Source organism: Streptomyces sp. 8K308, assembly GCF_004348315.1.
Lineage (GTDB): Bacteria > Actinomycetota > Actinomycetes > Streptomycetales > Streptomycetaceae > Streptomyces.
This window is the reverse complement of the sequence record NZ_SMKC01000013.1, coordinates 1-46,718: the sequence shown is the minus strand read 5'-3', so window position 1 is coordinate 46,718 and position 46,718 is coordinate 1. Positions and strand designations below refer to the sequence as shown.

Below are 46,718 nucleotides of genomic sequence, written 5' to 3'. Positions count from 1 at the left end.
AGTACTCGACGACCAGCTGCTCGTCGCAGATGACCGGGATCTCCTGGCGGTTGGGCTCCCGGTCCAGGCGGAACGCCAGCGCCTCCAGGTTGACCTGGAGGTAGCGCGGGGTCTCGCCCTCGCCGGCGTAGCCGCCCTCCCTGGCGACCAGGAACGGGTGCTTGGCGCGGCTGCGCTCGCGCACCTCCACGACGTCGTCCGGACGCACCCGGAAGGACGGCTTGTCGACCTTCCGGCCGTTGACGGCGATGTGGCCGTGCACGACCATCTGGCGCGCCTGGTAGATGGTGCGGGCAAGGCCGGAGCGCAGCACCAGCGCGTCGAGCCGGCGCTCGAGCTCGATGATCAGGGCCTCGCCGGTCTTGCCGGTCACCTTGCGGGCGCGCTCGTAGGCGCGGGCCATCTGGCGCTCGCTGATGTCGTACTGGGCGCGCAGCCGCTGCTTCTCCAGCAGCCGGACCTTGTAGTCGCTGTTCTGCTTGCGGCCGCGCCCGTGCTCGCCCGGCGGATAGGGGCGCTTCTCGAAGTACTTGACGGCCTTCGGAGTGAGCGCGATGCCGAGGGCGCGCGACTTCTTGACCTTGGGACGCGACTGGTTCACGTTGAACGGACCTCCGTGTAAGTTAGGTGAGGCTTACCTTATCTGAGGAGTGCGCATGATTCGACCTGGGAGCCCTCGATCCGGCACCGGACACCGAAGCCAGGAGGAGGACCAGCCGCGTCCCGGGCACGACGCACGGCAGCCCACCGCCGCCGAGCGCGTGCGCACCCTCGTAGAGACCAACGCCTCGGCGGCACTGACCATTCCGGGCGCTGAGCTCGGACACAGTGTGCCGGAGTCCCGGGCCGTCTCGCCGACGGGCGACGTGCTGCTGCTCGTCCCGACCGACTCACCAGCCGCCAGGGCCACGGTATTTGCCCTGGACGACGACGTGACGTCCGTGATGGAGATCACGGACGTGGCCCCGGTCGCCGTGCCCCACCGGATCCGCGGCCGGGGCTGGGTCGCCGGCTGGCTCACCGCCGTCCCGGCCGCCGAACGGCACGCCGCCGCCCGGCTGCTGGCCGAACGGCACCCGGCGGGACCGGCGCCAGGGCCGGCGTGGACGCTGCTGCGCCTGGAGGTGGGCGAGGCATATGTTGACGACCTGTGGGGCGCGGACCACGTCGAACCCGAGGAGTTCGCCGCGGCCACGCCCGACCCGCTGTCGCCGCACGAGGCGGAGCTCCTGCAGCACCTGGCGGCGGCGCACGAGGGCCAACTGCGGTCCCTGTGCAACCTCCTGGGCGACCGCGGCGCCGCCTGCGAGGCGTGGCACGGCGTCGCGCCGCTGAGCCTGGACCGGCACGGCCTGCGGGTGCGCTTCAGCACGGGCAACGCGTGCTTCGACGCGCGCTTCGAGTTCCCCGAGCCGGTGCGGGACGTGGTCGACCTGCGGCGGGCCATGCGACAGCTCTTCGAGACCGCCGCGACCAACTGACCACCGGCGAGCCCGCGGCGGAAAGTCAGCCGCTGCGGCCCTCGAGGCGCTCGCGGACGCGGGCCAGTATCTCGGTGTAGCGCGCCTCCGCCCCATGCCGCGTCGGCCGGTAGTACCGCTTGTCGCGCACCGTGTCCGGCGCGTACTGCTGCGCGGCGATGCCGCCGGGGACGTCGTGCGGGTACACGTAGCCCTCGCCGTGCCCCAGCTTGCCGGCGCCACCGTAGTGGCTGTCCCGCAGATGCGCCGGCACCGGGCCGGCGAGGCCGGCCCTGACGTCCGCCTGGGCCTCGCCGATGGCGACCACGGCCGCGTTGGACTTCGGGGCGAGCGCCAGTGCGATGGTCGCGTGCCCGAGGGTGATCGCCGCCTCCGGGAAGCCGATCATGGCGACCGCCTGGGCCGCGGCCACCGCCGTCGGCAGGGCGGTAGGGTCGGCCATGCCGATGTCCTCGCTGGCCGAGATCATCAGCCGCCTGGCGATGAACCGGGGGTCCTCGCCGGCCTCGATCATCCTGGCCAGGTAGTGCAGCGCCGCGTCCACGTCCGAGCCGCGGATGGACTTGATCAGCGCACTGGCCACGTCGTAGTGCTGGTCTCCGTCCCGGTCGTACGTGACGGCCGCCCGGTCGACGGCGGTCTCCAGCGTGGCCAGGGCGATCTCCTGTTCGCCCTTGGCCAGCGCCGCGCCCGCGCCGGCCTCCAGGGCCGTCAGCGCCCGGCGCGCGTCCCCGCCGGCGATCCGGAGCAGCATCTCCTCGGTGTCTGCCGGCAGCCGGACCGCGCCCCCGAGGCCACGCTCGTCGGCCACCGCGCGGCGCAGCAGCCCACGCAGGTCGTCCTCCGTGAGCGGCTCGAGGGTGAGGAGCAGGGAGCGGGAGAGCAGCGGGGAGATCACCGAGAAGTACGGGTTCTCCGTGGTGGCGGCGATCAGGGTGACCCAGCGGTTCTCCACGGCGGGGAGCAGGGAGTCCTGCTGTGCCTTGCTGAAGCGGTGGATCTCGTCGAGGAAGAGGACGGTGTCCTTGCCGAGGACACCCGAGGAGCGCCGCGCGCCGTCGATCACGGCACGGACCTCCTTGACCCCCGCTGTGATGGCCGACAGCTCGGTGAACCGCTTGTCCGTGGCCTGGCTGACCACGTGGGCCAGCGTCGTCTTCCCCGTACCCGGCGGGCCCCAGAGGATCACCGACGAGGGCCCGGCGGGCCCGCCGCCGCCCTCGCCGACCAGCCGGCGCAGCGGCGATCCGGGGCGCAGCAGGTGCTGCTGGCCCACGACTTCGTCGAGCGTGCGCGGGCGCATCCGGACCGCCAACGGGCGGCCGGCGGGCTCCCGCTCGGCGCGCTCCTCGGCGGCCGCGGTGAACAGGTCGGCATCCACGCCCTCGACCCTAAGCCACCGTACCGACAACGGCCGTGGCTCAGCTGGTCCAAAAGTCCCACCAGCGGGTCACGATCAGCATGCCGATGATGCCGATGTGCACCGCGGGCAGCAGCCAGTGGAACTCCTCCAGGGTCGCGCGGACCCCGCCCGGCACCCGCAGGACGCCCTCCCGGACGTTGTGCAGGGTCGTGTACCAGAACATGACGATGGTGGCGACCCAGGCCAGGCAGCACCACAGGCACAGCGCGTTGATCTCGTAGAGCGACTGGTACTGGAGCCAGGTGCAGAAGCCGACGCCGAAGAGGGTGCCGCCCTGCAGGCCGAGCCAGAACCAGCGCCCGTAGCGGGCACCGGCGAGCAGCCCCATCCCGATGGTGATCACCGAGCCGTAGGCGACGAGCCCCAGCATCGGGTTGGGGAAGCCGAAGGCGGACGCCTGCTCGCTCTCCATGATGCTGCCGCAGGAGATCACGGGGTTGAGGCTGCAGGCCGGCGTGAAGTTCGGGTCTTCGAGGAGGTGGAACTTGTCCAGAGTGATCACCCAGGAGGCCAGCAGGCCCGCGAAGCCGGTGATGACGAGCAGCAGCGCGAAGCCGCGCCTCGCGCCCACGCCCTGCCGCTCGTCGCTCGGCGCGGCCGGTCGGCCCGTCCGCGCCTCATCTACTGCCGAAGCCATAACGCCCAATCCGCTCGGTCACGGGTACTGGTCCATTCTGCACCAGTGACCCACCGTGCACCCTCCGCCGTCAACCGGCAGAATGCCGGGGGCGGGGCTCAGCCCAGCCGGCGCGCCAGCTCGGCGGCGATCTCGGCGCGCGCCACCGGCGTCTGGTCGCCACTCTCCAGGTCCTTGAGCTGGACCACGCCGTCGGCCAGGTCGCGCTCGCCGGCGACCACGGCGAACCGGGCCCCGCTGCGGTTGGCGGCCTTCATGGCGGCCTTGACGCCCCGCCCTCCATAGGCGAAGTCGGCCGCGACGCCGGCCCGCCGCAACTCGGTGACCAGCGCGAACAGCCCGCTCCTGGCCTGCTCGCCGAGCGGCACCGCGAAGACCTGGGTGGCGGCGGGCAGTGGCGGGGCCACGCCCTCGGCGCGCAGCGCGAGCACGATCCGGTCCACGCCGAGCGCCCAGCCGACCGAGGGGAGCGGCGGCCCGCCGATCATCTCGGAGAGGCCGTCGTAGCGACCGCCGCCGCCGACCGCCGACTGGGCGCCGAGGCCGTCGTACACGAACTCGAAGGTGGTCCGCGTGTAGTAGTCGAGGCCGCGGACCAGCTTCTCGTCGTCGGTGAAGGCGACGCCCGCCGCGGTCAGCAGCTCGCGCACCCGCTCGTGGTACTCCTTGCAGGCCTCGCACAGGTGATCACGCATCATCGGCGCGCCGACGAGTTGACGCTGGACGTCGGGGCGCTTGTCGTCGAGCACCCGCAGCGGGTTGATCTCGATCCTGGCCCTGGTGTCCTCGTCCAGGTCGAGACCGCGCAGGAACTCCTGCAGGGCGGCCCGGTAGGCCGGCCGGCACTCGCGGTCGCCGAGCGAGTTCAGCAGCAGCCGCACGCCGCCGAGCCCGAGCGAGCGATAGGCGTCGGTGGCCAGGATGATCAGCTCGGCGTCGAGCGCCGGGTCCTCGGCGCCCAGCGCCTCGGCGCCGACCTGCGAGAAGTGCCGGTAGCGCCCGGCCTGCGGCCGCTCGTAGCGGTAGTAGGAGCCCGAGTACCAGAGCTTGACCGGCAGCCCGCCGGCCCGGTGCAGATTGGCCTGGAGCGCGGCGCGCAGCACGGACGCGGTGCCCTCGGGGCGCAGCGCGAGCTGGGCGCCGCCCTTGGTGGTGAGGGTGTACATCTCCTTGGTCACGATGTCGGTGGACTCGCCGACGCCGCGGGAGAAGAGCTCGACGTGCTCGAAGCCCGGCGTCTCGACGTAGCCGTAGCCGGCGCGGCGCAGGGGCGCGGCGAGCGCCTCGCGCACCGCGAGGTAGGTCGCGGAGTCGGGCGGGAGCAGGTCGTAGGTGCCCTTGGGGGCGGAGAAGGTGCTCACGGAGTGGTTCTTCACATTCCTTGTCGCGGGGGCGCCGCCTCTGCGGTCCCCGGGCCGGCGGCCAACTCCCGCAGGAACGGGTTGGTGGCGCGCTCGCGGCCGATGGTGGTCTGCGGGCCGTGCCCGGAAAGCACCACGGTCGAGTCGTCCAGCGGCAGGCAGACGCGCGCCAGCGACCGCAGGATCTCGGCGTGGTCACCGCCGGGCAGGTCGGTGCGTCCGATGGAGCCGGCGAACAGCAGGTCGCCCGAGAAGAGGACCGACGGCACGTCGGCACGCTCGGGCATCCGGAAGGTCACCGACCCCCTGGTATGGCCCGGGGCGTGCGCGACGGTGAAGGACAGGCCCGCGAGCTCGAGCTCGGCGCCGTCGGTCAGCTCCCGCAGGTCGTCGGGCTCGCCGACGCTGAGGTCGCCGAGGAGCGGCTGGCCGATCCGCATGCCGAGGGCCTTCTCCGGATCGGTGAGCATGTACCGGTCCTCGGGGTGCAGCCAGGCCGGCACGTCGTGCGCGCCGCAGACCGGCACGACCGAGGCGACGTGGTCGAGGTGACCGTGGGTGAGGACGACGGCGACAGGCTTGAGTCGGTGCTTGGCGATGGTCTCCTCGACGCCGGCCGCGGCCTGGTGGCCGGGGTCGATGATGACGCATTCCTCACCGGCCGCGGGGGCGACCAGGTAGCAGTTCGTCCCCCAGGCCCCGGCGGGGAAGCCAGCGATGAGCACGGTCGTCCTTAGGTCGTCGTTACGCGTCTTCGGCTACACGTTTCACGGTTGACCCGTCGCCGGGCGCGGGCCGCCTCGCGTCAAGAGCCTACCGGCGACGGTGCGGCGCGGGCGAACCCGTATACGGTGACGCCCACGAGTCCAGTTGACGGCAGGCCGGTTGGCGGGAGGAGAGCGCGGTGGTCAGCAAGGATCAGCGGCGGAAGCAGCTGGCGCGGGCCAAGTGGGAACGGCAGGCGGAGCGCAGGGAGCACAGGGTACGGCGCTCGCGCCGGCGCCGGGTGTTGACGAGCGCGCTGCTTGTGGTCGTGGTGGCCGGCGGCGTCTCGGCGCTCGTGATGCTCAACCGCGACGACGAGGGCACGGAGCAGGCGGCGGACGACGCGCCGACCACCGAGCCGACGGCGGAGCCGAGCGACCCGCCGGAGGACCCGTGCGCGGCGCCGGCCGATGGCGAGCCGTCCCAGCAGCAGTGGGACGCCGAGCCCGAGGTGACGGTCGACACCGAGGCGAGCTACGTGATGACGCTGGCCACCACCTGTGGCGACATCGAGATCACCATGGACGCCGCGGTCGCCCCGCGCACGGTGAACTCCTTCGCCTTCCTGGCCGGTGAGGGCTTCCTCGACCACTCCCCCTGCCACCGCCTGGTGACCGAGGGCATTCACGTGCTGCAGTGCGGCGACCCGACCGGCACCGGCCAGGGCGGCCCCGGCTACACCATCCCGGACGAGAACCTGGACTCCCCCGAGGTGGCGGACGGCGTCTACCCGGCCGGCACGGTGGCCATGGCCAACACCTACGACCCCACGACCGACAGCGGGCGGGACACCGGCGGCAGCCAGTTCTTCCTGGTCTACGAGGACAGCGAGCTGCCGCCCGACTACACGCCCTTCGGCACCGTTACCGGCGGCATGGACGTGCTGGAGACCATCGCGGCGACCGGCGCCGCCCCGCCCGACCCGACGACGGGCAACACCGCCCCCTATGCCACCGTGGTCGTCAACGAGGCCACCGTGACGCCGGCGGAGGAGGGCTGAGCCGGGGCCTCCTGAGGTCAGGGGACGATTTTCCGCCCGGCAAGGTGCGGACAGCCGGGCGGCCTGTCGCCTATGTTGGCGTTGTGTAGGGTCCCTTCGCCGGTCAGGCGGGCCCGACAGCCGGTTGCACCGGACGAGAACTGTGGACGATGCCGGGGGCGTCACCTTCCCCCGCGGGCATCAAACGAGGAGGCGCTGTGAGCAGCGAGCCGTGGGGCCGCGTTGACGAGACGGGGACCGTTTACGTGCGGACCGCCGATGGCGAGAGGGTCGTCGGCTCCTGGCAGGCCGGTTCCCCGGACGAGGCGCTGGCCTATTTCGAGCGCAAATTCGACGGGCTCGTGGTGGAGATCGACCTGCTGGAGCGCCGGGTCAAGACGACGGACCTGTCCGCGAAGGACGCGGCGACGGCCATCGGCCACCTTCGGGAGCAGGTCGACGCCGGTCACGCCGTGGGCGACCTGGCATCGCTCGCGCGGCGTCTCGACGGTCTCGAGGCCGTGGTCGAGGAGCGCCGGGAGGAGCGCAAGGCGGCCAGGGCCAGGCAGTCGGAGGAGGCCAGGGCCGCCAAGGAGGCGCTCGTGGCCGAGGCCGAGGAGCTGGCGGCCAGCGAGCAGTGGCGGGCTGCCGGCGAGCGACTGCGCGGCCTCGTCGACACATGGAAGGGCCTGCCCCGGCTCGACCGCAAGACGGACGACGAGCTGTGGCACCGCTTCTCGCAGGCGCGATCCGCCTTCTCCAAGCGCCGCAAGGCGCACTTCGCGGCCCTCGACTCGCAGCGCGAGGAGACCAGGCGGCGCAAGGAGAAGCTGATCTCCGAGGCGGAGGCGCTCTCCGACTCGACCGACTGGGGGCCGACCGCGGCCCGCTACCGCGAGCTGATGCGGGAGTGGAAGGCCGCCGGCCGGGCGCAGCGGGAGGCCGAGGAGGACCTGTGGGCCCGCTTCCGCGCCGCGCAGGACGTGTTCTTCCAGGCACGGGGCGCGACGTTCGCCGAGCGTGACGCCGAGCAGCGGGACAACCTGGCGCGCAAGGAGGAGCTGGCGGCCGAGGCCGAGAAGCTGCTGCCGATCACCGACCTGCGGGCGGCCAGGGCCGCGCTGCGGTCCATCGGCGAGCGGTGGGAGGCCATCGGGCACGTGCCGCGCGAGGCGAGGGCCGGGATCGAGGGCCGGATGAGCGCGGTGGAGCGGGCCGTCTCGGAGGCCGAGGAGGCCGAGTGGCGGCGCACCAACCCGGAAGCGCGGGCGCGGGCCGCCGGCCTCACGGGACAGCTCCAGGACGCCGTCGACCGGCTGCGGGACCAGGTGGAGCGGGCCAGGGCCGCGGGCAACACCGCCAAGACCGAGAAGCTGGAGCAGGAGCTCGCCGGGCGCCAGGCGCTGCTCGACCAGGCGCTGAAGGGTCTCGCCGAGTTCGGCGGCTGACGCAAGGCGCGCGGAGCCAGAAGCGCGGCGGCCGTCCGGGAAGGATCCCGGGCGGCCGCCATCATCGTGGGCTCTGGCGCGCCGGCCTCAGGGGCGGCGGGGCGAGGTGACGCGGTAGACGTCGTAGACGCCCTCCACGCCGCGCACCGCCTTCAGCACGTGCCCGAGGTGCTTGGGGTCGCCCATCTCGAAGGTGAACCGGGAGGTGGCCACCCGGTCCCGCGAGGTCTGCACGGCGGCCGACAGGATGTTGACGTGCTGGTCGGAGAGGACCCGCGTCACATCGGACAGCAGCCGGGACCTGTCGAGCGCCTCGACCTGGATGGCCACGAGGAACACCGAGGACTGGGTGGGAGCCCACTCGACGTCCAGCATCCGCTCCGGCTCCCTGGCCAGCGCGTCGACGTTGACGCAGTCGGCGCGGTGCACCGAGACGCCGTTGCCCCGGGTGACGAAGCCGATGATCGGGTCGCCGGGCACCGGGGTGCAGCAGCGGGCGAGCTTGACCCAGACGTCGTCCACGCCCTTGACCACCACGCCGGGGTCGGCGTTGGTACGCCGCTTGCTGCGGACCGGGACGGGCGGCGCCGCCTCGGCGATGTCCTCGTTGGCGGCCTCCTCGCCGCCGACCGCCTGGACCAGCTTCTGCACCACGCTGTGCGCCGAGACATGGCCCTCGCCGATGGCGGCGTAGAGCGAGGAGATGTCGGGGTAGCGCATCTCGTGGGCCAGGGTGACCAGGGCGTCGCCGCTGAGCACGTGCTGGATGGGCAGGTTCTGCTTGCGCACGGCCCGGGCGATGGAGTCTTTGCCCTGCTCGATGGCCTCGTCCCTGCGTTCCTTCGAGAACCAGCCCCGGATCTTGTTCCGCGCCCTGGGCGACTTGACGAAGCCGAGCCAGTCGCGGGACGGGCCGGCGCCGTCGGCCTTGGAGGTGAAGATCTCCACCGTGTCGCCGTTGTCCAGCGTGGACTCGAGCGGCACCAGGCGGCCGTTGACCTTGGCGCCTATGGTGCGGTGGCCGACCTCGGTGTGCACCGCGTAGGCGAAGTCCACCGGCGTCGCGCCGGCCGGCAGCGCGATCACGTCGCCCTTGGGCGTGAAGACGAAGACCTCGTTGCGCGAGAGATCGAAGCGCAGGGACTCGAGGAACTCCCCGGGGTCCTCGGTCTCCTTCTGCCAGTCGAGCAGCTGCCGCAGCCACGCCATGTCGTCGACCGTGCTGCGCCCGCCGCGCCGCTCGCCCTTCTTGGGGGCGTCCGAGCGCACCTTGGAGGTGCCGGCGACGGCCTGCTGCTTGTACTTCCAGTGGGCCGCGATGCCGAACTCGGCGCGCCGGTGCATGTCGAAGGTGCGGATCTGCAGCTCGACCGGCTTGCCCCCGGGTCCTATGACCGTCGTGTGCAGCGACTGGTACATGTTGAACTTGGGCATCGCGATGTAGTCCTTGAACCGGCCGGGCACCGGGTTCCACCGGGCGTGCACCGTGCCGAGCGCCGCGTAGCAGTCGCGGACGGTGTCGACGAGGACCCGGATGCCCACCAGGTCGTAGATCTCGGCGAAGTCCCGGCCGCGGACGATCATCTTCTGGTAGACGCTGTAGTAGTGCTTGGGCCGGCCGGTGACGGTGGCCTTGATGCGGGCGCCGCGCAGGTCGCCCTGGACCTCGTCGATCACGGTCGCCAGGTACTCGTCGCGCTTGGGGGCGCGCTCGGCGACGAGCCGCACGATCTCGTCGTACATCTTGGGGTAGAGGATGGCGAAGGCCAGGTCCTCAAGCTCCCACTTGATGGTGTTCATCCCCAGCCGATGGGCCAGCGGAGCGTAGATCTCCAGCGTCTCGCGGGCCTTCTGCTCCTGCTTCTCGCGCTTGAGGAAGCGCATGGTGCGCATGTTGTGCAGCCGGTCGGCGAGCTTGATCACCAGGACCCGCGGGTCCTTGGCCATGGCCACGACCATCTTGCGGACCGTCTCGGCCTGGGCGGCCTCGCCGAACTTGACCTTGTCCAGCTTGGTGACGCCATCGACGAGCAGCGCCACCTGGTCGCCGAAGTCGCGCCGCAGGGTGTCGAGGCCGTACTCGGTGTCCTCGACGGTGTCGTGGAGCAGGCCGGCCATCAGCGTCGCCGCGTCCATGCCGAGCTCGGCCAGGATGGTGGTGACGGCCAGCGGGTGCGTGATGTACGGGTCGCCGCTCTTGCGCTTCTGACCGCGGTGCCAGCGCTCCGCGACCTGGTAGGCGCGCTCGATCTGGCGCAGCGCGGCGGTGTCGGCCTTGGGATCGTTGGCCCGGACGACGCGCAGCAGCGGCTCGAGGACCGGGTTGTACGGGGTGGAGCGCTGGACGCCGAGCCGGGCGAGCCGGGCCCGCACACGGTTGGACGAGCCCGAGCGGCCCGAGACGCCCGAGACCGCGGCCGTGGGCTGGGGGGCCGGCGGCTGGGCACGGGTGTCGGCGCCGTCGCGCCAGCCGAGGGTCGACGGCTTCGAGTTCTTCCGCTGAGCCGAGGTGAGCGGCTGGGCGTCGTCTGGCAAGGGCACTCCTTAGCGGGCCCCTCCCCGCCATGGGCGGCCGGGAAAGGGAACGGTCCTCCCGGGTCGTCACGGGACCAAGGCGGAGTCCGGCCGGGGAACGATCGGACTGCCATGGTAACGAGGTCCGGCCGCGGGCTCGCGCCGGACGTGCGACGGCGCCCGGGCTCCGCTTGGGTGGTGGAACCCGGGCGCGTGACGGTGGGATGTCAGACCGTGAGCAGGGCCTGGTAGGGGGCCTCGCCCAGCGCGGCGGTCACCCGCTCGCGGCCCGGCAGGAACGTCAGCTCCATCAGCACGGCCAGACCCGCCAACTGGGCGCCGGTGCGGCGGATCAGCTGGATGGCCGCCTCGGCCGTGCCGCCGGTGGCCAGCACGTCGTCGATGATCAGCACCCGGTCGTCCGGGCTCAGATCCTCGGCGTGGATCTCCATCTCCGCGCTTCCGTACTCCAGGTCGTAGGACTGGGAGAGCGTGGCACCCGGCAGCTTGCCCGCCTTGCGGACGGGGACGAAGCCCATGCCCGCCCGGACGGCGACCGGCGCGGCGAGGATGAAGCCGCGGGCCTCGAGGCCGACCACCTTGGTCGCGCCCTGGGCCAGGGAGAACGCCGCGAGCTCGTCGGTGAGGGCGGTGAACGCCTCGGGGTCGGCGAGCAGCGGGGTGATGTCCTTGAAGGCGATCCCCGGCTTCGGGTAGTCCGGCACGTCCCTGATGCGGCTGAGCAGCAGGTCGGCCAGGGCGGGGCGGGAGGAGGCCGGGCTGGCCTCGGCCTGCGCGCTCACCGCCGCTTCCCCGAGGGCCGGCCGCGGCCGCGGGAACGGGCCGCCGGCTGGCGGCGCGGGCCGCGCGGCGCGGGCGCGCCGACCGCCGCCGGCTCGTCGTCGCCGGCCGGCTCGACCGACTCGTCCGCCGGCGCCGAGGCGCCGGCGGCCTCCTGCTCCTCCTGGAGGTCCTCGTCGCCGCCCTCGGCACGCTTGACGCGCTTGGCGAGCACGCGCTTGTCCTGGGCCTTGACCTCCGCCTCGCGCATCTTGAAGTCCGCGACGAGCGGGGTGGCGATCACGATCGAGGAGTAGGCACCGGCGGTGAGGCCGACGAAGAGGGAGAGCGCGATGTCATTGAGCATCCCGCCGCCCAGCAGGCCGCCGCCGATGAAGAGCAGGGCACCGACCGGCAGCAGGGCCACCACCGAGGTGTTGATCGAACGCACCAGGGTGCCGTTGAGGCTGCGGTTGGCCAGCTCCGCGTAGGTGAAGCGGGTCTGCCGGTTGAAGTGCCTGGTCTGCTCCTTGAGGCCGTCGAAGACGACAACGGTGTCGTAGAGCGAGTAGCCCAGGATGGTCAGCAGGCCGATGACCGTGCCCGGGGTGACCTCGAAGCCCACCAGGGCGTAGACCCCGACGGTGATGGTGAGGTCGTGGATCAGGGCGATGAGCGCGGCCAGGGCCATCCGCCACTCGAAGGCGATGGCGAGGTAGATGACCACCAGCACCAGGAAGATGCCCAGGCCCTGCCACGCCTTGTTGGCGATCTGGTTGCCCCAGCTGGGGCCGATCACCTCGGCGTTGAGGCTGTCGGTCGGGATGCCGAGCTCCTCGGCGATGGCCTCCCTGGTGGCGTTGGACTGCTCGGTGTCCAGTCCGCTGACCTGGATCCGCATCGAGCCGTCGTCGCCCAGGGTCTGCACCAGCGCCTGGCTGCCGGACGCCTCCTCGGCCACGTGGCGGGCCTCCTCGACGGAGACGTTGGTGGCCGGGGTGGTGAACACCGCGCCGCCCTCGAACTCCACGCCCATGTGGAGGCCCCGGACCATCAGGCCGGCAAAGGCCAGGATGGTGATCAGGACGGAGACGCCGTACCAGACCTTGCGCCGGCCGACGAAGTCGACGCCGACCTCGCCGCGGTACAGCCGGGCTCCAAGATCGCCGAGCCGTGACATGCTCACGCCTCCTTCACGTCGGGCTGGACGGGAGCGGGCCCGCGGCGCGCGCCACGGAAGGGCGGGCGGGCACCGAGCCGCTTGGGGTCGAGGCCGGACCAGCTGTGGCCGCTGGAGAAGAACTTCCGCCGGGCCAGCAGCGTCATCAGTGGCTTGGTGAAGAGGAACACGACCACCACGTCGAGCGCCGTGGTGAGGCCGAGGGTGAACGCGAAGCCCTGCACCTTGCCGACGGTGACCACGAAGAGCACGGCCGCGGCGAGGAAGGAGACGAAGTCGGACACCAGGATGGTGCGCCGGGCACGCGGCCAGGCGCGCTCCACCGCGGGGCGCAGGCTGCGGCCCTCCCTGACCTCGTCCCTGATCCGCTCGAAGTACACGATGAACGAGTCGGCCGTGATACCGATGGCCACGATCGCGCCGCAGACGGCCGGCAGGTTCAGCGCGAAGCCGATGGCCGGGCCGAGAAGCGACATGAGCGTGTAGGTCAGGATGCTGGAGACGATCAGGCTGGCGATCGCGATCAACGACAGGCCGCGGTAGTAGACCAGCATGTAGATCACCACGAGCCCGAGGCCGATGGCGCCCGCGATCAGGCCGGCCCGGAGCTGCTCGCCACCCAGGGTCGGGGAGACCGTGGAGACGCTGGCCTCCTCGAAGCTGAGCGGCAGCGCGCCGTACTTCAGGATGTTCGCCAGGTCCTCGGCGGACTCCTGGGTGAAACTGCCGGAGATCTCGGCGCGGCCGCCACCGAGGCGCTCGGAGACGCTGGGCGCGGAGACGATCTCGCCGTCCAGCACGATGGCGAACTGGTTCTGCGGCTGGATCTGCGTGGCCAGGTCGGCGGTGACGTCGGCGAACTTGTCGCCGCCGGCGTCGCTGAACTGCATCTGGACGATCCAGCCCTGACCGCGCTGGGTGTCGTAGACGGCGTTCGCGTCGGTCACGTCCGTGCCGGGGACGGCCACCGGGCCGAGGGCGTACTTGGCGTCCTGGTCCGGGTAGCAGGCGACGACGGGCTCGTCCGCACTGGCCTCGCTGGCCGCCCGGCTGGCCGCCAACCGCGCCTCGTCGGTGGTGCAGTCGAGCGCGTCGAGCTGTGCCTGGACCTCGTCGGCGGCCGGCTGCTCGGGGTCGGTCTCGGCGGTGTCCCCGGAGTCGGCCGGCTCCTCGGTCTCGTCGGAGCCGCCAGTGTCGGCGGACTCGTCACCGGTGTCGTCCTCCGCGGTGCTGAAGGACGCGGTGCGCGCGGTGGTGGCCGAGCCGCCCTGGCCGAGAGGGGCGAGGCTCTGGTCGGTGGTGTCCGAGTCGGCGGAGTCACCGGAGTCCTGGGTGTCGCCCGAATCCTGGCTCTCACCCGAGTCCTGGGACTCGCCCGAGTCGGCGGAGTCACCGGAGTCCTGGCTCTCGCCCGAGCCGGTGTCGGCGGAGTCACCGGTGTCGCCCGTCTCCCCGGTGTCCTCGGGCAGCGGCTGCGCCGAGGTGGCGCTCAGCACGGGCCGGAAGCCGAGCTCGGCCGTGGTGCCCACCTGGTCCCTGGCCTGCTGCTCGTCGGATCCCCTGGGGATGTTGACGATGATGTTCCGGTCGCCCTGGGTCTGGACCTCGGCCTCCGAGACGCCCAGACCGTTGACCCGCCGCTCGATGATGTTGACGGCGGTGTTCAGGTTGGTCGAGTTGATCGCGTCCGGATTGTCACCGTCGGGCACGGCGGAGAGCGTGATGCTCGTGCCTCCGGCGAGGTCGATGCCCAGACGTGGGGTGGTGTGCCCGGAGGCGAACATCCCCCCGGTGAGGGCCGCGATGATCAGCACGACCAGGAACAGAGCTCGCCCGGGCTTGCCCTGGGCTCCCCGGGACCCGAGATCCCTCTTCCGTGAGGACCTGAGGTCCTTCTTCGGTGTCGCCACCTTCTCGTCTTCTCTCTGTCCAACGACCCGCGCGCCCGGTGATCGTCGCGCGGTCCAGCGGGATGACTGACGGACGGCCCGGTGCCGTCGCCCTCAGCTGTCGGACCTGGAGCCGCTCTCGCCCTCGTCCTTGCGGGACTCCTCCGTCTTGTCCCTCTTGGCCTCGGCCTTCGCGTCGTCCTTGCCCAGCTCCACGCGGTCGTCGCCGGCGTCCTCGTCCTCGATCAGCGACGAGGCGTCGTCTGGGACGACGGGGGTCTCCTCGTCCTCCTCCTCGCCGTTGACGATCCGCTCGTACTCGTCGGCGTCGAGCACGGCGCCGATGGCGTTCTTCGCGAACAGGGCGTGCACACCGGGAGTGATCTCGAGCACCACGGTGTCCTCACGGACTTCCTTGACCTGGGCGTACATGCCGCCGATGGTCCGCACACCGGTGCCCGGTTCCATCGCGTCCCGCATCTCCATGGCCTGACGCTGCCGGTTCTTGGCCGAGCGCGTCATCAGGAACATGACGCCGATGAGCAGAATGAAAGGGAACAGAAACGCGATATCCACGATGGAGGAATTTCCTTTGTATGACCGCTGTCGCGGTCAGCTATTCGGGGGTCGGCACGCCGCCCTCGATTCGGACGGCATCGGCGGAGTCTAGGCGAGGCTGCACCGGGGGAACAACGCCTCGGATGCTATCGGAGTTCCCACCGGCGGAAATCCACGCCCTCACGGCCCGAACAATCCCTCTTGTCCGCCCGGGGCCGGCTGTTGGGGCGGCTCCATGCCCAGATGACGCCAGGCGGCCGGGGTCGCCACCCGGCCCCGCGGAGTGCGGGCGAGCAGTCCCTCCCGGACGAGGAAGGGTTCGGCCACCTCCTCCACTGTCTCACGCTCCTCCCCCACCGCGACGGCCAGCGTGGCGAGCCCCACAGGGCCGCCGCCGAAGAGCTTCAGCAGCGCGAGCAGCACCGCGCGGTCGAGCCGGTCGAGGCCCCGCTCGTCCACCTCGTAGACGGCGAGGGCGCGGGCCGCCGCCTCCTGGGTGACCACGCCGTCCGCCCGGACCTGTGCGTAGTCCCTGACCCGGCGCAGCAGCCGGTTGGCGATGCGGGGCGTGCCCCGGGAACGGCCGGCGATCTCGGCCGCCCCCTCGTCGGTCATCCGGACCCCGAGCAGCCCGGCCGAGCGGTGCAGCACCCGCTCCAGATCAGCAGGGTCGTAGAACTCCATGTGCCCGGTGAAGCCGAACCGGTCCCGCAGCGGCGGCGGCAGCAGCCCGGCCCTGGTGGTGGCGCCGACCAGGGTGAAGGGCGGCAGCTCGAGCGGGATGGCGGTGGCGCCCGGTCCCTTGCCGACGATCACGTCGACGCGGAAGTCCTCCATCGCCATGTACAGCATCTCCTCGGCCGGCCTCGACATCCGGTGGATCTCGTCGAGGAAGAGCACCTCGCCCTCGGTGAGCGAGGAGAGGATGGCGGCCAGGTCCCCGGCGTGCTGGATGGCCGGTCCCGAGGTGATCCGGATGGGGGCGCCCATCTCGGCGGCGATGATCATGGAGAGGGTGGTCTTGCCGAGCCCGGGGGCCCCGGAGAGCAGCACGTGGTCGGCGGTGCCACCGCGCGCCCGCGCGGCCCGCAGCACCAGGTCGAGCTGTTCCCTGACCCGGGTCTGGCCGACGAACTCGCCGAGGTCCTTCGGGCGCAGCGCGGCCTCGACCGCCTGGTCCTCCCGGTCGGCGGCGGCGCCGACCAGGCGCTCACCGCCCTCGCTCGTGTCCTCGTCCCAGCTCGGCTGCTGCGGCATGCCGCTCTTCCCTCTCGACGCGGTGGTCTCGGTGCGGTGGTCCCGGCGGTTCCCGGCCGGGCCGCGCGCTATCTGGCGCGGTTGAGGCTCTGCAGGGCGGCCCGCAGCAGCCGGGGCAGCGGCGGCTCGGCGCCGTCAGCGGCGGCCTCGGCGACCGGGGTCACCGCCTCGACGGCCTGGTCCGCCTCGCGCGGCGCGTATCCGAGGCCGACCAGCGCCTGCCGCAGCTCGTCCCGCCAGCCCGCGGCGGCGCGGGCCGCCGGAACGCCTGGCCGGCCGACCGGCTCGCCGAGCCGGTCCCTGAGGTCGAGCAGCAGCTTCTGGGCGCCCTTCTTGCCGATGCCGGGCACGGCGGTAAGGGTCTTCTCGTCCCCCGAGGCGACCGCGAGCCGCAGCGCGTCGGGGGTGTGCACGGCCAGCATGGCCTGGGCGAGCCGGGGGCCGACGCCGCTGGCGGTCTGCAGCAGCTCGAAGACGGTGCGCTCGTCCTCGTCGGCGAAGCCGTAGAGGGTGAGCGAGTCCTCCCTGACGACCAGCGAGGTGGCGAGCCTGGTCGGCTCGCCGACCCGCAGCCCGGCCAGGGTGCCGGGGGTGCAGTGGACGGCGATGCCGACGCCACCCACCTCGACCACCGCGGTGTCGGGGCCGAGGGCGGCGACCTGTCCTGCGACGGAGGCGATCATGATGGGGAGATGCCCTTCGGAGTCGGCGGGACGAGGCCCCGGCGCGCGGCGGCCACCGCGCGCTGCAGGCGGTTCTGCGCGGGGGCGCGCCAGATGTGACAGATGGCCAGGGCGAGGGCGTCGGCGGCGTCGGCCGGCTTGGGCATCGCATCGAGCCTGAGCAGCCGCACCACCATGGAGCCGACCTGGGCCTTGTCGGCCCGGCCGCTGCCGGTGACGGCCGCCTTGACCTCACTCGGGGTATGCAGCGCGACGGGCAGCCCACGCCGGGCCGCGCACAGCATGGCGACGGCGCTCGCCTGCGCGGTGCCCATCACGGTGCTGACGTTGTGCTGGCTGAACACCCGCTCCACGGCGACCACTTCGGGTCGGTGCTCGTCCAGCCAGGCGTCTATGCCGCGCTCGATGAGAACCAGACGGCGCGGCGTCTCCTCCTCCGCCGGGGTGCGGACCACGCCCACCGCGGCCATCCGCAGCGGGCTGCCGGCGGTGCCGTCCACCACGCCCACCCCGCAGCGGGTCAACCCCGGGTCGACCCCAAGTACCCGCACCGGCCCTCCCTCGCTCGCCCTGGTCGATCAGGCGTGCCTGATCAGCTGACTGGGAGGCTACCGGGCGGCACTGACAATCCGTGGGATCGGGCGGGCCCGCGCCGTCCGGAGGACGGCCCGGCCCTAGGCCTCGACGCGGGCCATGACGTCGTCGGCCACGTCGAAGTTGGCGAAGACGTTCTGCACGTCGTCGCTGTCCTCCAGCGCGTCGATCAGCCGGAAGATCTTCCGGGCGCCGTCCTCGTCGAGTTCGACCTGCATGGTGGGCAGGAAGCCCGCCTCCGCCGAGTCGTAGTCGATGCCGGCGTCCTGCAGGGCGGTGCGCACCGCGACCAGGTCGCCGGCCTCGCTGACCACCTCGAAGGACTCGCCCAGGTCGTTGACCTCCTCGGCGCCCGCGTCCAGCACGGCGCCGAGCACGTCGTCCTCGGAGAGGCCGTTCTTCGGGACGATCACCACACCCTTGCGGTTGAACAGGTAGGAGACCGAGCCGGGGTCCGCCATCGAGCCCCCGTTGCGGGTCATGGCGACCCGGACGTCGGAGGCGGCGCGGTTGCGGTTGTCCGTCAGGCACTCGATCAGGACCGCGACGCCGTTGGGGCCGTAGCCCTCGTACATGATCGTCTGGTAGTCGGCGCCCCCCGCCTCGAGACCGGCGCCGCGCTTGACCGCCCGGTCGATGTTGTTGTTCGGCACCGAGCTCTTCTTGGCCTTCTGGATGGCGTCGAAGAGGGTGGGGTTACCGTCCGGGTCCGCGCCGCCCGTGCGAGCCGCGACCTCGATGTTCTTGATCAGCTTGGCGAACAGCTTGCCGCGCTTGGCATCGATCACGGCCTTCTTGTGCTTGGTGGTTGCCCACTTGGAGTGGCCGGACACAGCGCTGCTCCTTCAGAGATGTCACCTATTCTTCAAACCGACGTGGTGATCCTACCGGCCGCGACCTACCCCCCGGCGCGCACCATGTCGGCGAACAGCGCGTGCACCCGGTGGTCGCCGGTGAGCTCCGGGTGGAAGGCGGTGGCCAGCAGGTTGCCCTGCCGGACGGCGACGGTGCGCCCCTCGAAGGTGGCGATGGGTCGCGCGGCGGCCCCCAGGGACTCCACCCAGGGGGCGCGGATGAACACGCCGTCGACCGGCCCGCCCGAGACGCCGGTCACCTCGATGGCCGCTTCGAAGGACTCGTTCTGCCGCCCGAAGGCGTTACGCCGCACGATCATGTCGATGCCGCCGACGGTCTCCTGGCCCGAGCGCGGGTCGAGGATCTTGTCGGCGAGCATGATCATGCCGGCGCAGGAGCCGTAGGTCGGCATGCCCGCGCGCACCCGCTCGCGCAGCGGCTCGAGCAGCCCGAAGGCGTCGGCCAGCTTGGAGATGGTGGTGGACTCGCCGCCGGGGATGACCAGGCCGGAGACCGCGGCCAGCTCCGCGGGGCGGCGGACCTGCCGCGCCTCGGCGCCGGCCGCGGTGAGCGCGGCGAGGTGCTCCCTGACGTCGCCCTGGAGGGCGAGGACTCCGATGACCGGGGAAATCACGTGCACGGTCCCCCGCTCACCAGCCGCGGGAGGCGTAGCGCTCGCCCTCGGGCAGCACGTCGATGTTGATGCCGACCATGGCCTCGCCGAGGCCGCGCGAGACGTCCGCGATGACCTTGGGGTCGTCGTAGAAGGTGGTGGCCTTGACGATGGCGGCGGCGCGCTTGGCCGGGTCGCCCGACTTGAAGATGCCGGAGCCGACGAAGACGCCCTCGGCGCCGAGCTGGCGCATCAGCGCGGCGTCCGCCGGGGTGGCGACGCCTCCCGCGGAGAAGAGCACGACCGGCAGCTTGCCGAGCTCGGCGACCTCCTTGACCAGCTCGTAGGAGGCGCGCAGCTCCTTGGCCGCGGCGTAGAGCTCGTGGTTGTCGAGGCCGCGCAGCCGGGCGATGTCGCCCTTGATCTGGCGCAGGTGACGCACGGCCTCCACCACGTTGCCCGTGCCGGCCTCGCCCTTGGAGCGGATCATGGCGGCGCCCTCGGAGATGCGGCGCAGGGCCTCGCCGAGGTTGGTAGCGCCACAGACGAAGGGGGTGGTGAAGGACCACTTGTCGGTGTGGTTGACCTCGTCGGCCGGGGTCAGCACCTCGGACTCGTCGATGTAGTCGACGCCGAGGGCCTGGAGCACCTGGGCCTCGACGACGTGTCCGATGCGGGACTTGGCCATCACGGGGATGGAGACGGCCTCGATGATGCCGTCGATCATGTCCGGGTCGGACATGCGGGCCACGCCGCCGTCCTTGCGGATGTCGGCCGGCACCCGCTCAAGGGCCATCACGGCCACGGCCCCGGCGTCCTCCGCGATCTTGGCCTGCTCGGGCGTGACCACATCCATGATCACGCCGCCCTTGAGCTGCTCGGCCATGCCGCGCTTGACGCGTGCGGTGCCGGTCTCGGGGGTCTGGGCGGTGGAGGGGGACGTGCTCACGGTGGCGACCTCACTCGGGGGGCTCGGCGTTGACATGGAGAGAGTTGACATGGAGAGAGAAGGGGAACGACCAGTGGAACCGGATGAAAAGCACCTGTTACGACCATCGTATTCCCGTTCGAACGTGAATCCGAAGGCCGAGGCGCGCGCCCGGACCACGGTGGCCCATGGAAGTTCACGGGTGGCCCGCTCGAAAAGGGCCAATCGCCACCCGGTGGCCTGCTGCCCCGACCGAACGCTAGGCCGTGGCGTGGCTGGTCAGCGAGGACGGCGGCTCGTCGTCCATCTCGAAGGCCATCGGGAACGGCGCGTGCCCGGCCAGCCGGAACCAGCGCACGGTCCGGTGCCGGCGCACGGCCCTGGCCGCGCGCACCGCGTCATTGTGGAAGCGCCTGGCCATGGGGACCCGGCGCACGGCGGCGACCAGCTCGTCGACCATGGCCTCACCGCCCGGCGCGTCCCGGATGACCCGCACCTGGGCGCTCTCGGCCAGCACCGCCCGCAGCGCCTGGCTGAGCTCGCTCTCGGCGACCTCACGCTGCTCGTCCTGGGCCAGCCTGGCCGCGTGCGCGGCCTGGTAGAGGACCATCGAGGCGGCCGGGTCGAAGACTCCGGCGGTGGCCAGCTCCTGGGCGATGGAGGCGCGGCGCAGCAACTGCGCGTCGAGCGCGGCGCGGGCCGCGTCGATGCGGGCGTGCAGCCGGTCGAGCCGCCCCGCGGTCCAGCTGAGGTAGACGCCGACCAACAGCAGCGCCACGGCGATCCAGATGACGGTGGTCACGCCCGGTCACCCTACCTGGCCGCCGGGGCCCGCCGCCCCGGGGGCCGCCGGCGGCAGGCCGGGCCGGCTAGTCGCGCGCGAAGCCGAGCCGGCCGAGCAGGCCGGCCCGCTCGTCGGGGGCGACGGCGCCGGCGCCGTCGGTCACCGTCTCGTAGACGGCCAGGATGTCTGCGCCCACCGTGGACCAGTCGAAGCGCCGCACGTGGCGGCTGCCGCGCTCGCGAAGCTCGGCGAGCCGGCCGGGATCGGCAAGCAGCCGGTTCGCGGCGGCGGCCAGTGCCGCGGCGTCCTCGTTGGGGAACAGTTCGCCGGCCGCGCCGCCGTCCAGCACCTGGGCGAAGGCGTCGAGGTCGCTGGCGAGGACCGGGGCGCCGGCCGACATGGCCTCGACCAGGATGATCCCGAAGCTCTCACCGCCGGTGTTGGGCGCCACGTACAGGTCGACGCTGCGCAGCAGCCGCGCCTTGTCCTCGTCGCTGATCATGCCGAGGAACTCGACCCGGTCCCGCATGGCGGCCGGCAGTTCGGCCACCGCCTCGTCCTCGTCCCCGCGCCCGGCCACCAGCAGCCGGGCGTCTGGGTGCTCGGCAAGGATCGCCGGCAGCGCGCGCATCAGCACCGGGAGCCCCTTGCGCGGCTCGTCGATCCGGCCGATGAAGCCGAGCGTCCGCCCCTGCCACTCGTCCTTCGGCTCGGCGCTCGCGAAGAAGTCGACGTCGACGCCGTTGGGGATGACCACCGCGTCGCCGCCCAGGTGCTCCACCAGGGTACGCCTGGCGTACTCGCTGACAGCGATCCGGGCGCTGATCTTCTCCAGCGCCGGCTGCAGGATCGGGTAGGCCGCGATCATGGCCCGGGAGCGCGGGTTGGAGGTGTGGAACGTGGCGACGATCGGGCCGCGCGCGGCCCAGCAGGTGAGCAGGGCCAGCGAGGGCGCGGCCGGCTCGTGGATGTGCAGCACGTCGAAGTCGCCCTCGTGCACCCAGCGCCTGACGCGCGCGGCGGACAGGAAGCCGAAGTTGAGCCTGGCCACCGACCCGTTGTACGGCACGGGCACGGCGCGGCCGGCCGAGACGGCGTAGGGCGGCAGCGGGGTGTCGTCGTCGGCGGGGGCGAGCACGGAGACCGTGTGGCCCTGCCGGATCAGGTGCTCGGCCAGGTCCCTGACGTGGAACTGCACCCCGCCCGGGACGTCCCAGGAGTAGGGGCAGACGATGCCGATCCTCATGCGGTGGTCTACGTTCCTTCCCTGGCTTCCGGCGCCTCGCGCGCCTCCTGGACCGGCGGCTTCGCCCGCGGCGCGCGGGGCTCGGCGACGGCGCCCGCGGTCCCGGCGAGGTCGCTCAGCCACAGCCGCTGGAGCATGTGCCAGTCCTCCGGGTGCTCGGCGATGCCCGCCGCGAACGCGTCGGCCACGGCCTGGGTCATGGCGGCCGTCTTCTCGGCCCTGGTGCCGGAGTCAGGCACCGGGATCGGCGGGTGGACCCGTCCCTTTATCACCCGGGTCTCGTCGTACCACAGGCTGACCGGGCACAGCAGGGCCCCGGTCTGTTGGGCGAGCAGCGCGGGCCCGGCCGGCATGCGCGCGGTCTCGCCGAAGAACGACACCTCGATGCCCGAGGTGGACAGGTCCCGATCGGCGACCAGGCACACTATCCCGCCGCTCCGCAGCCTCCTGGCCAGGGTGCCCAACGAGGAGCCGGTGTGCGGGAGGACCTCCATGCCCAGCTTCTCGCGGTAGGCGACGAACCGGTCGAAGAGGCGCTCGGGCTTGAGTCGCTCGGCGACGGTGGCGAACGGCAGGTCGAGCGCGGTGACCAACCAGGCGCCCGCGACGTCCCAGTTGCCCATGTGCGGCAGGGCCAGCACGACGCCCCGGCCCTCGGCGACCGCGTCGGTCACCCGCTCGATGTCCGCCACCGCGAAGGAACTCCTTATCCGGTCGCGGCTCCAGGCCGGCAGCCGGAAGGACTCCATCCAGTAGCGCAGATAGCTGCGCATGCCCGCCCTGGACAGCTCGCGCAGCCGCTCGGGCCCCGCGTCCGGCACCACCCGGGCCAGGTTGGCCTCCAGCCGCCTGACGCCGGGACCACGCCGCCGCCAGGCGATGTCGGCGACCCGGCGGCCGAGGGCCATGGCGACGGGCTCGGGAAGCCGCTTGACCGCGGCCCACCCGAGCCCGTACATCGCGTCGGTGAGGCCGTCCCTCATGCCGGGCCGCCCCCGGCGGCCTGGGCGCGCTCGGCCTCGGCCGCGGCCGCGTCGGCCTCCGCCGACTCGCGGCGCACGGTGACCACTCGCTGCACGAGGGTGACCAGGCTGCCGCCGGCCACCACCCACAGCGCGATGGGCAGCAGGACCCCGATGTGGGGCACGCCGAAGGTCGTCTCGAAGCCCGCGAAGCCGGCGAACACCAGGGTGATCACCAGCCGCTCGGCCCGCTCGACGAGGCCGTTGACCCGCACCGGCAGGCCGATGCTCTCGCCCCTCGCCTTGGTGTAGGAGACGACCTGCCCGCTGGCGAGGCAGAACAGGGTGACGGCGCAGAGCATCAGGTTGTCGCCCTCGCCGGCGTACCAGAGGGCGATGCCGGAGAAGATCGCCGCGTCGGCGAGCCGGTCGAGGGTGGAGTCCAGGAAGGCGCCCCAGCGGCTCGACGTGCCGATCTGCCGGGCCATGTTGCCGTCGACCATGTCGGAGAAGACGAACGCGGTGATGACTACCGTGCCCCAGAAGAACTCGCCCTGGGGAAAGAAGACCAGCGCTCCCGCCATCACTCCCGCGGTGCCGACCAGGGTCACCGCGTCTGGGGTCACCCCCAGCCTGATCAGCAGGGCGGCGAAGGGCGTGAGGACACGCGTGAAGAATGCACGCGCGTACTTGTTGAGCATGTCCTTCCCTGGGGTCGCACGGGCCGCGCGACTGAGGGCGGCCACCGGAGGGCCCATCGTAGCCACGCCGCCCACCGGGACGACGCCGGGCCCGTTCCCCGGCGGGTGGCGCTGCCGCCGTTCCCCACCCTCGGGTCGGCTTCCGCCATTAGGCTGAACCCGTCAGGTGTGTGCGGACCGCTCTGCGGGAACTGGCCTGACGGCGGCTGGAGTTCGAGACCGGTTGACGAGCTGGGGGTACCGATGGCGCTGGACGCCGCTGGGTTGGAGTTCGACTTCGGGGCCCAGGTGCCGCTCGCGGGCATGAGCGGCGGCACCGGCCTCGGCCATGCCATCGCCTCGGTGGCCTACCGGGACGGCGTGGCGCCCGAGGAGATCAAGAAGCCGACCGCCACCTCGGTGAAGGACGAAGCCTCGGTGAAGAAGGGCCGGTTCTCGCTGCTCGAGCCGAGCCTCGGCGAGGCGTGGACCCGCGCCATCGAGACCCGGATGCTCGCCGGCGGCCGCAAGCCGCTGATCCAGTCCTTCGGCCTCGAACCGGGGACCGTGGTGGAGCACGCGCTCAACGCCAAGCGCATCCGCCGGCAGCGGGACCGGCAACTGACCGCCATCATGATCGCCTTTGGGTTGCTCTTCCTGCCCGGCGTGGCGATCTGGCTCGGCCTCTTCCAGCTGCGCCGCACCATCGCCGGCCGGCAGGACCGGCGCGCCGGCATCCTCGGCATGGTGGTGCTCGGGCTGCTCGCGATCCTCATCGCGGTCGTGGTGATCCGCGCGCCGCTCGACGGCATGTTGCGGATCTACGTCTGGAGCATGCTGCCGGCCCCCGTCATCGGCTGGTTCCTGGCCCAGCAGATCTGCGAGCGCACCGCGCGCAACCTGCGCAGCCACTGGTCGAACCTGCTGGGCGGCGGCGGCACCGGCGCCCGGATCCCGGAGGCGGTGCAGCAGAACCCGAACGACGCGGAGGCGGAGCGGATCAGGATCGGCCTGGCCAAGCTGGCGGCCGAGCAGAGCAGCAACATGACCTACTACGCCGGGCCCAAGGGGATACTGGGCATGGGCGTGCGCTGGGGAAGCTGGCAGCTGGCCGAGGAGCTGCGGCCGCGCGACCCGGGTCGGGAGATCGACCCGTTCCGCAGCTGGGACGTGGCCCGTGCGATCGGCGACCAGCTGCGGCTGCTGGAGCGCGGCCCGCTGCACACCGGGGGGTTCACGAAGCCCTCCATAACCCACTGGGTGGTGCGGCACGTCGGCGAGGGCGCGAGCGAGGTGTCCCGCCCCGACGGGCCCAACGCGGACGGGTACAGCTTCAGCAACATCGAGGTCCAGCGGATCTGCAACGAGCAGCAGTACGACAAGGGCGACCGGCACTACGTGGGCGTTCAGTTCGTGCTCTGGGAGGGCGAGCTGGTGGTCACCATGATGATCTCGGTGACCGTACTCCACCACACGCTGCGCATCGAGGTCACCGGGTACGCGCTGGGACCGGTCAATGGCTTCTTCCGCGAGAAGCCGGCGGACAAGTCCCGGGAGTACCGGCACCCGCTGCTGCCCTGGCGGAAGGTGAAGCGGCCGCTGCCGCTGGTCGAGGTGACCGAGGTGGTGCGGCTCGCCGCGCGGGCGCCGCTCACCTGGTTCCCGGCCCGCCTCGACACATGGGGCGGCACCATCGCGCTCCCCGAGCCGTTCGGGCTGCGGCACGTGTGGGCGACGACGCCGTGGAAGCACCGCTTCATGGTCGACGACGTGCTGCGCACCGCCACCCCGGTGCTGCGGGTGGCGCACGCGGCCGCGTTCAAGGTGCTCGCGGAGAACGGCGTGGACACCTCGGCGTTCGACAGCCGCTCGCAGGCGCTCGGCGGCGCGGTGCAGGCGGCCACGCCCACCAAGGCCGACGAGTACAACATGTGAGGCAGGTCAGGCCGGCCAGGCCGCCGCGAGCATCCGCCGGGTGTCGGCGAGCAGTTGCGGCAACACCTTGGTATGGCCCACCACGGGCATGAAGTTGGCGTCCCCGCCCCACCTGGGCACTACGTGCTGGTGCAGGTGGGGCGCGATGCCGGCGCCGGCGGCCGAGCCCTGGTTCATGCCGATGTTGAAGCCGTGCGCGCCGGAGGCGGCCCGGACGGCGGTCATGGCGCGCTTGGTGAGCTCGGCGAGCTCCGCCGTCTCCTCGGCGGTGAGCTCCGTGTAGTCGGCGACGTGCCGGTAGGGCACCACGAGCAGGTGGCCGCCGTTGTAGGGGTAGAGGTTGAGCACCGCGTAGACGGCGTCGCCGCGGTTGATGATCAGACCGTCCTCGTCGCTCTTGCCGGGGATCGCGCAGAACGGGCAGCCGTCCTCCGCGCCCGGCCCGGTCGGCTTGCCCTCGCCCTGGATATAGGCCATCCGGTGGGGCGTCCACAGCCGCTGGAAGGCGTCCGGCGTCCCGACCCCGATCTGCTGCTCCGGCTCGCTGGTCATGCCGGCCAGCATATGGCGTGGCGGGACGGCGCCGGGCCCCCGGGCCGACTCCGGGGGCCCGCCGTGATCACACCTGGACGCGCCGTTCGACGGCGTCGGCGATCTCCTGGATGGCCTCGGCCCGCGGGATGCCGTTCTTCTGGGAGCCGTCCCGGTAGCGGAAGCTGACCGCGCCCCGCGCCATGTCCTCGTCGCCCGCGATCACCATGAACGGGACCTTGGCCTTCTGGGCGTTGCGGATCTTCTTCTGCATGCGGTCGGCCGACGAGTCGACGTCCACGCGCAGCCCGCGGGACCTGGCCTCGGCCGCGAACTCCTGGAGGTACGGCACGTGGGCGTCGCCGATCGGGATGCCGACGGCCTGCACGGGCGCCAGCCAGGCCGGGAAGGCGCCCGCGTAGTGCTCGAGGAGGACGGCGAAGAACCGCTCGATGGAGCCGAACAGCGCGCGGTGGATCATCACCGGCTGCTGCCGGGAGCCGTCCGCCGCGGTGTACTCGAGGCCGAACCGCTTGGGCTGCTGGAAGTCGACCTGGATCGTGGACATCTGCCAGGTGCGGCCGATCGCGTCCTTGGCCTGGACGGAGATCTTGGGGCCGTAGTATGCGGCGCCGCCCGGGTCCATCACGAGCTCGAGGCCCTGCTTGCCCGCGGCCTGGCGCAGCACCTCGGTGGCCTCCTCCCACTCCTCGGGCTCGCCGATGAACTTGTCCGAGTCGTCCCGGGTGGACAGCTCCAGGTAGAAGTCGCTCAGGCCGTAGTCGCGGAGCAGGTTGAGCACGAAGGTGAGCAGGCCGTCCAGCTCGTCCGGCATCTGCTCCTTGGTGCAGTAGATGTGCGAGTCGTCCTGGGTGAAGCCCCTGGCCCTGGTGAGGCCGTGGACGACGCCTGACTTCTCGTACCGATAGACGGTGCCGAACTCGAACAGGCGAAGCGGCAATTCCCGATAGGACCGCCCGCGCGCCTTGAAAATAAGGTTGTGCATCGGGCAGTTCATCGCCTTGAGGTAATACTCCTGCCCCTCGAATTGCATGGGCGGGAACATCGCATCGGCGTAGTTGGGGAGATGCCCCGAGGTCTCGAACAGCTTGGCCTTGGTGATGTGCGGCGTGTTGACGAATTCGTATCCGGATTCCTCGTGCCGGCGCCGCGAGTAGTCCTCCATGACCCGGCGCACGATGCCGCCCTTGGGGTGGAAGACGGCGAGGCCCGAGCCGAGTTCCTCCGGAATGGAGAACAGGTCGAGCTCGACACCGAGCCGGCGGTGATCGCGCTTCTCGGCCTCGGCCAGGAATTCCAGGTGCGCCTTCAGCTCGTCCCTGGTCGGCCAGGCGGTGCCGTAGATGCGCTGGAGCTGCGGATTGCGCTCGCTGCCACGCCAGTAGGCGGCGGCGCTGCGCATCAGCTTGAAGGCCGGAATGAGCCGGGTGCTCGGCAGGTGCGGGCCGCGGCACAGGTCCTTCCAGCACAGCTCGCCGGTCTTCGGGTCGAGGTTGTCGTAGATGGTGAGCTCGCCGGCGCCGACCTCGGCGGACGCACCCTCGGCCGACTCAGCGGCGGCGCCCTTGAGGCCGATGAGCTCCAGCTTGTAGGGCTCGGCGGCGAGTTCGGCGCGGGCCTCGTCGTCGCTCACCACGCGCCGCGCGAAGCGCTGGCCCTGCTTCTGGATCTGCTGCATGCGCTTCTCGATGCGCCCCAGGTCCTCCGGGTGGAAGGGCCGGTCCACGTCGAAGTCGTAGTAGAAACCGTCCCTGATGGGCGGGCCGATGCCCAGCTTGGCCTCGGGGAACAGCTCCTGCACGGCCTGGGCCATGACGTGCGCGGTGGAGTGCCGCAGGATGTCGAGGCCGTCGGGCGAGGTGATCTCCACCGGCTCCACCTCGTCGCCGTCGGACAGCGGGTGCGCGAGGTCGCGCAACTGCCCGGCGACGCGGGCGGCGACGACGGCACGCTCGCCCGCGAACAGGTCGCCGGCCGTGGCGCCCGTGGTCACCACGCGCTCTTCCCGCTCGGAATCGCGTTGGATGATCACACGGACATCGGACACCGGTCTCTCCTGACTCGTCTGGATTGTGTCCCTGGCCAGCAGGCCGCGGGAACCGCGACGAAGGCCGGCCCGCAACGACGGCGGACCGGCCTTGCCCGGGGTGGGCGATACTGGGATCGAACCAGTGACCTCTTCGGTGTGAACGAAGCGCTCTCCCGCTGAGCTAATCGCCCCCTGGGGTGTTGTGCCCTGCGGCACGTTGAGAACAATACAGTGCCGCTGAGCTCGGATTCAAACCCGCTCCTGTCCGGGCCCCGTTCCGGGCTCGGGACGAACTCCCATCCAGGCGCGCGGACCTCGGCGCGCGGTCCGCATCATCAGCGCGTGGTTGGCCAGGAGCACCGGCCGCGTGCCCCTCGGAAGCCGGCGCAGCAGCGGGTGGCGCAGCACGCTGTCCTGCCGGTAGCCGACCCGGGTGCCGGCCGCCGCGCCCGCGCCCCCGGCGGCGAGTGTCCACCGCATCCGGCCGTCGAGGTCGCCGCCGAGCGCGACCTCGAGCACCCCGGCCACCGGATCACGGCGCACCGCCCGGACGGTCACGCTCAGGTCGACGGGGAGCACGGAGCGGAACCGGCAGTGGCCGTGGTCCGGGCCGAGTCGCCTGACCTCGCGGACCTGGGGCCACCACAGGGGGTACTCCTCAGGCAGCTCGAGGACCCGGTAGACGGCGGCGGGCGCCGCGGCCCCCCACCAGTCGGCACGGAATCGATAGTGGAGCCGTCGCGGGGGTGTCCCGTCGTCCGACATCGTGGCCGCCTCCCGCTATATCGCTTTTACATTCCGCCATTGGAATGAGATTAAAGGGCGCAATTAGGGCAGAGGGGTTTACAACCGGCGTGTACGTGGCATGTCGATTTGGCCGACGTGCGAATCCCCGAGCGCACACTGAGCGAAAGGCCCTGGCGCTTATGAACACCACGGTCAGCTGCGAGCTGCACCTGCGCCTCGTTGTATCGAGCGAGTCCTCACTACCTGTACCCGCGGGGCTGCGGTATGACACGGCGGACCCCTACGCCGTACACGCGACGTTTCACACCGGAGCCGAAGAAACCGTCGAATGGGTATTCGCCCGCGATCTCCTCGCCGAGGGGCTCCATCGCCCCACGGGCACGGGTGATGTGCGGGTCTGGCCATCCAGGAGCCACGGCCAGGGCGTCGTGTGCATCGCCCTCAGTTCACCGGAGGGCGAAGCATTGCTCGAAGCCCCGGCCAGGGCTCTTGAGTCGTTCCTGAAGCGAACGGACGCCGCCGTCCCGCCTGGCACGGAACACCGTCACTTCGATCTCGATACGGAACTCTCGCACATTCTGGCGGAGAGTTAAGGACCCGCCGGCTCCTCGCGCCGTCTGAACTCGGGGCGACGGCGCGGAGCCGGCGATGAGCGGCGCGAGGGCGCCGCCGCGGCCACCACCGCGGCGGCGCCCTCGCGCGGTCGTGGTCGGCCAACGGTTAGAGTCGCGGTCACCATCGCCCGCCACCGCCGCCCGGCCATGATCGCGAAAGCCGACCTCCCCGTGTTGATCGACCACGACGTCAGGTGCTCGCTCGATCTCGCCGTCGCGCTGCTCAACTCCCGGCCCGACGGTCTCGCGGACGTCGCCGGCCTGCGGGCCTTCGCCGTCGCCCACGCCATAAGCGACGTCGCGGTCGACGCGCTCGGCGAGGAGGATCTGGCCGCGGTGCGACGGGTGCGGCAGCGCTTCGCCGAGGTCTTCGCGGCTCCCACCGACCGGGCGGCGGCCGAGCTGATCAACGCGCTGGTCGCGGCCGCCGGCACCACGCCCCGGTTCACGGACCACGACGGCCACGCCTGGCACGTGCACTACTTCGCGCCCGGCGCGTCGATCGCCGACCACCTGGCGGCCGACTGCGGGATGGCGCTCGGCTTCTTCCTGGTGGCCGGCGAGCGGGAGCGGCTGCGGCGCTGCGCGGCGCCGGGCTGTGGGCGCGCCTTCGTCGACCTCTCCCGGAACCGCTCCCGCCGCTACTGTTCGAACCGCACCTGCGGCAACCGCCTGCACGTCGCCGCGTACCGGGCCAGGCGGCGCGACGCGGAGCGGGAGGAGAGATCAGAGCAGGAAGTGGTCGTGCACCCCCGCCAGGAGTAACAACCCACCGATCACGGTGAGGAAAAGCATCAGCGGCGGCTGCGACAGGGCGAAGAGACAGCCGCGGCGTTCGTCGAGCGAGGGGGGTTCGCCGTCCTGGTGGTCGGCGACGGGTCTGACGGTTGGCGCTGTGTCGGGAGCGAGGTCCCCGGTGATGTGTTGCATGGCGCCGCGATCATGACCCAGCGGGTCAGCCCTCCGCGATCAACCTGCCTCCTTTGCAGGGGCATTCGGTGAATCTCACCGCTTCCGCCGGTTCCCTGTGATATTGCCGGGCCGCGGGGTCAGATGCCGTGCTTCTTGAGGATGGCCTCGATGTCCGAGAAGTCGTCGGCCGGCGCGGCGGCGCCGCGGGAGGCGGGCAGGGCGGTGGCGCGAGCGGGCTCGGAGCGGCGCTCGCTCCCCCGGCCGCGCCCGTCGGCGAGGCGCCCGGAGAGGAACAGCAGCACGGCGAGGCCGAGCACCCCGAAGCCGGCCCAGGCCACCGGGTTGAAGGTCATGTTCACCACGAACCGCACCACTCCCGTCATGGCGAGGCCGACCGGGAGCAGCGCGACGGCCGCGGTGCGCAGCGCGAGCGCGTAGCGGCGCCGGCGCGCCATCAGGAGGGCGACGCCGAGGCCGGCGGCGGATAGAAGGGTGCAGGCAGTACCAATCAGCATCTTTCCATCCTGCCGCGCCCACGGCCGTGCGGCCATGGGGTCAACCCCCGGATCAGGGGAATCTCGGGGTGCGAGACTGGGGCCCATGAACGAGAACCCCGAGCCTGTCGTGCTGGACGTGTGGTGCGACCTGCAGTGTCCCGACTGCCATCGCGCCGAGTCCGACCTGAACGCCCTGCGGGAGCGGTTCGGCGCGGCCCTGGAGATCAGGCGGCGGCACTTCCCGCTGGGGAACCACCAGCACGCGCTGGCCGCGGCCCAGGCCGCCGAGGAGGCCTTCGCGCAGGGCCACGGCGAGGAGTACTGGACGGCGCTGCTCGCCCGCACCGCGGAGCTCGGCAGGCGTGGGCCCGCGCTGCTGCTCGAGGTCGCCACCGAGGTCGGTGTCGACGCCGACGAGGTGGACACCGCGCTGGTCGACGGCCGGCACCTGCTGGTGGTGGACGCCGACCAGGCGGAGGGGCAGGCGATCGGGGTGACCGGCACGCCGACCTATGTGATCGGCGGCCAGCGGCTGGACGGCGGGCGCAGCCAAGAGGGGCTGCGCGAGCGCGTCGCGGAGATCGCCCAGTCGCTGCTCGGTCAGCGCAGCGACTTGTAGAGGTGACGCCGCAGCGTCCGGTAGCCGAGCGACTCGTAGAGCCGCAGGGCCGGGGTGTTGCCGGCGTAGACGTTGAGGCCGAGCAGCCGGGCGCCGGCCGCCGCCGCGATGCGCTCCGCCTCCAGCATCAGCGACCTGCCGTGCCCTCTGCCCCGGTGGGCCTCGGCCACCTCGACGGCGAACACCCAGGCGTCCAGGCCGAGTTCGTCCGCCACCCGGCCGCCGGGGACCGCCACCCAGAGGGTGCCGACGGCCGCGCCGTCGTGGGTGAGCACCCGCAGCCAGGCGCCCTTGGTGGCCGGTCCTTCGGGCAGCAGCGTGGCGAAGGACCGCTCGGCGGAGGCGGCGGCCACCGCCGCGGGGACGCCCCGCTCGGTGAGGGTGCGGATCACCCCGTCCAGGTCGTGGGCCATCCAGGCCGGGTACTCCTGTTCGGTCAGCTCTCGGGCCACGCTGCCCGGGGGCAGCGCCGGCGGCCGGTCGGCGAGGGTCTTGGCCATGTTGCGGCTGCGCTCGCGGTAGCCGAGCGCGTCGGCGAGGGCCGCGAGGCCCGACTCCTCGACCGGCACGACGGCCTCCGCCTCGGTGCAGCCCCAGTCACGCAGCACCTCCTCGGCCGCGAGCGCGGCGACCGTGGCCCGGCCGCGCCGCCGGTCGGCCTCGTCGACGGTCAGGTGCGCGACGCGGCCGACGCCGACGCGCGGGTCGGAGGCTAGCCGCAGCTGGCCGACCCGGCGGGCGTTGACCCGGATCTCGTAGGTCCGGGCGCGGCCGCCCTCGGGGGTGCTCTCCTCCGGCCCGCTGGGCCGCAGCGTGGTGGTCACGGGTCGATGTCCGCCGCCGAGCGCTCCTGGAAGACCCGCATCGCCTTGGCGGTCACGGGCCCGGGCGCGTCGGGCAGTTCGCGCCCGTCGACGCGGCGCACGGCCTGCACGTCGCGGGTGCTCGAGGTCAGGAAAATCTCCTCGGCACGCTCGAGGCACTCCATGGGCAGCTCGATCTCGCGGGCGCCGGTCCACTCCACGACCAGGGCCCTGGTGATGCCGGCCAGGCAGCCGGAGGAGAGCGGCGGGGTGTGCAACTGGCCGTCGAGCACGACGAAGACGTTGGTGCCGGTGCCCTCGCAGAGCTGCCCCGCGGTGTTCGCGAACAAGGCCTCGGAGGCGGCCTCCTGGCGGGCCCTGGCGAGCGCGATCACGTTCTCCGCGTAGGAGGTCGTCTTGAGCCCGGCCAGGGCGCCGCGCTCGTTGCGGGTCCAGGGGACGGTGATGACGGCGGTGGTGTCGGGGCGGCGCGGGGTCTCGGCGTGCGCGACGACCAGCGTGGGGGCGGCGTCGCCGCGGTCGGAGCCGAGCGGCGAAAGCCCGCCGGTGTAGGTGATCCTGAGCCGGCCGAGGGGCAGCGGCACCGCGTCGAGGACGGCGCGGCAGGCCCGGCGGATCTCGTCCCGGTCGGGCTCCGGCAGGCCGAGCCCGGCGGCCGAGGCGGCCAGCCGGTCCAGGTGGCGGCTGACCGCGAACGCCTTGCCGGCCTGGGTCTTCAGCGTCTCGAACACGCCGTCGCCGACGGTCAGTCCGTGGTCGAAGACGGAGACCCGCGCGCTGTCGGCGTCGCGTAGCTCACCGTCCAGCCAGATCAACGCCATGTGCGCTCCTCTCGTGTGCGGTGCCGATCAACGGCACTCCCTCTGAAGCTACCCCGAGCAGCCGGGACGCCTTCAGCTCGGTCTCCGCCCATTCGCGTTCGGGATCCGAGCCCCAGGTGATGCCGGCGCCGGTGCCGAAGCGCAGCACGGGGCGGCCCTCGTCGCGCCGGAGCCAGAAGGTGCGGATGGCGACGGCCAGCTCGCCGGTGCCCCGGTCGGCGTCCACCCAGCCGACGCCGCCGCAGTAGGGGCCGCGGGGCGCGGTCTCCAGCGCGTCGATGACGCGCAGCGCGCTGGACTTGGGGGCGCCTGTCACCGAGCCCGGGGGGAAGGTGCCGGCCAGCAGCTCGGCCCAACCGGCGCCGGGCACCAGCCGGCCGCGCACCCGGGAGACCAGGTGCACCAGGCCGGGGTGCGGTTCGACGGCGCACAGCTCGGGGACGGTCACGCTGCCCGGCTCGCAGATCCGGCCCAGGTCGTTGCGGACCAGGTCGACGATCATGACGTTCTCGGCGTGGTCCTTGGGCAGCAGGTCGGCCGGGGTGCGGCCGGTGCCCTTGATCGGTCCTGACTCGACGGTGCGGTCGCGCCGGCGCAGGTAGAGCTCGGGCGAGGCGGTGGCGATCTCCACGCCGTGGCGGGGCAGCCGGACCGTGCCGGCGTAGGGGGCCGGGTTGCCGCCGGCCAGCCGGGCGGAGAGGGCGTCGACGTCGGCGTCCTGGTCGGGCAGCGGCGCGGACAGCACACGGCACAGATTGGCCTGGTAGACCTCGCCGGCCGCGATGTGCTCGCGGATCCTGGCGACGCCGGCGGTGTAGGCCGGCCGGTCAAGGGAGCTCTCCCAGGCCGCCGGTTCCGGGCCCCGCCAGCGACTCGGCCTCGCGGGACGCGGGGGCGCGGGCCGCACGTCGCCGAAGCGGGCGCAGACCAGGTCACCCGCGTAGCCGGCGACCACCGCCCACCAGCCCGTGGAGTCCAGGGCGGCCGGATCGCTGGTCACGTCGCGCAGGTCGGTCGCCAGCATTCCGCCGAGGCGGGCGAGCGGAGCAAGGTCGTACACATGCGCGAGTGTAGGCGGCGGCGCGGTGATACCGAGTTTGAGCTGGCTGATGAATCCGCTAGAGTTCATGACGTCGCCGGGCACGAGAGTGAAACCGGAGGCAGCCAAATGCGGACGTAGCTCAGTTGGTAGAGCACCACCTTGCCAAGGTGGGGGTCGCGAGTTCGAGTCTCGTCGTCCGCTCGAAGGGGGCCCGCCCCCATCCGGTGGAGTGGCCGAGAGGCGAGGCAACGGCCTGCAAAGCCGTCTACACGGGTTCAAATCCCGTCTCCACCTCGGACGATTAGCTCAGCGGGAGAGCGCTTCCCTGACACGGAAGAGGTCACTGGTTCAATCCCAGTATCGTCCACTGGATCCGCGAGGATCCGCCCGCGCGATTAGCTCAGCGGGAGAGCGCTTCCCTGACACGGAAGAGGTCACTGGTTCAATCCCAGTATCGCGCACCGAAAGTGGTCATCGAGGGCCGGAGAGTCGTCATTCTCCGGCCCTTTGTCATGCGTACGTGCGCGCCGGTGTCGTGTCCAGGGAAAGCGCGGTGCCCGGGCAGCTCCCCAGCTGCCCGGGCACATGTGCCGTCCGCCTACCCCCGTCCCCACGGGGTTCGAGTGCCGGTGTCCCCGACCCGGGCCGCTCTCCCGGGCCTGGGGCGCCGCTCAGCGCCCCAGCATGCCGGCTACGGACGACGCCTGTGTGACGACGGCCTCCACGCCGCCGATGACGACGGCGAGGACGATGGCCAGCGGCAGCACCATGGCCGCCGCGACCAGGGGATGGCGCCGCCCTGCGGGTGGCGGGCTGGGCCGCACCGCGATTCGTGCCATCTCTCGGCTCCCGTCGTCGGATTGGGGCGGCGGGCGGGTGACCTCGGGGGACGAGTGCTGCGCCCGCCGCTTGACCTCAACAGTAGTCCGCCGGGGTGGCCGCGACGTCACCCCCGCGTACTGACCTGGGGGCCTCCCGCAGGATGACACCGAGCCCACCCGGATACTCCCCAGGGTGGACAAGTGCCCGTTCGCGCCCGGGTTCTCCCCCAGGGGGCGCGGCGCGACCCGCTGATCCGGGCGGCGAGCGCGCGGCCTTCTCACAGGTCGGGCCGCGCAGTCCGTAAGCTGTGGCACATCACAAGCACGGGGCAGCGAGGTGGACATGGCGATGATGCGGCTCCGGCGCGAGGACCCGCGAGTCGTCGGCGCCTTCCGGCTCCACCGGCGGCTCGGCGCCGGCGGGATGGGGGTCGTGTACCTCGGCTCCGACCGGCGCGGCCAGCGGGTGGCGCTCAAGGTCATCAGGCCGGACCTGGCGGAGGACCAGGAGTTCCGCTCCCGGTTCGCCCGCGAGGTGTCCGCGGCCCGGCGGATCAGGGGCGGCTGCACGGCCCGCCTGGTGGCGGCCGACCTCGACGCACAGCGGCCCTGGTTCGCCACCCAGTACGTGCCGGGCCCCTCGCTGCACGACAAGGTGATGCAGGACGGCCCGCTGTCGGCGGCCGAGACGGCCGCCATCGGCGCCGCGCTCGCCGAGGGGCTGGTGGCGGTGCACGAGGCGGGTGTGGTGCACCGGGACCTCAAGCCCTCCAACATCCTGCTGTCGCCCAAGGGGCCACGGATCATCGACTTCGGCATCGCCTGGGCGACCGGCGCCAGCACGTTGACGCACGTCGGCACGGCGGTCGGCTCCCCCGGCTTCCTGGCGCCCGAGCAGGTGCGGGGCCAGGCGGTGGCGCCGGCCACCGACGTCTTCTCGCTGGGCGCCACGCTGGCCTACGCCGCACTCGGCGACTCGCCCTTCGGGCAGGGCAGTTCCGAGGTGATGCTCTACCGGGTGGTGCACGAGGAGCCGCAACTGGCGGGCGTCCCCGCCGCGTTGGCACCGCTGCTGCGGTCGTGCCTGGCGAAGTCCCAGCAGGACCGGCCGAGCACGGTGCAGCTGTCGTTGCGGCTGAAGGAGATCGCGGCCCGGGAGGCGCGCGGCGAGGGGCAGCGGGTGCTGACCCGCGCCCCGCAGCAGCGCTCGGCGCCCGAGCGGCGCCCTCAGCGCCCGGCGCCGACCCGGCCCGCCGGGCAGCGGCCGGCGGCCAGGCGCGATGTCAACCGGCGGCTGCTGCGGCAGCGGCTGATCGTCTTCATCACGGTGACGCTGCTGGTCGCCCTCGGCATCGCGGTGGCGCAGGGCTGCCAGGGGCCTGTCTAGGGCCGGTTCGACTCGGGGCCCGCCGTGGTCAGCGCGTAGAAGGCGACCGCGGCGGCGGCCGCGACGTTGAGGGAGTCGATGCCGTGCGACATCGGGATACGCACCCGGGCGTCGGCGGCGGCCAGGGCCTGGCGGCTCAGCCCGTCGCCCTCGGCGCCCAGCAGCAGCGCCACCCGGCCGCCGCCACCCCCCCGCAGCTCGTCGGCGATGTCGGTGGCCCGGGCGTCGGGAGTCAGGGCGAGCAGCCGGAAGCCCGCGTCCCTGACGTCGTCCAGGCCGTGCGGCCAGCGGTCAAGGCGGGCGTAGGGCAGGGAGAAGACCGCGCCCATCGAGACCTTGACTGAGCGTCGGTAGAGGGGGTCGGCGCAGTCCGGGGAGAGCAGCACGCCGTCCAGCCCGAGGGCGGCGGCGCCCCGGAAGACGGCACCGACGTTGGTGTGGTCGTTGACGGCCTCGAGCACGGCGAGGCGGCGGGCGCCCGCGAGCAGCTCGGCGGCCTCGGGCAGCGGGCGGCGGCCCATGGCGGCCAGCGCGCCGCGGTGCACGTGGTAGCCGGTAACCCGCTCGGCGAGCTCCGGGCTGACCAGGTAGACCGGCGCGGTGGCCCCCTCGACGAGGTCCCGCATGGTCTCGGCCCAGCGGGGGGTCAGCAGCATGGAGCGCATCGGGTAGCCGGCGGCGAGGGCGCGGCGCACGACCTTCTCGCCCTCGGCCATGAACAAACCCTCGGCCGGCTCCCTGCGGCGGCGCAGCGCGACGTCGGTGAGGTCCGTGTAGTCGCCGAGCCTCGGGTCGGTCGGATCGGTGACGGCGATCGGCTCGCTCATCCGGCGGCCACCCGCACCACGTCACCGACGACGATGACGGCCGGCGGCCGCACGCCCTCCTCGGCCACCCGCCGCGCCACGGTCGCCAGCGTGGCGTCCACGCGGCGCTGGCCGGCCATGGTGCCCTCCTGGACGACGGCGACCGGGGTGCCGGGCGGCCGGCCGTGCCGGACCAGGGTGTCGGCGATGGCCCCGATCCGCTCCACGGCCATCAGCAGCACCAGGGTGCCGCGCAGCGCGGCGAGCGCCGGCCAGTCCACGAGCGACCGCGGGTCGTCGGGCGCCACGTGCCCGCTGACCACGGTGAACTCGTGGGCCACGCCGCGGTGGGTGACCGGAATGCCGGCGGCGCCCGGCACGCTGATGGCGCTGGTGACGCCCGGGACCACGGTCACGGCCACGCCGGCCGCGGCGAGCGCCGCGGCCTCCTCGCCGCCGCGCCCGAAGACGTAGGGGTCGCCGCCCTTGAGCCGGACCACGAACCTGCCGGCCCGCGCGTGCTCGACCAGCGCCTCGTTGATGGCCTCCTGGGCCATGGCCCGGCCGTAGGGGATCTTCGCCGCGTCGACGACCTCGACGTGCGGCGGCAGTTCGTCGAGCAGGTCACGGGGGCCGAGCCGGTCGGCGATCACCACGTCGGCCTCGGCGAGCAGCCGGCGGCCACGCACCGTGATCAGGTCCGGGTCGCCGGGGCCGCCGCCGACCAGCGCCACGCCGGGGTGCCGGCCGCGGTGCCTCGGCGCGGTCAGCGTGCCGTCGCGCAGCGCCTCGACGACGCCGTCCCTGACGGCCGCTGAGCGCCTCGGGTCCCGCCCGGTGAGCACGGCCACGGTCACCCCGTCGACGCGACCGGTGGCCGGGGTCCAGGCCGTGGCCGCCTCGGCGTCGTCGCTGCGGACGCACCAGACGCGACGCTCCTCGGCCTCGGCCGAGGCTGCCGCGTTGACCGCCGGGTCGTCGGTGGCGACCAGCGCGTACCAGGCGCCCTCCAGGTCGCCCGGGCGGTAGCCGCGGCGCCGCCAGACGAGCTCCCCGGCCTCGGCCATGGCCTCCACGGCGGGGGTGACCTCGGGGGCGACGAGCAGCACGTCGGCGCCCGCGGCGAGCAGGGCGGGCAGGCGCCTTTGGACGACGGTGCCGCCGCCGAGCACCAGCACGCGGCGGCCGGTCAGGCGCAGTCCTACCGGGTAGGCGGGTTGTTCTGGCATAGCGGGGTGCGGCTCCTCGACGCTGGGCGGTGGGCGACGATGGGCGGGTCCGTCCGACCCGCCCGGGCCCGGTGTTGCCGGTCGTGCCGGCCATCGCTGCGGCGTTGGAGCGGCTGAATCCGTTCGGTCCCGGGCCTCGCCCAGCCTATGGCCTGCGGGGCGAGGGCCCGGGTGCCGTCTCAGTTCTTGTCGGTGACGCCGGCCGCGTCGAAGGTGGCCACCTCGCGCATGGCGCGGGCCGCGCTCTGCACGACGGGCAGCGCCAGGAGCGCGCCGGTGCCCTCGCCGAGCCGCAAGTCGAGGTCGACGAGCGGGCGCAGGCCGAGCGCGGTGAGCGCGGCCATGTGCCCCGGCTCGGCGCTGCGGTGTCCCGCGATGCACACCGAGACCGCCTCCGGCGCGACGGCGCGGGCGGCGAGCGCGGCGGCGCCGGCGCTCACCCCGTCCAGGATCACCGGCACGCGCAGCGAGGCGCCGCCGAGGATCAGGCCGGTGAGCGCCGCGTGCTCCAGGCCGCCGACGGCGGCGAGCACGCCGATGGGGTCGGCCGGGTCGGGCTGGTGGTGCTGCAGGGCGCGCCGCACCACGTCCACCTTCCTGGCGTGCGTCTCGTCGTCGACGCCGGTGCCGCGGCCGGTCACCTCGCCGGGCGCGGCACCTGTGAAGACGGCGATCAGCGCGGCCGCGACCGTGGTGTTGGCGATGCCCATCTCGCCGGTGAGCAGCGCGCGGTTGCCGGCGGCGACCAGGTCGCGGGCGGTCTCGATGCCCACCTCGATGGCGCGCAGCGCCTCCTCGCGGCTCATGGCCGGGCCGGCCGTGAAGTCGGCGGTGCCGGCGCGCACCTTGCGGGGCATGAGCCCCGGCCTGGTCCGCAGGTCGGCGCGGACACCGACGTCGACGACGCAGACCTCGGCGCCGACCTGGGTGGCGAACGCGTTGCAGACGGCGCCGCCGGACAGGAAGTTGGCCACCATCTGGGCGGTGACCTCCTGCGGCCACGGGGTGACCCCCTGGGCGTGCACGCCGTGGTCGCCGGCGAAGACGGCCAACCCGGCCGGCTCCGGCACGGGCGGCGGGCAGGCGCGGGAGAGCCCGCACAGCTGGGCGGAGATGACCTCGAGCGCGCCGAGTGCGCCGGCCGGCTTGGTCATCCGCTTCTGCCGCTCCCATGCCTCGCCGAGGGCGTGGGCGTCGAGCGGGCGGATCTCGGCGAGGGTCTCGCTGAGCAGGTCGTGCGGCTCGGCCCCGGGCAGCGCGCGGCGACCGTAGCTCTCCTCGTGCACCACCCAGGAGAGGGGGCGGCGCTTGGCGGGGTCGCCCTGGTCGGGCTCGTCGTCGAACGCGTCGACGTAGCCGACGCACAGGTAGGCCACGATCTCGAGGTGCTCGGGCAGGCCGAGGGCGCCCGTGAGCTCGCGGTCGTCGAGGAAGCCGACGAGGCCGACGCCGAGGCCCTCGGCGCGGGCGGCGAGCCAGAGGTTCTCGACGGCGAGCGCGGTGGAGTACGGCGCCAGCCGCGGCCGCCCGGCCGGTCCCGCGGCGCGACGGCCGCCCCGGGTCGGGTCGGCGGTGACCACGATGTTGACCGGCGCGTCGAGGACGGCCTCGGCGGTGAGCTCGGCGAACTGCCGGGCGCGTGCCCTGGGCAGGCCCGCGGCGTGCGACTCACGCTGCCGGATGGCGAGGTCGTGCACCGTCCGCCGGGTCTCCTCCGAGCGGATGATGACGAAGTCCCAGGGCTGGGCCAGGCCGATGCTGGGCGCGGTGTGGGCGGCCTCCAGGACGCGGAGCAGCACCTCGTGCGGGATCGGGTCTGCGCGAAACCCGGTGTGGACGTCGCGCCGCTCCCGCATCAGCCGGTGCACGGCGTCGCGCTCGGCCTCGCTGTAGGCGGGAGCCGACCCCTGGCCGGCGGGACCGGCGGGCACCTCGTCGGCGGCGGGCACCTCGTCGGCGGCTTGGCCGGCCACGGCGGCACCGTCGGCCGGCGCGGGCGCCTGGCCGTTCGCCTCCGGGGAGTCGCCGGACGCCTCGTCGGCGGGGACGGCGGCTTCGGCCGCCTCGGCGGCGCCTTCCGTACCGGGCAGGGCGGGTACTGCGGCCACCTCCGGCGAGAGACCGGGTGCCGCATCGGCGGCACCAACCGCCTGACCGGCGGCGCCGGCACCGGCCGGCACGGGAACCCCAGGCGCGCCCTGGCCGGCGGCTTCCGTACCGGGCGGGGCGGGTACTGCGGCCACCTCCGGCGAGAGACCGGGTGCCGCATCGGCGGCACCAACCGCCTGACCGGCGGCGCCGGCACCGGCCGGCACGGGAACCCCAGGCGCGCCCTGGCCGGCGGCTTCCGCCGCCGGGACCGGGCCGCTCGCGGCCTGCGTCTCGGCACCGGCGGCGGCCTCCGGGCCGATCTCCGGCGGCGCGGCCGGTCCGGCGGCGCCGGCCTCCGCGTCCACCGGCTGGTCGGCGCCTACCGCGCCGGTCTGCGCGGGCGGCTCAGGGGCGGCCTCCGGCGCCGTCGCCTGGTCGACCGTCGCGACCGCCTCGGCCGGCGGGGCCGGGACGCTGGCGTGCGGTGCCTCGGCGTCGGCAGGCGCCGGCTCGCCGGCGGCCCGCGGATCCGCGTTCGCCGGCGGAACGGCGATCGCGGGGCCGGCGGCCGGGGCCAGGACCTCGCGGGGCGCCGGCGAGGCAGCGGCCGGCTGGTCCGCCGCCTCCGGGGGCGCGCCCTGGCCGGCGGGCTCGGTGGGTGCCGGCGGCGCGACAACCTCCGGGGCCGGGGCCTCGGCGGACGCCGGAGCGGGGGCGACCACCGGGGTCGGCTCGTCGGCTGGTGCCCGCGGCACCGCCTCCGCCGGTGCCGCGGGTGGGACCACCTCGGCCGCCGGGGCCTGCGCCGGCTCGGCGGCCGGGACGGCCGGCTCCGGCGGGACGGCGACGTCGGCGTCGGCCGGGACCGACCGCCAGGCGCCGGGTTGGGCCGGGACGACACCGGTGGGGCTCACGGGCACGACGCCGTCGAGCGGCGCCGCGGGCGCCAACTCCTCGGCCGGGACCGCCGGCTGCGGGTGATCGGCGAGCGGCCGCACGGGCGCCGGGGGCGCGACGGTCTGCGGCGGGGCGACGACCGCGTCGCCCCAGGCGCCGTTCGCACCCGGCATCAGCAGCTCCTCGTCGCCGTCCATGTCCATCGCCTCATCGGGCTGAGCTGGGAAGGGGTAGGGGGCCGCGGCCACCGGCGCCGCCGGTGGTGCCTGCTCTCGCGCCCCCCCTTCGGGGGTCTGGCCGGTGTCCGTCACGCGTCCACCTCGCCCATCGCACGCGCTCCTTCCCATCCCGGACATGACGGACGAATCATCAAGTCCGGTCGACGGCACAACGATCCATCAGCCTACCCGGGATGCCGCGGGACGCCGCTCACGGGTGGTCGGCTGGCCCCGGAAGGTCCCGGTTTGTCACCGGGCGGCCGGCGCCCGGCGGGCGACGAGCAGGAAGGCGACGGCCCGGTCGCGCTCCGACCAGTCGCGGGGCTCTAGGTCGAGGGTCTGGAGCAGCGTGCACTCGACCTCGTAGCCGGCCCCGGTCAACACGCTGGCCGCCGCCTCCGCCTGATCGCGGGTCAGGGCGTGGGTGACGAGGCGCTGCGGTCTGCGGTCGGCGCAGGCGACCAGGGTCCGGGGTCCGCCGCCCCCGACGCGGATGATGTCGGGCTCCGGCAGGTCCTCGAGTACCTGGGGCGCGGCCCCGTGCACGATCTGCAGTTGCACACCGAGCCGGCGGGCGGTGGCGCCGGCGAGCGCGCAGGCCTGGGCGTCGCGGTCGACGGCGATCACGGCGGAGCCGAGCCGGGCGGCGTCGATGGCGGCGAGTCCGCCGCCGGCGCCCACGTCCCACATCAGGTCGCCCACCCGCGGCCCCAGCGCGGCGAGTTCGAGGGCACGCAGCCGTGGGCCGCGGCCTGGGCCGGCGTCGGGGTCCGTGGGGGCCTCCTGGCCGTAGGCGGTCGCGTCGAGGGCCCAGCCGCGTGGCTGGACGGCGGCTCCCGGGTCGAGGCCCGCGAGCCAACTGGCGCCGCCGTCCCGGGTGGTGCCTCCGCCGCCTATCACGATCACCACGTTGGGATCGCTCCAGTGGCGCTGGCTGACGGTGTCGGAGGTGAGGACGGACACCTGCTCGCGGTCGGTGCCGAGCGACTCGCAGATGACGAAGGTGCGGTGGGTCCGGCCGAGCAGCAGGGCGATCTCGGCGGGGCCGGCGCCCGGCGAGGTGAGGACGGCGACCTTGGGGTGGGCGCGGCAGACGTTGACCGCCCGGCGCAGGGTGCGCGGGTTGGCGACGACGACCCTGGCGTCGTCCCAGGGCATGCCGGCCCTGGCGAAGGCCGCGGCCACCGCGGAGACCGCCGGGACGACCTCGACCTCGAACCCGTGCTCGGGTGCGCGCAGCGCGCGCACCACGCCGAAGAACCCGGGGTCGCCGTCCGCCATGACGACCGCCGTGCCGCGGTGCGCGGCGATGCGGCGGGCGGCCAGGGCGATGCTGCCGAGCGTGATCCGCTCGGCCCGGGCGGGGACTTCGGGATGAGCCAGGTGCCTGGGGGCGCCGGCGACCAGACTGGCCGCGTGGAGTGCTGCCCGGGCGGCCGGGTCGAGTGGGGAGCCGTCCCATCCGATCACGGTGACGCGGTCGGCCATGCGCGGCATGCTCCTGGACTTGTTCGCAGGTGAGGGACGCGGCTGAGCTTATCGCGCGCCGCGGGTGGCGGTGGGATGCGCGTCCTCCAGATCCTCGGGGAGCAGCCCCCAGACGATGAGGTCGGTGCGGATGTCGGTCCAACCGCCGTCCTCCGTGCGGGATCGCACTATCAGCGCGTTGCGCAGGACGCCCTCGCTGACGCAGCCGATCTTCTGGGCGACCTGCTGGGAGGCGGTGTTGCCGGCCGCGGTGCGGAGTTCGAGGCGCTCGAACTTCTGGTCGTGGAACAGCCACTGGGCGATGGCCAGGACGGACTCGGCGGCGTAGCCCTCCCCTCTGGCCCAGGGGCCGACGACATAGCCGACCTCGCTGGTGAGCGTGTGCCAGTTGGTGTTCTTGAGATGGAGGGTGCCGACGAGCCGGTGGGTGAGGAGCTCGTCGACGGCCAGCACGATACCGCGGCCCGAGGTGCGTTCCGCGGGCGCGCCCCGGGTGATCCACTCGCGGGCGTCGGCGGGGGTGTAAGGGTTGGGGACTGAGGTCCAGGCCGCGGTCAGCTCGTCGTTCATCATGTCCGCGAGCTCGGGGATGTCCGCCTCCTCGAACGGGCGCAGCACCAGCCGATCGGTGCTGATGGAGACGTCGGGGAAGGTGGGTGTCATGGGCCGCTCCATGCCTGGGGTCAGAAGGGACAGCATGCAGTATCACCGGCCGGCGGGACAGCGCCGGGCCCCGGCTGGTCGCCGGGGCCCGGGAGTTGGGGCGGTTCGGCCGGGGTCAGGAGGCCGGGGCGCCGAAGGCGGGGACGACGGAGCCGTCGTACTCGTCCTCGATGAACTGCCGCACCTCGTCGGAGTTGAGCAGCTCGGCGAGGGTCTGGACCCGGGGGTCGTCCTCGTTGCCGGCCCGGACCGCGAGGAAGTTGGCGTAGGGGTTGTCCTCGGCCGACTCCAGGACGATGGCGTCCTCGGCGGGGGCGAGGTCGGCCTCGAGCGCGTAGTTGCCGTTGATGATCGCGGCGTCCACGTCCTCGAGGGCGCGCGGCAGGGTGGCGGCCTCGAGCTCCTGGAAGGTGATGCCGTGGTCGTCGGCGATGTCGTTCAGGGTGGCCTCGGCGCCGACGCCCTCGTTGAGCTCGATCAGACCGTTCTCGGCGAGGAGGTGGAGGGCGCGGCCCTCGTTGGTCGCGTCGTTGGGGATCGCGATGGTGGATCCCTCGCCGAGCTCGTCGGCGCTGGTGACCGAGTCGGAGTAGAGGCCGAGCGGCTCGAGGTGGACGTTGATCACCGGGACGATGTCGGTGCCCTGGTCCGCGTTGAACTGGTCGAGGTAGGGCTTGTGCTGGAAGTAGTTGGCGTCCACCTCGCCGCTCTGCACGGCGGTGTTGGGGAGCACGTAGTCGCTGAACTCGCGCACCTCGAGGTCGAGGCCGGCGTCCTCGGCGAGGTTGTCCCGGACGAACTCCAGGATCTGCGCGTGTGGGACGGGGTTGGCCGCGACCGTGAGGGGGCCGCTGGCGTCGGCCTGGTCGCCGCTGTCGCCGCCGGCCTCGGGGTCGGAGTCGGTGCCGCAGGCGACGAGGCCGAGGGCGAGCGCGGTGGTGGCCGCGAACAGGACGCCGGCCCGGACGGGGTTTCCGTTGCCAATACGCACGAAAAGTGCCTTTCTTCGATATTCGTGGTGATAAGTGCGCGCGGTCGCCGGGTGGGCGGCCACGCTCAGGTGGAGGCTCTTTCGCGGCGGGCGAGCAGCCGCACGGCGCCATCGCCGAGGAGCTGGATCACGGTCACGATGACGACGAGGACGGCGACCGTGATGAGCGTGAAGCCGTCCTCGAAGCGCTGGTAGCCGTAGACCAGGGCCAGTGAGCCGAGCCCGCCGCCGCCGACGGCGCCGGCCATCGCCGAGTAGCCGATGACGGCGATCACGGTGGTGGTCAGGCCGGCGACCAGGGAGGGCAGGGACTGTGGGAGCAGCACCTTGAGCACCACGGTCCAGGTGCCGCCGCCCATGGCGTGGGCCGCCTCGATCAGGCCGTGGTCGACCTCGCGCACGGCGGTCTCGACCAGCCGGGCGAAGAAGGGGATGGCGCCGATGGCGAGCGGCACGATGGCGGCGGTGGGGCCGATGGCGGTGCCGACGACGGCGCGGGTGACCGGGATCAGCGCGACCATCAGGATGATGAACGGCAGGGAGCGGCCGATGTTCACGACGACGCCGATGGCCTTGTTGACCACCGCGTTCTGGAGCGCGCCGCCGCGGTCCGTGAGCACGAGCAGCACGCCGAGCGGCAGGCCGCCGAGGACGGCGATCAGGGTGGACCAGCCGGTCATGTAGAGGGTGTCGATGGTGCCCTGTTCGAGCAGTGGGCGCATCTCGTCCCAGGTCATCAGGCGCCCTCTCCGGTGAGTTCGGCCGCGGGGAGCCCGGCCGGTGCTGTGGTGGTCGCGGTCGGCTCGGGGAGCTCGACGGTGAGGCCCTGCTCGCGCAGGAAGGCGAGGGGTGCGGCGTTGCTCTCGACGGGGCCGGGCAGCTCGATCCGCATCCGGCCGACCTGGCGTCCGCCGACGGTGTCCATGGCGGCGCCGAGGATGGACACGTCGATGCCGTGGCCGCGGGAGAGCTGGGAGATGACGGGCCGGCCCGCGGTGTCGCCGTGGAAGGTGACGTCGACGACGGTGCGGTCGTCGACGGCCGGCGCGCCGCCGACCGGGAACAGCTCGTGGGCCAGCCGGGATCCGGGGGTGGCCAGCAGCTCGGAGACGATGCCGGACTCCACGATCCGGCCGGACTCCATGAGGGCGGCGGAGTCGCAGACGGCCTTGACCACGTCCATCTCGTGCGTGATCAGCAGCACGGTGAGGCCCAGCTGCTGATTGAGGTCGCGCAGCAGCCGGAGCACGGAGCGGGTGGTCTCCGGGTCGAGGGCCGAGGTGGCCTCGTCGGAGAGCAGGACCTTGGGGTCGCCGGCCAGCGCCCTGGCGATGCCGACGCGCTGCTTCTGGCCGCCGGAGAGCTGGGCCGGGTAGGCGCGGGCCTTGTCGGCGAGGCCGACGAGGTCGAGGAGCTCCATGGCCTTGCGGGCGCGCTCGCGGCGGGTGAGGCCGAGGACCTCGAGCGGCAGCTCGACGTTGCCGCGCACGGTACGGGACGACAGCAGGTTGAAGTGCTGGAAGATCATCCCGATCCGGGTGCGCGCCTCACGCAGCGGCCGGCCGGCGCGGTGAGTGCGCCGGCCGGCGAGTGCGGTGAGGTCCTGGCCGCCCACGGTCACGGTGCCCGACGTGGGGCGTTCCAGCAGGTTGAGGCAGCGGATGAGCGTGGACTTGCCCGCGCCGCTGCGGCCGATGACGCCGTAGACCTCGCCGGGGCGTACGTGCAGGTCGACGCCGTCGAGGGCGGTGACCTCGCGGCCGCGCGAGCGGTAGACCTTGGTCAGGTCCGAAGTCGTGATCACTGGGATTCCGTCACAGTCGGGCACCCGGGCACGCCGATGGGCGCGGCCGGACGCGGGGCATGGCCTGGCGGAGACAGGCGGCAGGGCGCGTCGGGGCGTCAGGCGGGGTGAGCG

The 46,718-nt window shown here is 73.0% G+C and carries 45 protein-coding genes and 5 tRNA genes; 12 read left to right on the top strand and 38 right to left on the bottom strand.

The window, feature by feature from the left end:
* The coding region (gene rpsD, locus E1265_RS04030) for a 30S ribosomal protein S4 (protein ID WP_132928800.1) at nt 1–601 on the bottom strand (601 nt) is incomplete at its 3' end.
* Between the two features lie 55 nt (nt 602–656).
* Between rpsD and E1265_RS04025 the strand changes: the two genes are divergently transcribed.
* Nucleotides 657–1,481 carry a DUF2470 domain-containing protein gene (locus tag E1265_RS04025; RefSeq protein WP_132928799.1) on the top strand — a complete coding sequence of 275 codons (825 nt, stop codon included), beginning with the start codon at nt 657–659 and terminating at the stop codon, nt 1,479–1,481.
* A gap of 25 nt (nt 1,482–1,506) precedes the next feature.
* Here E1265_RS04025 and E1265_RS04020 read toward each other — a convergent pair whose 3' ends face one another.
* The 4 genes from E1265_RS04020 to E1265_RS04005 all read right to left on the bottom strand — a co-directional run bounded on the left by E1265_RS04020 (nt 1,507) and on the right by E1265_RS04005 (nt 5,627).
* Nucleotides 1,507–2,862, bottom strand: a complete 1,356-nt coding sequence (locus tag E1265_RS04020; RefSeq protein ID WP_132928798.1) for a replication-associated recombination protein A — start codon at nt 2,860–2,862, stop codon at nt 1,507–1,509.
* Nucleotides 2,863–2,902: 40 nt separating this feature from the next.
* Complete coding sequence (locus E1265_RS04015; protein ID WP_132928797.1) at nt 2,903–3,541, bottom strand: vitamin K epoxide reductase family protein; 639 nt, start codon at nt 3,539–3,541, stop codon at nt 2,903–2,905.
* A gap of 98 nt (nt 3,542–3,639) precedes the next feature.
* Complete coding sequence (gene hisS, locus E1265_RS04010; RefSeq protein WP_132928796.1) at nt 3,640–4,902, bottom strand: histidine--tRNA ligase; 1,263 nt, start codon at nt 4,900–4,902, stop codon at nt 3,640–3,642.
* Nucleotides 4,903–4,913: 11 nt separating this feature from the next.
* Nucleotides 4,914–5,627 carry an MBL fold metallo-hydrolase gene (locus tag E1265_RS04005; protein WP_132928795.1) on the bottom strand — a complete coding sequence of 238 codons (714 nt, stop codon included), beginning with the start codon at nt 5,625–5,627 and terminating at the stop codon, nt 4,914–4,916.
* 179 nt (nt 5,628–5,806) lie between these two features.
* Here E1265_RS04005 and E1265_RS04000 point away from each other — a divergent pair, with 179 nt between their 5' ends.
* Together E1265_RS04000 and E1265_RS03995 are read left to right on the top strand one after the other, a co-directional pair.
* The gene (locus E1265_RS04000; protein WP_132928794.1) at nt 5,807–6,667 is read left to right on the top strand and encodes a peptidylprolyl isomerase; all 861 of its coding nucleotides are present in this window, start codon (nt 5,807–5,809) and stop codon (nt 6,665–6,667) included.
* 197 nt (nt 6,668–6,864) lie between these two features.
* Nucleotides 6,865–8,094 (top strand): DUF349 domain-containing protein, encoded by a 1,230-nt coding sequence (locus E1265_RS03995; protein ID WP_132928793.1) that lies wholly within the window; start codon nt 6,865–6,867, stop codon nt 8,092–8,094.
* Between the two features lie 87 nt (nt 8,095–8,181).
* On the opposite strand, the gene E1265_RS03990 is transcribed toward E1265_RS03995, so the two are convergent.
* From E1265_RS03990 to pgsA, 15 genes are all read right to left on the bottom strand, one after another.
* Nucleotides 8,182–10,629 carry a bifunctional (p)ppGpp synthetase/guanosine-3',5'-bis(diphosphate) 3'-pyrophosphohydrolase gene (locus E1265_RS03990; protein ID WP_132928792.1) on the bottom strand — a complete coding sequence of 816 codons (2,448 nt, stop codon included), beginning with the start codon at nt 10,627–10,629 and terminating at the stop codon, nt 8,182–8,184.
* A gap of 206 nt (nt 10,630–10,835) precedes the next feature.
* Entirely contained in the window at nt 10,836–11,411 is a 576-nt protein-coding gene (locus tag E1265_RS03985) for an adenine phosphoribosyltransferase (RefSeq protein ID WP_243740516.1), read from the bottom strand.
* The gene (secF, locus tag E1265_RS03980) at nt 11,408–12,568 is read right to left on the bottom strand and encodes a protein translocase subunit SecF (protein ID WP_132928806.1); all 1,161 of its coding nucleotides are present in this window, start codon (nt 12,566–12,568) and stop codon (nt 11,408–11,410) included. Before secF ends, E1265_RS03985 begins: the two co-directional genes overlap by 4 nt.
* A 2-nt stretch (nt 12,569–12,570) precedes the next feature.
* Nucleotides 12,571–14,379, bottom strand: a complete 1,809-nt coding sequence (gene secD / locus E1265_RS03975) for a protein translocase subunit SecD (protein WP_243740518.1) — start codon at nt 14,377–14,379, stop codon at nt 12,571–12,573.
* Between the two features lie 192 nt (nt 14,380–14,571).
* On the bottom strand, nt 14,572–15,033 hold the full coding sequence (yajC, locus tag E1265_RS03970; RefSeq protein WP_132928791.1) for a preprotein translocase subunit YajC: 462 nt from the start codon (nt 15,031–15,033) through the stop codon (nt 14,572–14,574).
* A gap of 162 nt (nt 15,034–15,195) precedes the next feature.
* Entirely contained in the window at nt 15,196–16,272 is a 1,077-nt protein-coding gene (gene ruvB, locus E1265_RS03965) for a Holliday junction branch migration DNA helicase RuvB (RefSeq protein ID WP_132928790.1), read from the bottom strand.
* Nucleotides 16,273–16,340: 68 nt separating this feature from the next.
* Nucleotides 16,341–16,955 (bottom strand): Holliday junction branch migration protein RuvA, encoded by a 615-nt coding sequence (gene ruvA, locus E1265_RS03960; RefSeq protein ID WP_132928789.1) that lies wholly within the window; start codon nt 16,953–16,955, stop codon nt 16,341–16,343.
* Entirely contained in the window at nt 16,952–17,506 is a 555-nt protein-coding gene (ruvC, locus tag E1265_RS03955) for a crossover junction endodeoxyribonuclease RuvC (RefSeq protein ID WP_132928788.1), read from the bottom strand. Before ruvC ends, ruvA begins: the two co-directional genes overlap by 4 nt.
* A 123-nt stretch (nt 17,507–17,629) precedes the next feature.
* A complete protein-coding gene (locus E1265_RS03950; protein WP_132928787.1) occupies nt 17,630–18,382 on the bottom strand; it encodes a YebC/PmpR family DNA-binding transcriptional regulator in 753 nt (250 codons plus the stop codon).
* 65 nt (nt 18,383–18,447) lie between these two features.
* Nucleotides 18,448–19,038: a pyridoxal 5'-phosphate synthase glutaminase subunit PdxT gene (pdxT, locus tag E1265_RS03945; protein ID WP_132928804.1), complete on the bottom strand. Its 591-nt coding sequence runs from the start codon at nt 19,036–19,038 to the stop codon at nt 18,448–18,450.
* A gap of 16 nt (nt 19,039–19,054) precedes the next feature.
* On the bottom strand, nt 19,055–19,966 hold the full coding sequence (gene pdxS, locus E1265_RS03940) for a pyridoxal 5'-phosphate synthase lyase subunit PdxS (protein ID WP_132928786.1): 912 nt from the start codon (nt 19,964–19,966) through the stop codon (nt 19,055–19,057).
* A 238-nt stretch (nt 19,967–20,204) separates the two neighbouring features.
* The gene (locus tag E1265_RS03935) at nt 20,205–20,747 is read right to left on the bottom strand and encodes a hypothetical protein (protein WP_132928785.1); all 543 of its coding nucleotides are present in this window, start codon (nt 20,745–20,747) and stop codon (nt 20,205–20,207) included.
* A gap of 67 nt (nt 20,748–20,814) precedes the next feature.
* On the bottom strand, nt 20,815–21,975 hold the full coding sequence (locus E1265_RS03930; RefSeq protein WP_132928784.1) for a glycosyltransferase family 4 protein: 1,161 nt from the start codon (nt 21,973–21,975) through the stop codon (nt 20,815–20,817).
* A gap of 8 nt (nt 21,976–21,983) precedes the next feature.
* Nucleotides 21,984–22,958: a phosphatidylinositol mannoside acyltransferase gene (locus tag E1265_RS03925; RefSeq protein ID WP_132928783.1), complete on the bottom strand. Its 975-nt coding sequence runs from the start codon at nt 22,956–22,958 to the stop codon at nt 21,984–21,986.
* A complete protein-coding gene (pgsA, locus tag E1265_RS03920; protein WP_207930941.1) occupies nt 22,955–23,638 on the bottom strand; it encodes a phosphatidylinositol phosphate synthase in 684 nt (227 codons plus the stop codon). Before pgsA ends, E1265_RS03925 begins: the two co-directional genes overlap by 4 nt.
* A 243-nt stretch (nt 23,639–23,881) precedes the next feature.
* Here pgsA and E1265_RS03915 point away from each other — a divergent pair, with 243 nt between their 5' ends.
* Nucleotides 23,882–25,552 carry a hypothetical protein gene (locus E1265_RS03915; RefSeq protein ID WP_132928781.1) on the top strand — a complete coding sequence of 557 codons (1,671 nt, stop codon included), beginning with the start codon at nt 23,882–23,884 and terminating at the stop codon, nt 25,550–25,552.
* A 6-nt stretch (nt 25,553–25,558) separates the two neighbouring features.
* Here the strand turns inward: E1265_RS03915 and E1265_RS03910 are convergent, their stop codons facing one another.
* The 4 genes from E1265_RS03910 to E1265_RS03895 form a co-directional block, all read right to left on the bottom strand.
* Nucleotides 25,559–26,116, bottom strand: a complete 558-nt coding sequence (locus tag E1265_RS03910) for an HIT domain-containing protein (RefSeq protein ID WP_132928780.1) — start codon at nt 26,114–26,116, stop codon at nt 25,559–25,561.
* A gap of 55 nt (nt 26,117–26,171) precedes the next feature.
* Nucleotides 26,172–28,151 (bottom strand): threonine--tRNA ligase, encoded by a 1,980-nt coding sequence (thrS, locus tag E1265_RS03905; protein ID WP_165953640.1) that lies wholly within the window; start codon nt 28,149–28,151, stop codon nt 26,172–26,174.
* Between the two features lie 101 nt (nt 28,152–28,252).
* Nucleotides 28,253–28,324: transfer RNA gene (locus E1265_RS03900), tRNA-Val, on the bottom strand.
* Nucleotides 28,325–28,382: 58 nt separating this feature from the next.
* The gene (locus tag E1265_RS03895; protein WP_132928778.1) at nt 28,383–28,898 is read right to left on the bottom strand and encodes an SRPBCC family protein; all 516 of its coding nucleotides are present in this window, start codon (nt 28,896–28,898) and stop codon (nt 28,383–28,385) included.
* A 161-nt stretch (nt 28,899–29,059) separates the two neighbouring features.
* Here E1265_RS03895 and E1265_RS03890 point away from each other — a divergent pair, with 161 nt between their 5' ends.
* Nucleotides 29,060–29,473: an SsgA family sporulation/cell division regulator gene (locus E1265_RS03890; RefSeq protein WP_003959770.1), complete on the top strand. Its 414-nt coding sequence runs from the start codon at nt 29,060–29,062 to the stop codon at nt 29,471–29,473.
* A 192-nt stretch (nt 29,474–29,665) separates the two neighbouring features.
* Complete coding sequence (locus E1265_RS03885; protein WP_132928803.1) at nt 29,666–30,259, top strand: CGNR zinc finger domain-containing protein; 594 nt, start codon at nt 29,666–29,668, stop codon at nt 30,257–30,259.
* Here E1265_RS03885 and E1265_RS03880 read toward each other — a convergent pair.
* Nucleotides 30,221–30,424 (bottom strand): hypothetical protein, encoded by a 204-nt coding sequence (locus E1265_RS03880; RefSeq protein WP_132928777.1) that lies wholly within the window; start codon nt 30,422–30,424, stop codon nt 30,221–30,223. The genes E1265_RS03885 and E1265_RS03880 overlap by 39 nt on opposite strands.
* A gap of 119 nt (nt 30,425–30,543) precedes the next feature.
* Nucleotides 30,544–30,921, bottom strand: coding sequence for a hypothetical protein (locus E1265_RS03875; protein WP_132928776.1), 378 nt, complete (start codon nt 30,919–30,921; stop codon nt 30,544–30,546).
* An 85-nt stretch (nt 30,922–31,006) separates the two neighbouring features.
* Between E1265_RS03875 and E1265_RS03870 the strand changes: the two genes are divergently transcribed.
* Entirely contained in the window at nt 31,007–31,522 is a 516-nt protein-coding gene (locus E1265_RS03870; RefSeq protein ID WP_132928775.1) for a DsbA family protein, read from the top strand.
* Here E1265_RS03870 and E1265_RS03865 read toward each other — a convergent pair.
* The 3 genes from E1265_RS03865 to E1265_RS03855 are packed head-to-tail and all read right to left on the bottom strand — an operon-like array spanning nt 31,504 to nt 34,227.
* Nucleotides 31,504–32,346 carry a GNAT family N-acetyltransferase gene (locus E1265_RS03865; RefSeq protein WP_132928774.1) on the bottom strand — a complete coding sequence of 281 codons (843 nt, stop codon included), beginning with the start codon at nt 32,344–32,346 and terminating at the stop codon, nt 31,504–31,506. The two genes, E1265_RS03870 and E1265_RS03865, sit on opposite strands and share 19 nt — an antisense overlap.
* The gene (locus E1265_RS03860; RefSeq protein ID WP_132928773.1) at nt 32,343–33,167 is read right to left on the bottom strand and encodes an aminodeoxychorismate lyase; all 825 of its coding nucleotides are present in this window, start codon (nt 33,165–33,167) and stop codon (nt 32,343–32,345) included. The genes E1265_RS03865 and E1265_RS03860 overlap by 4 nt, the downstream gene beginning before the upstream one ends.
* Nucleotides 33,142–34,227 carry a chorismate-binding protein gene (locus tag E1265_RS03855; RefSeq protein ID WP_165953639.1) on the bottom strand — a complete coding sequence of 362 codons (1,086 nt, stop codon included), beginning with the start codon at nt 34,225–34,227 and terminating at the stop codon, nt 33,142–33,144. Before E1265_RS03855 ends, E1265_RS03860 begins: the two co-directional genes overlap by 26 nt.
* A gap of 110 nt (nt 34,228–34,337) precedes the next feature.
* On the opposite strand from E1265_RS03855, the gene E1265_RS03850 reads away from it, so the two are divergent.
* The 4 genes from E1265_RS03850 (at nt 34,338) to E1265_RS03835 (ending at nt 34,670) form a co-directional block, all read left to right on the top strand.
* Nucleotides 34,338–34,410 (top strand) — tRNA-Gly (locus tag E1265_RS03850).
* Nucleotides 34,411–34,432: 22 nt separating this feature from the next.
* Nucleotides 34,433–34,503 (top strand) — tRNA-Cys (locus tag E1265_RS03845).
* Nucleotide 34,504: 1 nt separating this feature from the next.
* Nucleotides 34,505–34,576 (top strand) — tRNA-Val (locus E1265_RS03840).
* Between the two features lie 22 nt (nt 34,577–34,598).
* Nucleotides 34,599–34,670 (top strand) — tRNA-Val (locus E1265_RS03835).
* A gap of 210 nt (nt 34,671–34,880) precedes the next feature.
* Here the strand turns inward: E1265_RS03835 and E1265_RS36810 are convergent.
* Nucleotides 34,881–35,048 (bottom strand): hypothetical protein, encoded by a 168-nt coding sequence (locus E1265_RS36810; RefSeq protein ID WP_165953638.1) that lies wholly within the window; start codon nt 35,046–35,048, stop codon nt 34,881–34,883.
* 325 nt (nt 35,049–35,373) lie between these two features.
* Here E1265_RS36810 and E1265_RS03830 point away from each other — a divergent pair, with 325 nt between their 5' ends.
* Nucleotides 35,374–36,417 carry a serine/threonine-protein kinase gene (locus E1265_RS03830; protein ID WP_132928771.1) on the top strand — a complete coding sequence of 348 codons (1,044 nt, stop codon included), beginning with the start codon at nt 35,374–35,376 and terminating at the stop codon, nt 36,415–36,417.
* Here E1265_RS03830 and E1265_RS03825 read toward each other — a convergent pair.
* The 8 genes from E1265_RS03825 to E1265_RS03790 all read right to left on the bottom strand — a co-directional run bounded on the left by E1265_RS03825 (nt 36,414) and on the right by E1265_RS03790 (nt 46,604).
* On the bottom strand, nt 36,414–37,244 hold the full coding sequence (locus E1265_RS03825) for an RNA methyltransferase (RefSeq protein ID WP_132928770.1): 831 nt from the start codon (nt 37,242–37,244) through the stop codon (nt 36,414–36,416). The genes E1265_RS03830 and E1265_RS03825 overlap by 4 nt on opposite strands.
* A complete protein-coding gene (gene cobA / locus E1265_RS03820; RefSeq protein WP_132928769.1) occupies nt 37,241–38,452 on the bottom strand; it encodes a uroporphyrinogen-III C-methyltransferase in 1,212 nt (403 codons plus the stop codon). The genes E1265_RS03825 and cobA overlap by 4 nt, the downstream gene beginning before the upstream one ends.
* Before the next feature lie 179 nt (nt 38,453–38,631).
* Entirely contained in the window at nt 38,632–41,688 is a 3,057-nt protein-coding gene (gene cobT / locus E1265_RS03815) for a nicotinate-nucleotide--dimethylbenzimidazole phosphoribosyltransferase (protein ID WP_243740517.1), read from the bottom strand.
* A 219-nt stretch (nt 41,689–41,907) separates the two neighbouring features.
* Nucleotides 41,908–43,146, bottom strand: a complete 1,239-nt coding sequence (cbiE, locus tag E1265_RS03810; RefSeq protein WP_132928768.1) for a precorrin-6y C5,15-methyltransferase (decarboxylating) subunit CbiE — start codon at nt 43,144–43,146, stop codon at nt 41,908–41,910.
* A gap of 48 nt (nt 43,147–43,194) precedes the next feature.
* Nucleotides 43,195–43,809 (bottom strand): GNAT family N-acetyltransferase, encoded by a 615-nt coding sequence (locus E1265_RS03805; protein ID WP_132928767.1) that lies wholly within the window; start codon nt 43,807–43,809, stop codon nt 43,195–43,197.
* 115 nt (nt 43,810–43,924) lie between these two features.
* Nucleotides 43,925–44,794 carry a MetQ/NlpA family ABC transporter substrate-binding protein gene (locus tag E1265_RS03800; RefSeq protein ID WP_132928801.1) on the bottom strand — a complete coding sequence of 290 codons (870 nt, stop codon included), beginning with the start codon at nt 44,792–44,794 and terminating at the stop codon, nt 43,925–43,927.
* Nucleotides 44,795–44,865: 71 nt separating this feature from the next.
* Nucleotides 44,866–45,537 carry a methionine ABC transporter permease gene (locus tag E1265_RS03795; RefSeq protein ID WP_132928766.1) on the bottom strand — a complete coding sequence of 224 codons (672 nt, stop codon included), beginning with the start codon at nt 45,535–45,537 and terminating at the stop codon, nt 44,866–44,868.
* A complete protein-coding gene (locus tag E1265_RS03790; RefSeq protein WP_132928765.1) occupies nt 45,537–46,604 on the bottom strand; it encodes an ATP-binding cassette domain-containing protein in 1,068 nt (355 codons plus the stop codon). Before E1265_RS03790 ends, E1265_RS03795 begins: the two co-directional genes overlap by 1 nt.
* Between the last annotated feature and the right edge of the window lie 114 nt (nt 46,605–46,718).

What these genes read in the sequence shown, in the direction of transcription:
- cbiE (WP_132928768.1), bottom strand. Translation starts at nt 43,146, where the DNA reads ATGGCCGACCGCGTCACCGTGATCGGATGGGACGGCTCCCCACTCGAC.
- secF (WP_132928806.1), bottom strand. Translation starts at nt 12,568, where the DNA reads ATGTCACGGCTCGGCGATCTTGGAGCCCGGCTGTACCGCGGCGAGGTC.
- ruvB (WP_132928790.1), bottom strand. Translation starts at nt 16,272, where the DNA reads ATGCCGCAGCAGCCGAGCTGGGACGAGGACACGAGCGAGGGCGGTGAG.
- ruvA (WP_132928789.1), bottom strand. Translation starts at nt 16,955, where the DNA reads ATGATCGCCTCCGTCGCAGGACAGGTCGCCGCCCTCGGCCCCGACACC.
- E1265_RS03880 (WP_132928777.1), bottom strand. Translation starts at nt 30,424, where the DNA reads ATGCAACACATCACCGGGGACCTCGCTCCCGACACAGCGCCAACCGTC.
- E1265_RS03805 (WP_132928767.1), bottom strand. Translation starts at nt 43,809, where the DNA reads ATGACACCCACCTTCCCCGACGTCTCCATCAGCACCGATCGGCTGGTG.
- pgsA (WP_207930941.1), bottom strand. Translation starts at nt 23,638, where the DNA reads ATGCTCAACAAGTACGCGCGTGCATTCTTCACGCGTGTCCTCACGCCC.
- E1265_RS03895 (WP_132928778.1), bottom strand. Translation starts at nt 28,898, where the DNA reads ATGTCGGACGACGGGACACCCCCGCGACGGCTCCACTATCGATTCCGT.
- E1265_RS03795 (WP_132928766.1), bottom strand. Translation starts at nt 45,537, where the DNA reads ATGACCTGGGACGAGATGCGCCCACTGCTCGAACAGGGCACCATCGAC.
- E1265_RS03915 (WP_132928781.1), top strand. Translation starts at nt 23,882, where the DNA reads ATGGCGCTGGACGCCGCTGGGTTGGAGTTCGACTTCGGGGCCCAGGTG.
- E1265_RS03890 (WP_003959770.1), top strand. Translation starts at nt 29,060, where the DNA reads ATGAACACCACGGTCAGCTGCGAGCTGCACCTGCGCCTCGTTGTATCG.
- E1265_RS03830 (WP_132928771.1), top strand. Translation starts at nt 35,374, where the DNA reads ATGGCGATGATGCGGCTCCGGCGCGAGGACCCGCGAGTCGTCGGCGCC.
- E1265_RS36810 (WP_165953638.1), bottom strand. Translation starts at nt 35,048, where the DNA reads ATGGCACGAATCGCGGTGCGGCCCAGCCCGCCACCCGCAGGGCGGCGC.
- E1265_RS03910 (WP_132928780.1), bottom strand. Translation starts at nt 26,116, where the DNA reads ATGCTGGCCGGCATGACCAGCGAGCCGGAGCAGCAGATCGGGGTCGGG.
- E1265_RS03875 (WP_132928776.1), bottom strand. Translation starts at nt 30,921, where the DNA reads ATGCTGATTGGTACTGCCTGCACCCTTCTATCCGCCGCCGGCCTCGGC.
- cobA (WP_132928769.1), bottom strand. Translation starts at nt 38,452, where the DNA reads ATGCCAGAACAACCCGCCTACCCGGTAGGACTGCGCCTGACCGGCCGC.
- E1265_RS03930 (WP_132928784.1), bottom strand. Translation starts at nt 21,975, where the DNA reads ATGAGGATCGGCATCGTCTGCCCCTACTCCTGGGACGTCCCGGGCGGG.
- E1265_RS03870 (WP_132928775.1), top strand. Translation starts at nt 31,007, where the DNA reads ATGAACGAGAACCCCGAGCCTGTCGTGCTGGACGTGTGGTGCGACCTG.
- E1265_RS03860 (WP_132928773.1), bottom strand. Translation starts at nt 33,167, where the DNA reads ATGGCGTTGATCTGGCTGGACGGTGAGCTACGCGACGCCGACAGCGCG.
- E1265_RS04015 (WP_132928797.1), bottom strand. Translation starts at nt 3,541, where the DNA reads ATGGCTTCGGCAGTAGATGAGGCGCGGACGGGCCGACCGGCCGCGCCG.
- E1265_RS03925 (WP_132928783.1), bottom strand. Translation starts at nt 22,958, where the DNA reads ATGAGGGACGGCCTCACCGACGCGATGTACGGGCTCGGGTGGGCCGCG.
- E1265_RS04025 (WP_132928799.1), top strand. Translation starts at nt 657, where the DNA reads ATGATTCGACCTGGGAGCCCTCGATCCGGCACCGGACACCGAAGCCAG.
- E1265_RS03825 (WP_132928770.1), bottom strand. Translation starts at nt 37,244, where the DNA reads ATGAGCGAGCCGATCGCCGTCACCGATCCGACCGACCCGAGGCTCGGC.